Source organism: Citrobacter sp. Cb023 (genome assembly GCF_030336805.1).
GTDB classification, from domain to species: Bacteria; Pseudomonadota; Gammaproteobacteria; order Enterobacterales; family Enterobacteriaceae; genus Citrobacter; species Citrobacter braakii.
On sequence record NZ_JAOWCV010000020.1, the window covers coordinates 1 to 57,671 of the forward strand.

51 protein-coding genes (1 of these 51 running past the window's edge) are annotated in these 57,671 nt (G+C 53.4%); 34 read left to right on the forward strand and 17 right to left on the reverse strand.

What is annotated here, in order from left to right:
• On the reverse strand, positions 1–262 hold a 262-nt coding region (locus OGW44_RS00725; protein WP_286454009.1), incomplete at its 3' end, for a hypothetical protein.
• Positions 263–414: 152 nt separating this feature from the next.
• Here OGW44_RS00725 and metA point away from each other — a divergent pair.
• From metA to aceK, 4 genes are all read left to right on the forward strand, one after another.
• Positions 415–1,344 (forward strand): homoserine O-acetyltransferase MetA, encoded by a 930-nt coding sequence (metA, locus tag OGW44_RS00730; protein ID WP_016155321.1) that lies wholly within the window; start codon positions 415–417, stop codon positions 1,342–1,344.
• Positions 1,345–1,612: 268 nt separating this feature from the next.
• On the forward strand, positions 1,613–3,214 hold the full coding sequence (gene aceB / locus OGW44_RS00735; protein WP_103284363.1) for a malate synthase A: 1,602 nt from the start codon (positions 1,613–1,615) through the stop codon (positions 3,212–3,214).
• A 35-nt stretch (positions 3,215–3,249) separates the two neighbouring features.
• Positions 3,250–4,554 (forward strand): isocitrate lyase, encoded by a 1,305-nt coding sequence (aceA, locus tag OGW44_RS00740; RefSeq protein WP_049268477.1) that lies wholly within the window; start codon positions 3,250–3,252, stop codon positions 4,552–4,554.
• Positions 4,555–4,656: 102 nt separating this feature from the next.
• Positions 4,657–6,384 (forward strand): bifunctional isocitrate dehydrogenase kinase/phosphatase, encoded by a 1,728-nt coding sequence (gene aceK / locus OGW44_RS00745; RefSeq protein ID WP_047357749.1) that lies wholly within the window; start codon positions 4,657–4,659, stop codon positions 6,382–6,384.
• Positions 6,385–6,401: 17 nt separating this feature from the next.
• Here aceK and iclR read toward each other — a convergent pair whose 3' ends face one another.
• The gene (gene iclR, locus OGW44_RS00750; RefSeq protein WP_047357748.1) at positions 6,402–7,226 is read right to left on the reverse strand and encodes a glyoxylate bypass operon transcriptional repressor IclR; all 825 of its coding nucleotides are present in this window, start codon (positions 7,224–7,226) and stop codon (positions 6,402–6,404) included.
• Between the two features lie 195 nt (positions 7,227–7,421).
• On the opposite strand from iclR, the gene metH reads away from it, so the two are divergent.
• Both metH and OGW44_RS00760 read left to right on the forward strand, forming a co-directional pair.
• Positions 7,422–11,105: a methionine synthase gene (metH, locus tag OGW44_RS00755; protein ID WP_185655023.1), complete on the forward strand. Its 3,684-nt coding sequence runs from the start codon at positions 7,422–7,424 to the stop codon at positions 11,103–11,105.
• Between the two features lie 136 nt (positions 11,106–11,241).
• Complete coding sequence (locus tag OGW44_RS00760) at positions 11,242–12,873, forward strand: Na/Pi cotransporter family protein (RefSeq protein WP_185655024.1); 1,632 nt, start codon at positions 11,242–11,244, stop codon at positions 12,871–12,873.
• A 56-nt stretch (positions 12,874–12,929) separates the two neighbouring features.
• Here the strand turns inward: OGW44_RS00760 and pepE are convergent, their stop codons facing one another.
• Positions 12,930–13,619, reverse strand: coding sequence for a dipeptidase PepE (gene pepE / locus OGW44_RS00765; protein ID WP_016155430.1), 690 nt, complete (start codon positions 13,617–13,619; stop codon positions 12,930–12,932).
• Between the two features lie 156 nt (positions 13,620–13,775).
• Positions 13,776–14,195, reverse strand: coding sequence for a rhodanese-like domain-containing protein (locus tag OGW44_RS00770; protein WP_019077882.1), 420 nt, complete (start codon positions 14,193–14,195; stop codon positions 13,776–13,778).
• An 84-nt stretch (positions 14,196–14,279) separates the two neighbouring features.
• On the opposite strand from OGW44_RS00770, the gene ftrA reads away from it, so the two are divergent.
• On the forward strand, positions 14,280–15,260 hold the full coding sequence (ftrA, locus tag OGW44_RS00775; RefSeq protein ID WP_149382633.1) for a transcriptional regulator FtrA: 981 nt from the start codon (positions 14,280–14,282) through the stop codon (positions 15,258–15,260).
• Between the two features lie 68 nt (positions 15,261–15,328).
• The gene (gene rluF / locus OGW44_RS00780) at positions 15,329–16,204 is read left to right on the forward strand and encodes a 23S rRNA pseudouridine(2604) synthase RluF (RefSeq protein ID WP_016155331.1); all 876 of its coding nucleotides are present in this window, start codon (positions 15,329–15,331) and stop codon (positions 16,202–16,204) included.
• Here rluF and OGW44_RS00785 read toward each other — a convergent pair.
• The 3 genes from OGW44_RS00785 to lysC form a co-directional block, all read right to left on the reverse strand.
• Positions 16,201–16,473 (reverse strand): YjbD family protein, encoded by a 273-nt coding sequence (locus OGW44_RS00785; protein ID WP_003826541.1) that lies wholly within the window; start codon positions 16,471–16,473, stop codon positions 16,201–16,203. The genes rluF and OGW44_RS00785 overlap by 4 nt on opposite strands.
• Positions 16,474–16,574: 101 nt before the next feature.
• Positions 16,575–17,501 (reverse strand): ketopantoate/pantoate/pantothenate transporter PanS, encoded by a 927-nt coding sequence (gene panS / locus OGW44_RS00790; RefSeq protein WP_019077880.1) that lies wholly within the window; start codon positions 17,499–17,501, stop codon positions 16,575–16,577.
• A 92-nt stretch (positions 17,502–17,593) separates the two neighbouring features.
• Entirely contained in the window at positions 17,594–18,943 is a 1,350-nt protein-coding gene (gene lysC / locus OGW44_RS00795; protein ID WP_080860367.1) for a lysine-sensitive aspartokinase 3, read from the reverse strand.
• Positions 18,944–19,245: 302 nt separating this feature from the next.
• Between lysC and pgi the strand changes: the two genes are divergently transcribed.
• The 5 genes from pgi (at position 19,246) to OGW44_RS00820 (ending at position 25,135) form a co-directional block, all read left to right on the forward strand.
• Positions 19,246–20,892 carry a glucose-6-phosphate isomerase gene (gene pgi / locus OGW44_RS00800; RefSeq protein WP_016155434.1) on the forward strand — a complete coding sequence of 549 codons (1,647 nt, stop codon included), beginning with the start codon at positions 19,246–19,248 and terminating at the stop codon, positions 20,890–20,892.
• Between the two features lie 468 nt (positions 20,893–21,360).
• The gene (gene yjbE / locus OGW44_RS00805; protein WP_003826562.1) at positions 21,361–21,603 is read left to right on the forward strand and encodes an exopolysaccharide production protein YjbE; all 243 of its coding nucleotides are present in this window, start codon (positions 21,361–21,363) and stop codon (positions 21,601–21,603) included.
• Between the two features lie 63 nt (positions 21,604–21,666).
• Positions 21,667–22,305 (forward strand): YjbF family lipoprotein, encoded by a 639-nt coding sequence (locus tag OGW44_RS00810; protein WP_046275310.1) that lies wholly within the window; start codon positions 21,667–21,669, stop codon positions 22,303–22,305.
• Positions 22,302–23,039 carry a capsule biosynthesis GfcC family protein gene (locus OGW44_RS00815; protein ID WP_137379685.1) on the forward strand — a complete coding sequence of 246 codons (738 nt, stop codon included), beginning with the start codon at positions 22,302–22,304 and terminating at the stop codon, positions 23,037–23,039. The genes OGW44_RS00810 and OGW44_RS00815 overlap by 4 nt, the downstream gene beginning before the upstream one ends.
• Positions 23,039–25,135 (forward strand): YjbH domain-containing protein, encoded by a 2,097-nt coding sequence (locus OGW44_RS00820; protein WP_103284356.1) that lies wholly within the window; start codon positions 23,039–23,041, stop codon positions 25,133–25,135. The genes OGW44_RS00815 and OGW44_RS00820 overlap by 1 nt, the downstream gene beginning before the upstream one ends.
• Positions 25,136–25,169: 34 nt before the next feature.
• Here the strand turns inward: OGW44_RS00820 and OGW44_RS00825 are convergent, their stop codons facing one another.
• Entirely contained in the window at positions 25,170–25,622 is a 453-nt protein-coding gene (locus OGW44_RS00825; protein ID WP_016155439.1) for an acyltransferase, read from the reverse strand.
• A 138-nt stretch (positions 25,623–25,760) separates the two neighbouring features.
• Between OGW44_RS00825 and psiE the strand changes: the two genes are divergently transcribed.
• Positions 25,761–26,171, forward strand: a complete 411-nt coding sequence (gene psiE / locus OGW44_RS00830) for a phosphate-starvation-inducible protein PsiE (RefSeq protein WP_003031674.1) — start codon at positions 25,761–25,763, stop codon at positions 26,169–26,171.
• 383 nt (positions 26,172–26,554) lie between these two features.
• Here the strand turns inward: psiE and malG are convergent, their stop codons facing one another.
• The 3 genes from malG to malE form a co-directional block, all read right to left on the reverse strand.
• A complete protein-coding gene (malG, locus tag OGW44_RS00835; protein WP_003031677.1) occupies positions 26,555–27,445 on the reverse strand; it encodes a maltose ABC transporter permease MalG in 891 nt (296 codons plus the stop codon).
• 14 nt (positions 27,446–27,459) lie between these two features.
• Positions 27,460–29,004, reverse strand: coding sequence for a maltose ABC transporter permease MalF (malF, locus tag OGW44_RS00840; protein ID WP_080860358.1), 1,545 nt, complete (start codon positions 29,002–29,004; stop codon positions 27,460–27,462).
• A 187-nt stretch (positions 29,005–29,191) separates the two neighbouring features.
• Positions 29,192–30,382, reverse strand: coding sequence for a maltose/maltodextrin ABC transporter substrate-binding protein MalE (malE, locus tag OGW44_RS00845; protein WP_016155342.1), 1,191 nt, complete (start codon positions 30,380–30,382; stop codon positions 29,192–29,194).
• Between the two features lie 359 nt (positions 30,383–30,741).
• On the opposite strand from malE, the gene malK reads away from it, so the two are divergent.
• From malK to ubiA, 5 genes are all read left to right on the forward strand, one after another.
• Positions 30,742–31,851: a maltose/maltodextrin ABC transporter ATP-binding protein MalK gene (gene malK / locus OGW44_RS00850; RefSeq protein ID WP_016155343.1), complete on the forward strand. Its 1,110-nt coding sequence runs from the start codon at positions 30,742–30,744 to the stop codon at positions 31,849–31,851.
• A gap of 176 nt (positions 31,852–32,027) precedes the next feature.
• Positions 32,028–33,386: a maltoporin gene (locus OGW44_RS00855; RefSeq protein WP_016155344.1), complete on the forward strand. Its 1,359-nt coding sequence runs from the start codon at positions 32,028–32,030 to the stop codon at positions 33,384–33,386.
• A gap of 113 nt (positions 33,387–33,499) precedes the next feature.
• On the forward strand, positions 33,500–34,447 hold the full coding sequence (gene malM, locus OGW44_RS00860) for a maltose operon protein MalM (RefSeq protein WP_016155345.1): 948 nt from the start codon (positions 33,500–33,502) through the stop codon (positions 34,445–34,447).
• Between the two features lie 180 nt (positions 34,448–34,627).
• On the forward strand, positions 34,628–35,125 hold the full coding sequence (ubiC, locus tag OGW44_RS00865; RefSeq protein ID WP_016155346.1) for a chorismate lyase: 498 nt from the start codon (positions 34,628–34,630) through the stop codon (positions 35,123–35,125).
• A 13-nt stretch (positions 35,126–35,138) separates the two neighbouring features.
• A complete protein-coding gene (gene ubiA / locus OGW44_RS00870) occupies positions 35,139–36,011 on the forward strand; it encodes a 4-hydroxybenzoate octaprenyltransferase (protein WP_016155441.1) in 873 nt (290 codons plus the stop codon).
• A 60-nt stretch (positions 36,012–36,071) separates the two neighbouring features.
• On the opposite strand, the gene plsB is transcribed toward ubiA, so the two are convergent.
• On the reverse strand, positions 36,072–38,492 hold the full coding sequence (plsB, locus tag OGW44_RS00875) for a glycerol-3-phosphate 1-O-acyltransferase PlsB (RefSeq protein ID WP_047415519.1): 2,421 nt from the start codon (positions 38,490–38,492) through the stop codon (positions 36,072–36,074).
• A 171-nt stretch (positions 38,493–38,663) separates the two neighbouring features.
• Between plsB and OGW44_RS00880 the strand changes: the two genes are divergently transcribed.
• The 4 genes from OGW44_RS00880 (at position 38,664) to OGW44_RS00895 (ending at position 41,549) form a co-directional block, all read left to right on the forward strand.
• On the forward strand, positions 38,664–39,032 hold the full coding sequence (locus OGW44_RS00880; protein ID WP_003826594.1) for a diacylglycerol kinase: 369 nt from the start codon (positions 38,664–38,666) through the stop codon (positions 39,030–39,032).
• Between the two features lie 109 nt (positions 39,033–39,141).
• Positions 39,142–39,750: a transcriptional repressor LexA gene (gene lexA, locus OGW44_RS00885; protein WP_003826596.1), complete on the forward strand. Its 609-nt coding sequence runs from the start codon at positions 39,142–39,144 to the stop codon at positions 39,748–39,750.
• A 134-nt stretch (positions 39,751–39,884) separates the two neighbouring features.
• Entirely contained in the window at positions 39,885–41,204 is a 1,320-nt protein-coding gene (gene dinF, locus OGW44_RS00890) for an MATE family efflux transporter DinF (protein ID WP_185655025.1), read from the forward strand.
• A 135-nt stretch (positions 41,205–41,339) separates the two neighbouring features.
• A complete protein-coding gene (locus OGW44_RS00895) occupies positions 41,340–41,549 on the forward strand; it encodes a CsbD family protein (RefSeq protein WP_019077869.1) in 210 nt (69 codons plus the stop codon).
• A gap of 48 nt (positions 41,550–41,597) precedes the next feature.
• Here the strand turns inward: OGW44_RS00895 and zur are convergent, their stop codons facing one another.
• Positions 41,598–42,116 (reverse strand): zinc uptake transcriptional repressor Zur, encoded by a 519-nt coding sequence (gene zur / locus OGW44_RS00900; RefSeq protein ID WP_003031709.1) that lies wholly within the window; start codon positions 42,114–42,116, stop codon positions 41,598–41,600.
• 115 nt (positions 42,117–42,231) lie between these two features.
• Between zur and OGW44_RS00905 the strand changes: the two genes are divergently transcribed.
• From OGW44_RS00905 to pspG, 3 genes are all read left to right on the forward strand, one after another.
• Complete coding sequence (locus OGW44_RS00905; protein ID WP_016155350.1) at positions 42,232–42,720, forward strand: cupin domain-containing protein; 489 nt, start codon at positions 42,232–42,234, stop codon at positions 42,718–42,720.
• A 107-nt stretch (positions 42,721–42,827) separates the two neighbouring features.
• Positions 42,828–43,826: a tRNA dihydrouridine(20/20a) synthase DusA gene (dusA, locus tag OGW44_RS00910; protein WP_016155444.1), complete on the forward strand. Its 999-nt coding sequence runs from the start codon at positions 42,828–42,830 to the stop codon at positions 43,824–43,826.
• 133 nt (positions 43,827–43,959) lie between these two features.
• The gene (gene pspG, locus OGW44_RS00915) at positions 43,960–44,202 is read left to right on the forward strand and encodes an envelope stress response protein PspG (protein ID WP_016155352.1); all 243 of its coding nucleotides are present in this window, start codon (positions 43,960–43,962) and stop codon (positions 44,200–44,202) included.
• Positions 44,203–44,434: 232 nt separating this feature from the next.
• Here the strand turns inward: pspG and OGW44_RS00920 are convergent, their stop codons facing one another.
• Positions 44,435–45,418, reverse strand: a complete 984-nt coding sequence (locus OGW44_RS00920; RefSeq protein ID WP_016155445.1) for a quinone oxidoreductase — start codon at positions 45,416–45,418, stop codon at positions 44,435–44,437.
• A 64-nt stretch (positions 45,419–45,482) separates the two neighbouring features.
• Between OGW44_RS00920 and dnaB the strand changes: the two genes are divergently transcribed.
• From dnaB to OGW44_RS00945, 5 genes are all read left to right on the forward strand, one after another.
• Positions 45,483–46,898: a replicative DNA helicase gene (gene dnaB / locus OGW44_RS00925; RefSeq protein WP_003826610.1), complete on the forward strand. Its 1,416-nt coding sequence runs from the start codon at positions 45,483–45,485 to the stop codon at positions 46,896–46,898.
• Positions 46,899–46,945: 47 nt separating this feature from the next.
• Entirely contained in the window at positions 46,946–48,025 is a 1,080-nt protein-coding gene (alr, locus tag OGW44_RS00930; protein ID WP_016155354.1) for an alanine racemase, read from the forward strand.
• Between the two features lie 129 nt (positions 48,026–48,154).
• The gene (tyrB, locus tag OGW44_RS00935) at positions 48,155–49,348 is read left to right on the forward strand and encodes an aromatic amino acid transaminase (protein WP_185655055.1); all 1,194 of its coding nucleotides are present in this window, start codon (positions 48,155–48,157) and stop codon (positions 49,346–49,348) included.
• A 249-nt stretch (positions 49,349–49,597) separates the two neighbouring features.
• The gene (gene aphA / locus OGW44_RS00940; protein ID WP_003826615.1) at positions 49,598–50,311 is read left to right on the forward strand and encodes an acid phosphatase AphA; all 714 of its coding nucleotides are present in this window, start codon (positions 49,598–49,600) and stop codon (positions 50,309–50,311) included.
• A 126-nt stretch (positions 50,312–50,437) separates the two neighbouring features.
• Positions 50,438–50,794, forward strand: coding sequence for an MmcQ/YjbR family DNA-binding protein (locus OGW44_RS00945; RefSeq protein ID WP_016155357.1), 357 nt, complete (start codon positions 50,438–50,440; stop codon positions 50,792–50,794).
• Between the two features lie 94 nt (positions 50,795–50,888).
• Here the strand turns inward: OGW44_RS00945 and uvrA are convergent, their stop codons facing one another.
• Positions 50,889–53,711, reverse strand: a complete 2,823-nt coding sequence (uvrA, locus tag OGW44_RS00950) for an excinuclease ABC subunit UvrA (protein ID WP_016155358.1) — start codon at positions 53,709–53,711, stop codon at positions 50,889–50,891.
• A 251-nt stretch (positions 53,712–53,962) separates the two neighbouring features.
• Between uvrA and ssb1 the strand changes: the two genes are divergently transcribed.
• Complete coding sequence (ssb1, locus tag OGW44_RS00955) at positions 53,963–54,490, forward strand: single-stranded DNA-binding protein SSB1 (RefSeq protein WP_016155359.1); 528 nt, start codon at positions 53,963–53,965, stop codon at positions 54,488–54,490.
• A gap of 66 nt (positions 54,491–54,556) precedes the next feature.
• Here ssb1 and OGW44_RS00960 read toward each other — a convergent pair whose 3' ends face one another.
• On the reverse strand, positions 54,557–54,838 hold the full coding sequence (locus tag OGW44_RS00960) for a YjcB family protein (RefSeq protein ID WP_016155360.1): 282 nt from the start codon (positions 54,836–54,838) through the stop codon (positions 54,557–54,559).
• A 551-nt stretch (positions 54,839–55,389) separates the two neighbouring features.
• Here OGW44_RS00960 and pdeC point away from each other — a divergent pair.
• Positions 55,390–56,976, forward strand: coding sequence for a cyclic di-3',5'-guanosine monophosphate phosphodiesterase PdeC (gene pdeC, locus OGW44_RS00965; protein WP_016155448.1), 1,587 nt, complete (start codon positions 55,390–55,392; stop codon positions 56,974–56,976).
• Between the two features lie 2 nt (positions 56,977–56,978).
• Here pdeC and soxS read toward each other — a convergent pair whose 3' ends face one another.
• Positions 56,979–57,302, reverse strand: coding sequence for a superoxide response transcriptional regulator SoxS (soxS, locus tag OGW44_RS00970; RefSeq protein ID WP_016155362.1), 324 nt, complete (start codon positions 57,300–57,302; stop codon positions 56,979–56,981).
• An 86-nt stretch (positions 57,303–57,388) separates the two neighbouring features.
• On the opposite strand from soxS, the gene soxR reads away from it, so the two are divergent.
• Positions 57,389–57,671: the 5' portion of a redox-sensitive transcriptional activator SoxR gene (gene soxR / locus OGW44_RS00975; protein WP_016155363.1), read on the forward strand. The gene runs 176 nt beyond the window's last position; 283 of the gene's 459 nt are visible here — the first part of the coding sequence; the start codon lies at positions 57,389–57,391; its stop codon lies off the right edge, out of view.

A 57,671-nucleotide genomic window follows, 5' to 3' on the forward strand; every position in this document is an offset into this window, starting at 1 on the left:
GGGAGCGGATTTGAACGTTGCGCAGCAACGGCCCGGAGGGTGGCGGGCAGGACGCCCGCCATAAACTGCCAGGCATCAAATAAGTGAAGAAGCCCATCCTGCCGGATGGGCTTTTTTGCGTCTGCAGGGAGTGAAAACTGCCGGATGCAGCGTACCATTTTATCCAGCCCATCATGTTGTAACCGGTGTTCAGGCCTGAGAAGCGCAGCACACCAGGCTCTCCCGGCAGCACATTGCCTGTTGCGCGAACGACGAATAGCATTCTCCTTTTTTCTTTACTGCACTAATCTACAGCAAGGAGCCGTGAAACTTTCTCAACTTGAGGATGCAGGCTCGACATTCGCATGATTCCTGGGTATCTTCAGCTATCTGGATGTCTAAACGTTTAAACGTATGTAGTGAGGTTATCAGGTTATGCCAATTCGCGTGCAGGACGAGCTACCCGCCGTCAATTTCTTGCGTGAGGAAAACGTCTTTGTGATGACGTCATCTCGCGCTTCTGGTCAGGAAATTCGTCCACTGAAGGTGCTCATCCTCAACCTGATGCCCAAGAAGATTGAAACGGAAAACCAGTTCCTGCGTTTACTCTCTAACTCACCGCTGCAGGTAGATGTTCAGCTATTGCGCATTGATGCCCGCGAGTCACGCAACACCCCTACGGAGCATCTGAATAACTTTTACTGTAATTTCGAGGATATCTGCGATCAGAACTTTGATGGGCTAATCGTGACCGGCGCGCCGTTGGGTCTGGTTGAATTTAATGACGTGGCTTACTGGCCGCAGATTAAACAAGTGCTTGAATGGGCGAAAGATCATGTTACATCGACGCTCTTTGTCTGTTGGGCGGTGCAAGCTGCATTAAATATCTTGTACGGAATTCCCAAGCAAACCCGTACGGATAAACTCTCAGGCGTCTATGAGCACCATATTCTTCATCCTCATGCGCTGCTGACGCGTGGATTTGATGATGCGTTCCTGGCCCCGCATTCGCGCTATGCCGATTTTCCTGCTGCCCTTATCAGGGACTACACCGATCTCGAGATTTTTGCCGAAACAGAAGAGGGAGATGCCTACCTGTTTGCCAGCAAAGATAAACGTATCGCCTTCGTAACGGGCCATCCTGAATATGACGCCCATACACTCGGCAGTGAATATTTTCGTGACGTCGAAGCGGGCTTAACGCCGGAAGTGCCCTATAACTACTTCCCAAAAGATGACCCGCAAAATAAACCGCGGGCAACCTGGCGTAGCCACGGCAATCTGTTGTTTACCAACTGGCTCAACTATTACGTTTACCAGATCACGCCATATGATCTACGTCACATGAATCCAACGCTGGATTAATCTTCTGTAACAGACGATCCTTAAGCGTTTCAGCATGTTGAATCAGGCACCTTCGGGTGCCTTTTTTATTTCCGAAACGCACCTCACTGTGTAATTAAATTTTATTTATATTGTTATCAATAGGTTAATTGATAATTAAATTAAAAATGGAAATTGTTTTTGATTTTGAAATTTAAATGAGTAGTCTTAGTTGTGCTGAACGAAAACCGCACAACGATCCTTCGTTCGCATTGGGGATGTGTTTGGATCAATGACGAGGAACTACGCAATGAATCAACAGGCAACGACAACCGATGAACTGATCTTCACCAGGCCGCGTGGCGAACAGGAACAGCAGATTCTGACCGCTGAAGCGGTGGAGTTTCTGACCGAGCTGGTGACAAGATTTACGCCAAAGCGGAATAAACTTCTGGCTGCACGTATCCAGCAGCAGCAGGATATTGATGACGGTAAGTTGCCTGACTTTATTTCGGAAACAGCTTCCATTCGTGAAGGTAACTGGAAAGTTCGCGGTATTCCTGATGATTTACTGGATCGCCGTGTAGAGATTACCGGACCGGTTGAGCGCAAGATGGTTATCAACGCGCTGAACGCGAACGTCAAAGTCTTTATGGCTGATTTTGAAGATTCGCTGGCTCCTGAGTGGAGCAAAGTTATCGACGGGCAGATCAACTTGCGCGATGCAGTCAATGGCACCATTAGCTACACCAACGAAGCCGGTAAAATTTATCAACTCAAACCCAATCCGGCCCTGTTAGTGTGCCGCGTTCGCGGTCTGCATCTGCCGGAAAAACACGTCACCTGGCGTGGCGAATCGATCCCGGGCAGCCTGTTCGACTTCGCCCTCTATTTCTTCCACAACCACAAAACGTTGCTAGCAAAAGGCAGTGGCCCTTATTTCTATCTACCCAAAACGCAGGCCTGGCAAGAAGCGGCATGGTGGAGCGAAGTGTTCAGCTATGCAGAGGATCGCTTTAATCTGTCGCGCGGCACAATTAAAGCGACCCTGCTGATTGAAACGCTGCCAGCCGTTTTCCAGATGGACGAAATTCTGCACGCGCTGCGTGACCACATTGTGGGCCTGAACTGCGGTCGCTGGGACTACATTTTCAGCTATATCAAAACCCTAAAGAACCACCCGGATCGCGTGTTGCCGGATCGTCAGGTGGTGACGATGGATAAGCCATTCCTCAGTGCGTATTCGCGTCTGCTGATTAAAACCTGTCATAAACGCGGCGCGTTCGCGATGGGCGGCATGGCCGCGTTCATTCCCAGCAAAGATGCGGAACGTAACAACCAGGTTCTGACCAAGGTAAAAGCGGACAAAGCGCTGGAAGCCAATAACGGTCATGACGGCACATGGATTGCCCATCCAGGACTGGCAGATACCGCAATGGCGGTGTTCAACGACGTACTCGGTGAAAATAAAAATCAGCTGTTCGTGACCCGTGAAGAAGATGCGCCGATTACCGCAGAACAATTGCTGGCACCCTGTGAAGGTGAGCGTACTGAAGAAGGCATGCGTGCCAACATTCGTGTCGCGGTGCAGTACATCGAAGCGTGGATCTCCGGTAACGGCTGCGTACCGATTTACGGTCTGATGGAAGATGCGGCCACCGCCGAAATCTCTCGTACTTCCATCTGGCAGTGGATCCACCACCAGAAAACGCTCAGCAACGGCAAACCGGTTACCAAACCGTTGTTCCGCCAGATGCTGGCCGAAGAGATGTTGGTGATTCAGGACGAACTGGGGGAACACCGCTACAGCAGCGGGCGTTTTGACGATGCCGCGCGCCTGATGGAGCAAATCACCACTTCCGACGAGTTAATTGACTTCCTGACGTTACCGGGCTACCGCCTGTTGGCCTAATTTACCCACAATTTATCCTAATGGAGCATCTGCACATGAAAACCCGTACTCAACAAATCGAAGAATTACAGCAAGAATGGACTCAACCGCGTTGGGAAGGCATCACCCGCCCCTATAGCGCGGAGGAAGTGGTGAAATTACGTGGCTCGGTCAACCCGGAATGCACGCTGGCGCAGCTTGGCGCGGCGAAAATGTGGCGTCTGCTACACGGCGAATCGAAGAAAGGTTATATCAACAGCCTCGGTGCGCTGACTGGTGGTCAGGCGCTGCAGCAAGCGAAAGCTGGTATTGAAGCGGTCTACCTTTCAGGCTGGCAGGTGGCGGCAGATGCCAACCTGGCTTCCAGCATGTATCCGGATCAATCGTTGTATCCAGCGAACTCCGTTCCGGCGGTGGTGGACAGGATCAACAACACATTCCGTCGTGCCGATCAGATCCAATGGTCAACCGGTATTGAGCCGAACGATCCGCGCTATGTGGATTACTTCCTGCCGATCGTTGCCGATGCGGAAGCGGGTTTTGGCGGGGTACTGAACGCGTTTGAACTGATGAAATCGATGATTGAGGCTGGTGCAGCGGCCGTTCACTTCGAAGATCAGCTCGCATCGGTGAAAAAATGTGGTCACATGGGCGGCAAAGTCCTGGTGCCGACTCAGGAAGCTATCCAAAAACTGGTGGCAGCCCGTCTGGCTGCAGACGTTATGGGCGTTCCGACGCTGGTGATTGCGCGTACCGATGCTGACGCAGCCGATCTGATTACGTCTGATTGCGACCCATACGATAGCGAGTTCATCACTGGCGAACGTACCAGCGAAGGGTTCTACCGTACGCATGCGGGCATTGAGCAGGCGATCAGCCGTGGCCTGGCCTACGCACCGTATGCGGATCTGGTGTGGTGTGAAACCTCCACACCGGACCTCGAACTGGCGAAGCGCTTTGCCGATGCTATTCATGCGAAATTCCCAGGCAAACTGCTGGCCTACAACTGTTCGCCATCGTTTAACTGGCAGAAAAACCTGGATGACAAAACCATTGCCAGCTTCCAGCAACAGCTGTCCGATATGGGTTACAAATACCAGTTCATTACGCTGGCGGGTATTCACAGCATGTGGTTCAACATGTTCGACCTCGCGCATTCCTATGCGCAGGGTGAAGGCATGCGCCACTACGTTGAGAAGGTTCAGCAGCCGGAATTTGCGGCGGCTAAAGATGGCTACACCTTCGTGTCCCATCAGCAGGAAGTAGGGACAGGCTATTTCGACAAAGTAACCACCATCATTCAGGGCGGCACTTCTTCAGTGACCGCGCTGACCGGCTCGACTGAAGAATCGCAGTTTTGATCAATGCCCGGTGGCGCTGCGCTTACCGGGCCTACGAAGGGATGTAGGCCGGATAAGCGAACGCGCCATCCGGCATGACATTGTGCCGGATGGGAGAAATTGATGACGCGTGGCCTGGAATTACTGATTGCTCAGACGATTTTGCAAGGTTTCGACGCCCAGTACGGGCGTTTTCTGGAAGTGACCTCCGGCGCGCAGCAGCGTTTTGAACATGCCGACTGGCACGCGGTTCAGCAGGCGATGAAAAGCCGTATCCACCTTTACGATCATCATGTGGGTCTGGTGGTGGAGCAACTGCGCTGCATTACTGATGGCAAAAGTACCGACGCGGATTTTTTACTTCGCGTGAAAGAGCATTACACCCGGCTATTGCCAGATTATCCACGCTTCGAGATTGCGGAGAGTTTCTTTAACTCCGTCTATTGCCGGTTATTTGACCACCGCTCGCTGACTCCCGAGCGACTGTTTATTTTCAGCTCTCAGCCAGAGCGCCGTTTTCGCACGATCCCACGCCCGTTGGCGAAAGACTTTTTTCCTGATACCGGCTGGGAGTGGCTGCTTACGCGCGTCCTCAGCGATCTGCCCTTGCGTCTGCCGTGGCAGAACAGACATCGGGATATCCACTACATCATCGAACACCTGACCGAAACGCTGGGGGCGGATGTGTTGCAGCGCAGTCATTTGCAGGTGGCGAACGAACTGTTTTATCGCAACAAGGCCGCCTGGCTGGTCGGTAAGTTGATTACCCCTTCCGGGACGCTGCCGTTTTTACTGCCAATTCACCGTACTGACGAGGGCGAACTGTTTGTCGATACCTGCCTGACCACGACGGCGGAAGCCAGTATCGTGTTTGGCTTCGCCCGCTCGTATTTTATGGTTTACGCCCCGCTGCCCGCCGCGTTAGTGGAGTGGCTGCGCGAGATCCTGCCCGGTAAAACCACCGCTGAATTGTATATGGCGATCGGCTGTCAGAAACACGCGAAGACCGAAAGTTACCGCGAATATCTGCTCTATCTTGCCCATTGCGATGAGCAATTTATCGAAGCGCCGGGGATCCGCGGCATGGTGATGCTGGTATTTACCCTGCCAGGCTTCGACCGCGTCTTTAAAGTCATCAAAGACAAATTTGCGCCGCAAAAAGAGATGTCGGCTGCCCACGTCCGCGCCTGTTATCAACTGGTCAAGGAGCACGATCGTGTCGGACGGATGGCTGACACTCAGGAGTTCGAGAATTTTGTGCTGGATAAACGGCAAATCGATCCGTCGCTGATGGCGCTGTTGCTACAGGAAGCCCCGGAAAAAATTACCGATCTCGGCGAGCAGATTGTCATTCGCCATTTGTATATCGAACGACGGATGGTGCCGCTGAATATCTGGCTGGAGCAGGTCGAAGGCCAGCAACTGCGCGATGCAATTGAAGAGTACGGCAATGCCATTCGTCAGCTGGCCGCCGCCAATATTTTCCCCGGCGATATGCTGTTTAAGAACTTCGGCGTGACTCGCCACGGGCGCGTGGTGTTCTACGACTACGATGAAATTTGCTACATGACTGAGGTGAATTTCCGCCATATCCCGCCGCCGCGCTACCCGGAAGATGAGATGAGCGCTGAACCGTGGTATAGCGTATCCCCGGGGGATGTCTTCCCGGAAGAGTTTCGTCACTGGCTATGCGCTGACCCGCGTATCGGGCCGCTATTTGAAGAGATGCATGCTGACCTGTTCAGTGCCGACTACTGGCGAGGTCTGCAAACGCGGATCCGTGAAGGACACGTGGAAGATGTTTACGCCTACCGGCGCAAACAGCGGTTTTGCATCAGATTTTCGGCTTGACGCCCGGCAACCCTTTCTTAACGAAATCCGCCGTATGCCAGCGTGACTTCTTTCGCCGCTTTGATCGCCATGGCGCCAAACTCGGTCACTCGATCGTCGGTAATGCGCGAAATGGGTCCGGAGATGGAAATAGCGGCAAACGGCTCGCGGTGTTCATCATAAATGCACGACGCCACGCAGCGCAGACCCAGCGCATGCTCCTCATCATCAAAGGAGTAGCCGCGCTTGCGCGTCTGGGCTAAATCCTCTTTCAGATGCACCGGCGACACCAGCGTGGCGTGGGTGTAAGCGTGCAGCCCTTTACGGTGCAGCAGGCCAGTCACCTGTTCTTCACTCAGTTGGGATAAAAACGCCTTACCCGCACCGGAGGCGTGCATCGGCAGTTTGCCGCCGATAGGCGCGGACATGCGCATCAGCTGGGTACACTGCACCTGGTCGATAATAATGGCCTGATGGTCGCTTTGATCTAATACGGCCAGGTTTACCGTCTCGCCGGAGTCTTCCATCAGCTTGCGCAGGATCGGGTGGACAATCGCCAGCAAATTACGGCTTTGCAAAAAGCTGCTGCCGACGATAAACGCATGCGCACCCACGGCCCAGTGGCCTAATTCACCCACCTGACGGACAAATCCTTGCTGCTGCATGGTGGTCAACAAACGGTGAGTCGTGGAGTTTGGCAAGCCGGCCTGCTGTGCCAGCTCGGTTAGCGCCACGCTGCCGTTGGATTCTGCAATCCACTCCAGTAGCTTCAGGCCGCGGGTCAGAGACTGAACCTGCCCGGTTGCAGGCGTAGTAGCAGCGGCGGGTTTTCTACCGCGTTTCGCGGGGATTGTGGCAACCATGGCGGACTCCTTTTCTGTATCGTGGAAATCATTTTCGTTTTATTCAATTATAATGCAAGAATTCCTGTACTGATCGGATGAGTGAAGCTGAACATGTCTCATGTTGGCCGTTGTTCTCTTTTCCACCTCTCAGGTTTGTGCCAGTATGGTCTGTTGAGTTTTTTTCTGTCTGGTTGAGCGTTGTCGGGAGCGAGTGTGAGCAGCAAAGTTGAACAATTACGTCAGCAGTTAAATGAACGTATTCTGGTGCTGGACGGCGGTATGGGCACCATGATCCAGGGATATCGTCTGAGCGAAGAGGATTTCCGCGGCGAACGTTTTGCCGACTGGCCGTGCGATCTGAAAGGCAACAACGACCTGTTGGTGCTCAGCAAACCTGAGGTGATCGCCGCCATCCATAACGCCTATTTTGAGGCGGGCGCGGATATCATCGAAACCAACACCTTTAACTCCACGACTATCGCCATGGCGGATTACCAGATGGAATCCCTGTCGGCGGAAATCAACTTTGCAGCAGCCAAACTGGCGCGCGCGGCGGCAGACGAATGGACGGCACGCACACCGGAAAAACCGCGTTATGTCGCGGGCGTGCTCGGCCCAACCAACCGTACGGCGTCTATCTCGCCTGACGTCAACGACCCGGCTTACCGCAATATTACCTTTGATCAGCTGGTGGCCGCCTACCGTGAATCCACCAAAGCGCTGGTGGAAGGTGGCAGCGACCTGATCCTGATTGAAACCGTCTTCGATACCCTGAACGCCAAAGCCGCTATTTTCGCGGTTAAAACCGAGTTCGAAGCGCTGGGCGTTGAGTTGCCGATTATGCTCTCCGGCACCATCACCGATGCTTCCGGGCGTACGCTTTCCGGTCAGACAACCGAAGCGTTCTATAACTCACTGCGCCACGCCGATGCGCTGACCTTCGGTCTGAACTGCGCCTTAGGCCCGGACGAGTTGCGCCAGTACGTGCAGGAACTGTCGCGCATTGCCGAATGCTACGTTACCGCGCACCCGAACGCCGGGTTGCCGAACGCTTTTGGCGAATACGATCTCGATGCCGACACCATGGCGGCGCAAATACGCGAGTGGGCGCAAGCGGGCTTCCTCAACGTGGTCGGCGGCTGCTGCGGCACCACGCCGGAACACATCGCCGCGATGAGCCGCGCAGTGGAAGGCTTGCCGCCGCGCCGCTTGCCGGAAATCCCGGTAGCCTGCCGTCTGTCTGGCCTTGAACCGTTGAATATTGGCGACGATAGCCTGTTTGTGAACGTCGGCGAGCGTACCAACGTCACCGGTTCGGCGAAATTTAAGCGACTGATCAAAGAAGAGAAATACAACGAAGCGCTGGATGTCGCCCGTCAGCAGGTGGAAAGCGGCGCACAGATTATCGATATCAACATGGATGAAGGGATGCTCGACGCCGAAGCGGCGATGGTGCGTTTTCTCAACCTTATCGCCGGTGAGCCGGATATCGCCCGCGTGCCGATTATGATCGACTCCTCGAAATGGGACGTCATCGAAAAAGGGCTGAAGTGCATTCAGGGTAAAGGCATCGTTAACTCCATCTCGATGAAAGAGGGAGTTGAGACCTTTATCCACCACGCGAAGTTGCTGCGACGCTATGGTGCCGCAGTGGTGGTGATGGCCTTTGACGAGCAGGGACAGGCCGACACCCGCGCGCGTAAAATTGAGATTTGCCGTCGGGCGTACAACATTCTTACCGAAGAGGTAGGCTTCCCGCCGGAAGACATTATCTTCGACCCGAACATCTTTGCGGTCGCGACCGGAATTGATGAGCACAATAACTACGCCCAGGACTTTATCGGTGCCTGTGAGGACATCAAACGTGAACTACCGCACGCGCTGATCTCCGGCGGCGTCTCCAACGTGTCGTTCTCCTTCCGTGGTAACGACCCGGTTCGTGAAGCTATTCACGCGGTATTCCTTTACTACGCCATTCGCAACGGCATGGACATGGGGATCGTCAACGCCGGACAACTGGCGATCTACGACGACCTGCCCGCCGAGCTGCGCGATGCGGTTGAAGATGTGATCCTCAACCGTCGTGACGATGGCACCGAGCGTCTGCTGGAGCTGGCTGAGAAATATCGCGGTAGCAAAACTGATGACACTGCCAATGCCCAGATGGCGGAATGGCGCAGTTGGGACGTGAAAAAGCGCCTCGAATATTCGCTGGTGAAAGGCATTACCGAATTTATTGAGCAGGATACTGAAGAAGCTCGCCAGCAGGCCGCGCGTCCGATCGAGGTGATTGAAGGGCCGCTGATGGACGGGATGAACGTGGTTGGCGATCTGTTTGGCGAGGGCAAAATGTTCCTGCCGCAGGTGGTGAAATCCGCCCGCGTGATGAAGCAGGCGGTGGCCTACCTCGAACCGTACATTGAGGCCAGCAAAGAGAAAGGCTCCAGCAACGGCAAGATGGTCATTGCTACCGTGAAAGGCGATGTGCACGATATCGGCAAAAATATCGTTGGTGTGGTGCTGCAATGTAACAACTACGAAATCGTCGATCTTGGCGTGATGGTGCCAGCGGAGAAAATCCTCAGAACGGCACGTGAAGTGAATGCCGATCTGATTGGTCTTTCCGGGCTGATTACCCCGTCGCTGGACGAAATGGTCAACGTGGCGAAAGAGATGGAGCGTCAGGGGTTCACTATTCCGTTGCTGATTGGCGGCGCGACCACCTCAAAAGCGCACACGGCGGTGAAAATCGAGCAGAACTACAGTGGTCCAACGGTTTATGTGCAGAACGCCTCGCGTACCGTTGGCGTAGTCGCCGCACTCCTCTCTGACACTCAGCGCGATGACTTTGTCGCCCGTACGCGTAAAGAGTACGAAACCGTGCGTATCCAGCATGCGCGTAAGAAACCGCGTACTCCACCAGTAACGTTACAGGCTGCCCGCGACAACGATCTGGCCTTCGACTGGGAAAACTACACGCCGCCGGTGGCGCACCGCCTCGGCGTACAGAGCGTTGAAGCCAGCATCGAAACGCTGCGCAACTACATCGACTGGACGCCGTTCTTTATGACCTGGTCGCTGGCCGGGAAATACCCGCGCATCCTCGAAGATGAGGTGGTGGGAGAAGAGGCGAAACGTCTGTTCAAAGACGCCAATGATATGCTGGATAAACTCAGCGCTGAGAAGACTCTGAATCCGCGCGGCGTGGTGGGCTTGTTCCCGGCTAACCGCGTGGGGGACGATATCGAGATTTACCGTGACGAGACGCGTACGCACGTCATCAACGTGAGTCATCACCTGCGCCAGCAGACGGAAAAAGTCGGTTTCGCCAACTACTGCCTGTCTGACTTTGTTGCGCCGAAACTGAGCGGCAAAGCGGATTACATCGGTGCTTTCGCCGTTACCGGCGGTCTGGAGGAAGATGCGCTGGCGGAGGCCTTCGAAGCCCAGCATGACGACTACAACAAGATCATGGTGAAAGCGATCGCCGACCGCCTGGCGGAAGCGTTCGCGGAATATCTGCACGAGCGCGTGCGTAAAGTCTACTGGGGCTATGCGGCGAATGAGAACCTCAGCAACGAGGAGCTGATCCGCGAAAACTATCAGGGAATTCGCCCGGCACCGGGCTATCCGGCGTGCCCGGAACACACCGAAAAGGCCACCATCTGGGAACTACTGGATGTGGAGGCGCACACCGGGATGAAGCTCACCGAATCCTTCGCGATGTGGCCAGGTGCGTCGGTTTCCGGCTGGTATTTCAGTCATCCAGACAGCAAGTACTACGCCGTGGCGCAAATCCAGCGCGATCAGGTTGAAGATTACGCCTTCCGTAAAGGCATGAGCGTGGCGGAAGTCGAACGTTGGTTAGCGCCTAATCTGGGCTATGACGCTGACTGATTCACAAAACTGTCATCTTTATTTACAACAAACAAGGCACTCAATGAGTGCCTTGTCTCTTTATTACGTTTAAACCCTTATACTGAATGAAGGCTTCGGCCTCAGGAACATATAACGATAAGGAGAACCTGATTCCGTGTTAACTCTGCTACATCTGCTTTCTGCCGTCGCGCTGCTGGTGTGGGGCACCCACATCGTGCGTACCGGCGTGATGCGCGTCTTTGGCGCCCGCTTGCGCACCGTGCTCAGCCGTAGCGTTGAAAAGAAGCCGCTCGCCTTTTGTGCGGGTATCGGCGTGACGGCGCTGGTGCAAAGCAGCAACGCCACCACCATGCTGGTGACCTCGTTTGTCGCGCAGGACCTCGTGGCGCTCACCCCTGCGCTGGTGATTGTACTTGGCGCCGACGTCGGGACCGCGCTGATGGCGCGTATCCTGACCTTCGATCTCTCCTGGCTGTCGCCACTGCTGATTTTTGTCGGCGTGATCTTCTTTCTCGGACGTAAGCAGTCCCGTGTGGGGCAACTGGGGCGGGTTGGTATTGGACTGGGGTTGATTTTACTGGCGCTGGAACTGATTGTGCAGGCGGTAACACCGATCACCCAGGCTAACGGCGTACAGGTTATTTTCGCCTCGCTCACCGGCGATATCATGCTGGATGCGCTGATTGGCGCTATGTTCGCGATTATCAGTTACTCCAGCCTTGCGGCGGTGCTGCTGACGGCAACGCTGACCGCGGCAGGCATTATCTCGTTCCCGGTGGCGTTGTGTCTGGTGATTGGCGCCAACCTCGGCTCTGGCCTGCTGGCGATGCTTAATAACAGCGCCGCTAACGCCGCCGCCCGCCGTGTGGCGCTCGGTAGCCTGCTGTTTAAGCTGGTGGGAAGCCTGATTATCCTGCCGTTTGTTCATCCGTTGGCAAATCTGATGGATGAACTGCCGCTGCCGAAATCTGAACTGGTTATTTACTTCCATGTCTTCTACAACCTGGTGCGCTGCGTGGCGATGGTGCCGTTTGCAGAACCGATGGCGCGTTTTTGTAAGCGCATCATCCGCGATGAGCCGGAGCTGGATGCGCATCTGAAGCCCAAGCATCTGGACGTCAGTGCGCTGGATACGCCGACGCTGGCCCTGGCCAATGCCGCTCGTGAAGCTCTGCGCATCGGCGACGCGATGGAGCAGATGATGGACGGGCTGAAGAAGGTGATGCACGGTGAGCCGCGTGAAGAGAAAGAGCTGCGCAGGATGGCGGACGACATTAACGTGCTATACACGGCAATCAAGCTTTATCTGGCGCGGATGCCAAAGGATGAACTGGCGGAAGAGGAATCACGCCGTTGGGCGGAGATTATCGAAATGTCGCTTAACCTCGAGCAGGCTTCCGATATTGTCGAACGTATGGGCAGTGAGATAGCGGATAAGTCGCTGGCTGCCCGTCGCGCATTCTCCGTGGAAGGATTGAAAGAGCTGGATGCGCTCTTCGATCAGCTGCTCAGCAATCTGCAGCTGGCGATGTCGGTGTTCTTCTCTGGTGACGTGACCAGCGCCCGACGTCTGCGCCGTAGCAAGCACCGTTTCCGTATTCTCAACCGTCGGTATTCGCATGCGCACGTTGACCGTCTGCATCAGCAGAACGTGCAGAGCATCGAGACCAGCTCCTTGCACCTGGCGCTGCTGGGCGATATGCAGCGTCTGAACTCGCTGTTTTGTTCCGTGGCCTATAGCGTGCTGGAACAGCCGGATGAGGACGATGAGCGCGACGATTATTGAGTGAGGTGGACCGGTTGGCCGGATAAGGCATTTATGCCGTTATCCGGCAACGTCGGTTAGAAGCAGTGACCTGCTTCGAGGGCAACCGCGTCTTCACCCGCTTTAAAGACGTAAGTGGTGTTCGGACCGCCAAGAACCGCCTGGCCGTTACTCACCTTAATCCAGTTTCCTTCCGGCAAACCAATCACCGTCAGCTCTGGTGCCACAACCAGAAGCTCGCGAATACGCTGTTCACGCGTTTCGCCTTTGTGGCCTTCCGGAAGCGCATTGGTGAAATGTGGGTTAATCTGCAGCGGGAACAGACCCAGGGCATCAAAACCTTTTGGATCGACAATCGGCATGTCGTTGGTGGTGCGGATGGTCTGGCAGGCGAGGTTAGAACCTGCGCTCCAGCCGATGTACAGCGCACCGCGTTTGACGACATCCACAATCGGCGCCAGCAGTCCGCGTTCGCGGCTCTCTTTCAGTAACTGGAAGGTGTTACCCCCGCCGACAATCACCAGTTCTGCGTTTTCAATGGCAGCGATCGGATCGGCAACGGTATGAATGCCAGTAACGTTGACGCCCATTGGCGCAAAGATGGCTGCCGTTTTCGCCGTGTATTCATCCCAGGTTTGCGTCACGCCAGCGAACGGAATAAACACCGCCGTACGGCGACCATTCAACTGCTCAGCAATCAGCGGTAGCGCATGTTCCATCCAGCCTTTGCCCGGCAGCGTCGAGTTACTCAATAAAAGCAGTTCCATCATTTCTCCATGTAATCAGAAAATTACAAACCGCGCTAATGCTACCACTATCAGCGTAACGCCTTACTGATATGGCTCACGATGTTGGAAGGGGGGAAAGCCGAACGGGTTAACCACAACCTCCTGTTGGAAAAATCCGTTCGGACTTAACAACGATCAATCTATTGAAACAGCGTCCTTTTGCGTAGTGGCAAACGCCAGGCCTTCGTCCTCCCAGCCCTTAATACCACCAATCATTATTTTCACCGGTCGACCTAGCTGCGCCAACTTCAGCGCCGCGCGATCGGCCCCGTTACAGTGTGGGCCAGCGCAATAGACGACAAACAGTGTGTCCTGTGGCCATTTTTTCAAGGATTCCGTATTTATCAGTCGATGGGGAAGATGAATCGCGCCAGGGATATGACAACGGGAAAAACTCTCTGCACTCCCCACCACATGTAAAAGCACAAAATCTTTGTCGTCAGCAGCCATCGCGGAATGAACGTCAGAACAATCCGTCTCCATATTCAGACGTTGCTGGAAATGGGCGATAGCTTGTGCAGATGAAGCGGCTGGAATATCAGTTACGGTACTCATAGTGTTGTTTTCTCTTGTGGTGAAATCAGCTGTTGTGTTACCTCTTATCTCATCAAAAAATTAACCTTGAAACACCCTCTGACCATGACAGATTCCGCCAGGATCATGACAACATCTTCTCGCCCGTTGGTCGTTGCACTCGCTTATGACGGGCTATGTACTTTCGAGTTTGGCGTCGCAGTGGAAGTTTTTGGGCTTCCGCGACCTGAACTGGGAGAGAGCTGGTATCGTTTTGCCGTGGCTTCGGTTGATCAAGGTGAATTAAGGGCAACTGGCGGGGTTCGTATCGTGGTGGACGGTGGATATGAATTGCTGCAGGAAGCAGACACTATTGTCATTCCTGGCTGGCGTGAAGTGAACTCACCGGTCCCGGAAACATTATGCGATGCGCTTCGTGAAGCACATCAACGCGGTTGTCGAGTCATCTCTATCTGTTCTGGTGTATTTGTTCTGGCTGCGGCAGGTTTGCTGGATGACCGTAAGGCGACGACGCACTGGCGTTACGTCAGTGAACTCCAGCGACGCTTTCCCGCCATCAACGTCGTGGAAGATGTCCTGTATGTCGGTCACCACGACGTGCTCACTTCGGCAGGTAGTGCGGCAGGGATTGATTTATGTTTGCATGTGGTGCGCACTGATTTTGGACTTGAGGTTGCCAATAACGTGGCCCGTCGCCTGGTGCTGCAGCCCCACAGGGATGGCAGCCAGACTCAGCAGCAACTGCGTCCTGTTGCCCGCAGTCGGGAAAGCCAGCGTTTTGGTCTTTTGCTTGACTGGTTACATAACAATATCGCGCAGAAGCATACCCTTGACGCTCTGGCCAGCCAGGTCGGTATGAGTCCCCGAACGTTGATGCGGCGATTCCAGGAGTCAACGGGGCTTACTCCCGCACGTTGGCTGATGAATGAACGGCTAAACCGTGCGCAGCAGGCGCTCAATACATCCCATATCAGTATTGAGCAGATCGCGCAGCAAACCGGGTTCGGCAGCGCAAACTCTTTGCGTTACCACTTTCAAAAACGATTTGGTATCAGCCCGCAAGCATTACGTAATCAGATGCGATAGCACATTTTCACACTCTGCTTTTTTATCCCCCGCAAGGTAGGGTATATTTCGCTGTCAAAGGAGAAATTATGCTGCCCGACTCATCCATCCGATTAAATAAATACATCAGTGAAAGCGGAATCTGCTCGCGCCGCGAGGCGGATCGCTTTATCGAACAAGGGAATGTCTTCCTGAATGGTAAACGCGCCACCATTGGCGATCAGGTGATGCCTGGCGACGTCGTAAAAGTGAATGGTCGGTTGATTGAGCCGCGTGAAGCGGAAGATCTGGTTTTTATCGCGCTGAACAAGCCGGTAGGGATTGTCAGCACCACTGAAGACAGCGAACGCGACAACATTGTTGATTTCGTTAACCACAGCAAGCGCGTGTTCCCAATCGGTCGTCTGGACAAAGATTCCCAGGGGCTTATCTTTCTGACCAACCACGGCGACCTGGTGAATAAAATCCTGCGTGCCGGTAACGATCACGAAAAAGAGTATCTGGTGACGGTAGATAAGCCGGTCACTGATGACTTTATCCGTGGGATGAGTGCCGGTGTGCCAATCCTTGGCACCGTTACCAAGAAATGTAAGGTCAAGAAAGAAGCGCCGTTTGTGTTTCGCATCACGCTGATTCAGGGGCTGAACCGCCAGATCCGTCGTATGTGCGAGCACTTTGGCTATGAAGTTACTAAGCTTGAGCGTACACGTATCATGAACGTTGGTCTGTCCGGCCTGCCGCTGGGTGAATGGCGCGACCTGACGGATGACGAACTGATCGACCTGTTCAAGCTGATTGAGAACTCGTCCTCAGAAGCCAAACCGAAGGCAAAAGCGAAGCCAAAAACCGCAGGCATTAAGCGCCCGGTGGTGAAAATCGAAAAATCGGCTGAGAAAGAGAAATCGCGCCCGGCGGCAAACGGGAAGCGTTTTACCTCGCCGGGGCGTAAGAAGAAAGGGCGTTAACGTCTGCCGCGCGTTGGCGTATTCGCTGACCAGGAAAATGATGCTTCCGCATCCGGTTTGTAAGCCTGCTTTTTCTTCAACTGGCGGGCTTTTTTAGCTTCTGCTTCGCGCAAGGCCATCAGTTTATCGATGTACTCTTTCTTGATGCTGTTGGTCTCAGCGTTGGTCAGCAGTCGACCATGCGCAATGCGCGCGCGGTCGAGCAGCGTTTTCAGTTCACGCTGTTCGCGCTCGGTCATCTCTTTTTGGGTAATGCGGGGGAGTGCCATAAGGGTGCCCTCTGTTAGCCGATATCCGCAGTGTACGGCAAAGTGCAGAGGCTGGGTAGGCCGGATAAGGTGTTAGCCGCTATCCGGCCTGCCGCCGCCAATTAGCGGCGTTCTTTTTCTTCAATCGGTTTACCGGACCAGTAACCTGCCAGCAGCGAACCGGAAAGGTTATGCCAGACCGAGAACAACGCGCCGGGCAGCGCCGCAAGCGGGCCAAAGTAGATTTTGCCCAGCGCAGCGGCAAGCCCTGAATTCTGCATGCCCACTTCAATAGCCAACGTACGACAGGTTGACTCGTCGAAACCAAACAGTTTTCCGCCCCAGTAGCCGCCGAGCAAGCCAATGGTGTTATGCAGGATCACGGCGATAATCACCACAAAGCCGACAGACGCAATGTGCGAGGCGGACCCCGCCACGACGGCGCTGATGATCGCCAGGATACACACCATAGAAAACGCCGGTAGATACGGTTCCACGGCTTTTACGACGCGTGGGAACAGATGGTGAATGACCAGTCCCAAAGCAATCGGAATGACCACGATCTGCAGAATACTCAGCAGCATACCCATCACATCCACCTGGATATGCGCGTCGACATACAGCCGTGTCAGCAGCGGCGTGGCGACAACGCCGACCAGCGTTGAAACCGATGAAATAGTCACGGAGAGCGCCACATCACCTTTTGCCAGATAGATCATGACGTTCGATGCGGTTCCGCTGGCGACGCTACCGACCAGCACCATCCCTGCCGACAGTTCCGGCGGCATATTAAATGCCAGTGCCAAAATCCATGCGGCGAGCGGCATCACCAGATAGTGCAGGAAAATACCCGCCGCGACCGGTGCGGGGCGTGAAAGTACGCGTTTAAAGTCGTCCACCTTCAGGTGAACGCCCATGCCGAACATGATCAGCATCAGCAACGACGGTACGAATGGCCCGACAGGCGTAAAGGTGGAGGGCGTGTAATACGCAATAACAGAGAGCAGCAGCGCCCATAACGGGAACAGCCGCGTGAGAGTAGCGAGCATGTTATCTTCCTTGCGATTGAAATGTGTTGTGTTGTTATAAAAAAGCCGGGTTCGAGCCCGGCTATAGTTATTGTTTATCGCGTGATGAAATATTATTCAAACAAATTATGATGCAGCTTCTGTACCACCTGTTCGGCTTCGCTACCGGGCACCAGGAAGCACAGGTTATGGCTGGACGCGCCGTAGCAAATCATGCGGATGTTGAACGGCTCCAGTACACCAAACACCTCTTTACCCACGCCGCAGGCTTTGGACAGGTCGTTGCCAATCAACGCCACCAGCGCCAGGCCTTCTTCGACTTCAACCCGGCACAGGGCAGACAGTTCCATCAGCAGAGATTGCGTTAACAGCGTATCGCCGGTGGAGGTTGAACCGGTGGTATCCAGCGTCAGCGCCACGCTGACTTCTGATGTGGTAATTAAATCTACCGAGATATTGTGGCGTGCAAGGATGCCGAACACTTCTGCTAAAAAGCCGCGAGAGTGCAGCATATTCAGGCTATGCAGCGTCAGCAGCGTCTGCTTACGGCGTAGCGCCAGCGCACGGAACAGCGGTGGATTCGCGGTTTTATTGCAGACCAGCGTACCGCCTGCTTTTGGATCCTTGCTGGAGCCAACAAATACCGGGATATCGCTACGTACGGCCGGCAACAGGGTTGCCGGGTGCAGCACTTTCGCGCCAAAGGTCGCCATTTCTGCGGCCTCTTCAAAGGCGATTTCATCAATACGCTGCGCTGCAGGAACAACGCGCGGATCGGTAGTGTAAATGCCTGGAACATCGGTCCAGATATCGACGCGCGTTGCGTGCAGCGCTTCGGCCAGCAGGGCGGCTGTATAATCGCTACCGCCGCGCCCCAACGTGGTGGTGCGGCCTTTGCCTTCGCTGCCGATAAAACCCTGAGTGATTACCAGACCTTCGCTCAGACGCGGGGCCAACTGAAGCGTTGCCAGTTCAGCCAGCGCCGCGACGTCGGGTTCTGCGCGACCAAAACGATCGTTGGTGCGCATCACTTTACGCACGTCAAACCACTGCGCTTGCACGCTGCGTTCACGCAGGATTTCGACGAACAACAGGGTAGACATCAGTTCACCGTGGCTGACCAGTTCGTCGGTCAGGGCGGTTGAGGTCGCCAGTGACGCCGCTTCTGCCAGCGTGGTGATGTTTTCCAGCAGACGTTCAATCTCTTCACGAATTACGTTCGGATAACGCAGGCGTTCCAGAATATTGAACTGAATTTGACGAATGGCGTCGAGTTTTTCGAAGCGCTCGGTTGGCTCCAGCCCTTCAGCCAGTGCGACCAGCAGGTTGGTAATTCCAGCGGAAGCGGAAAGTACCACTACACGGACGTTAGCATCAGAAAGTACCACATCAGCGCTGCGATTCATGGCATCAAAATCCGCCACGCTGGTACCGCCAAACTTGGAGACAACTACATCAGTCATAACTACCTCGTGTCAGGGAATGAATAGAGCGACCATGGCACATAAGGCAGAACGAAAACCGGTGCAGGCGCAAATGCAAATACCGTATTTATAAATAAAATGTGTAGCTTGCACTGTCAACGCTGGGATTATGCGGATTTTTCATGCTGCGTTTCCGTTCAGTAACAGCGCTTATAACATCTATACTTTTTACCCTGGTTCGATGGATACAAGGGCGATGGCATTAAAACAATCACACTTTTCTGTGACTGGCGTTACAATCGATCTCAGTCACAATTCTCAAAATCAGAAGAGTATTGCTAATGAAAAACATCAATCCAACGCAGACCTCAGCCTGGCAGGCACTACAAAAACACTTTGAAGAGATGAAAGACGTTACTATCGCGGATCTGTTCGCGAAAGATAGTGATCGTTTCGCTAAATTTTCCGCTACGTTTGACGATCTGATGCTGGTGGATTTCTCCAAAAACCGCATCACTGAAGAGACGCTGGCTAAACTGCAGGATCTGGCGAAAGAGACCGATTTGGCAGGCGCCATCAAGTCCATGTTCTCCGGTGAGAAAATTAACCGCACTGAAGATCGTGCCGTGCTGCACGTGGCGCTGCGCAACCGTAGCAACACTCCAATCATCGTTGACGGCAAAGATGTGATGCCGGAAGTGAACGCGGTGCTTGAGAAGATGAAATCCTTCTCTGAAGCGATTATCTCCGGAAGCTGGAAAGGCTATACCGGTAAAGCCATTACTGATGTCGTGAACATCGGTATCGGCGGTTCAGACCTCGGCCCGTTCATGGTGACCGAAGCGCTGCGCCCGTACAAAAATCACCTGAACATGCATTTTGTGTCTAACGTCGATGGTACGCACATTGCCGAAGTGCTGAAGAAAGTGAATCCGGAGACTACGCTTTTCCTGGTCGCTTCCAAAACCTTCACCACTCAGGAAACCATGACTAACGCCCACAGCGCGCGCGACTGGTTCCTGGCGACCGCTGGCGACAACAAGCACGTTGCTAAACACTTCGCAGCGCTCTCCACTAACGGTAAAGCGGTTGGCGAGTTCGGTATTGATACCGCCAATATGTTCGAGTTCTGGGACTGGGTTGGCGGTCGTTACTCCCTGTGGTCTGCAATCGGTCTGTCCATCATCCTTTCTGTGGGCTTCGACAACTTTGTTGAGCTGCTCTCTGGCGCGCACGCCATGGACAAACACTTCTCCACCACTCCGGCGGAGAAAAACTTGCCGGTGCTGCTGGCGCTGATCGGTATCTGGTACAACAATTTCTTCGGTGCTGAAACCGAAGCGATTCTGCCGTACGACCAGTATATGCACCGTTTCGCGGCCTACTTCCAGCAGGGCAATATGGAATCCAACGGTAAATACGTTGACCGTAACGGCAATGCGGTGGATTACCAGACAGGCCCAATCATCTGGGGTGAGCCGGGTACTAACGGTCAGCATGCGTTCTACCAACTGATTCATCAGGGTACCAAAATGGTTCCGTGCGATTTCATCGCTCCGGCAATCACCCACAACCCGCTGTCGGATCACCATCCGAAACTGCTGTCTAACTTCTTCGCTCAGACCGAAGCGCTGGCTTTTGGTAAATCTCGTGAAGTGGTTGAGCAGGAATACCGCGACCAGGGTAAAGATCCGGCAACGCTTGACCACGTTGTGCCGTTCAAAGTGTTCGAAGGTAACCGTCCAACTAACTCCATCCTGCTGCGCGAAATCACACCGTTCAGCCTGGGTGCGCTGATTGCGCTGTACGAGCACAAAATCTTCACTCAGGGCGCGATCCTGAATATCTTCACCTTTGACCAGTGGGGCGTTGAGCTGGGCAAACAGCTGGCGAATCGCATTCTGCCAGAGCTGAATGATGATAAAGAAATCACCAGCCATGATTGCTCAACTAACGGTTTGATTAACCGTTATAAGTCCTGGCGTTAATCTGCTTCTTCCTTCGAGCCGCAGCGCTGTTGGCTGCGTTCGTTAACCCCGGTCGCATAGCTATCTATGCTCCCGGGGATTAACGATCTTGCCGCCTTGCTGCAATTCGAATGAATTTGCAGATTACTTATAAAAAAGCCGATATTAATATCGGCTTTTTTATAATCTGGCGCCAGAATATCTACGTTTTTGCTTTACACCTTTATTGAGCTTAATCCTAAAATAATTCATTCAACGTTATCGTGTTTCTGGTTTTTTCAGAATTACCGGATGTTGTGTTTTTGTTTTTATATTTTAACTTTATGATTGTATTGATTTAATTATCTGCCTTTAATCATTTTATTTCTTGCTATCTAATTATCCTAAATTCCCGCCTGGCGTAATTTGCACACTTTGGCTTGTGTATACTCGATCTCGCCCGAAATTCTTTTGGGTAAATCTCCATTCATACAATGAAGGGAATTTGTGATGAAAAAAGTTCTGTATGGCCTTTGGGCTATATCTGCGCTTGCGGCGACTTCTGTCTATGCTGCCCCCGTTCAGGTGGGTGAAGCTGCAGGGTCGGCTGCCGCGTCGGTTTCGGCAGGAAGTTCCTCCGCAACCAGCGTGAGCACCGTAAGTTCTGCGGTGGGGGTTGCCCTTGCGGCAACCGGTGGCGGCGATGGTTCTAACACCGGAACCACAACCACCACAACTACCAGTACCCAGTAATACCGGTACGTTTAATTCTAACCACACTTCGGTGTGGTTATTTTGCCGCTGCGGAGAAATGTCGTGAAGCGACCAGCGCTGATAATGGTTTGCCTGTTATTGCAGGCGTGCTCAGCCACCACCGAAGGGCTGGGTCATTCGCTATGGGATAGCGTGTTTGGTACTCCCGGCGTACAGATGACGGACGATGAAATCAAAAATATGCCCTACGCCAGCCAGTACATGCAGCTCAACGGCGGCCCTCAGCTGTTTGTGGTACTCGCGTTCGCGGAAAACGGACAGCAGAAATGGGTGACTCAGGATCGGGCCATTCTCGTCACGCAGTCTGGGCGCATGGTGAAAACGCATCTCGGCGGGGATAACCTGATCGAGGTGAATAATCTCGCGGCAGATCCGCTCATCAAACCAAACCAGATAGTCGATGGGGCAACGTGGACCCGCACGATGGGCTGGACCGAACATCAGCAGGTGCGCTATGCCACCGCCCGCTCGGTTTTCGAATGGGATGGCACTGACACCATTAAGGTTGGTAGCGAAGATACGCCAGTACGAATCCTTGACGAAGAAGTCACCACCGATCAAACGCGCTGGCATAACCGCTACTGGATCGACAGCGAAGGGCAGATTCGCCAATCGGAACAGTATCTTGGCGCACGTTACTTCCCGGTGAAAACCACGCTGATTAAGGCGGCAAAATCATGATGAAACGAGCCGTTGTGGCGCTGCTATTGAGCCTGAGCACTGCGTCAGTTTTTGCTGCGGGTAGCGTTAAGGTCTTTACCTCCGCCAGCGAAGAGCCAAAAACGTTGACCGGGGCCGAACATCTGCTCGACCTGGTTGGGCAGCCGCGGTTGAGTAATAGCTGGTGGCCAGGAGCGGTTATCAGCGAAGAGCGGGCAACGACGGAAGCAGAGCGTCAGCAGCAGGCATTACTGGCTCGTCTGGCGATGCTCAGCGCTGAAGAAAGGGGTGACGATGCCGCGGCTATCAACGCATTACGCCGACAAATTCAGGCGCTGAAGGTGACCGGCAGACAGAAGATTAATCTCGACCCGGATGTTGTGCGCGTCAGTGAGCGAGGCAACCCGCCGTTGCAGGGCAATTACACGCTGTGGGTCGGACCGCAGCCAACGGATATAACGCTGTTTGGCCTGCTAAGTCATCCGGGTAAACAACCGTTTATGCCCGGGCGCGATATCGCCAGCTATCTCGATGGGCAACGTCGGCTCAGCGGCGCAGATCGTAGCTACGCCTGGGTCATCTATCCCGACGGACGCACGCAAAAAGTCCCGGTCGCCTACTGGAACAAACGTCACGTTGAGCCGATGCCCGGCAGCATCATTTTTGTCGGGCTCTCTGATGCTGTCTGGCGCAGCACCCCGGATGAAATCAATGCCGACATTCTTCGCACCCTGACCCAGCGGATACCCGAATAATGAGAAAAACTTATCTGCTCAGCTTACTGGCGCTGGGCGTAAGCGTTGCCTGCCATGGTGAAACCTGGCCCGCGCCCATTGGACCTTCCCAGTCCGATTTTGGCGGCGTGGGACTGCTGCAAACCCCAACCGCACGCATGGCGCGTGAAGGCGAAATGAGCCTTAACTACCGCGATAACGATCAATATCGTTACTACTCTGCGTCGGTACAACTCTTCCCCTGGCTGGAAACTACCCTGCGCTATACCGATGTGCGTACCAAAAAATACAGCGGCGTGGAGTCGTTTTCTGGCGATCAGACTTATAAAGATAAGGCTTTTGATCTCAAACTTCGCCTGTGGGAAGAGAGCTACTGGATGCCGCAGGTGGCGGTTGGCGCGCGGGATATCGGTGGTACCGGCCTGTTTGATGCGGAGTATGTGGTGGCGAACAAAGCCTGGGGCCCGTTTGATTTCTCTCTCGGCCTTGGCTGGGGATATCTCGGGACCAGCGGCAACGTTAGCAATCCGTTTTGCTCATACAGTGATAAATTCTGCCATCGCGATAACAGCTACAAGCAGGCCGGTTCTGTTGACGGTAGCCAGATGTTCCACGGCCCGGCGTCGCTGTTTGGCGGCGTAGAGTATCAGACTCCCTGGCAGCCGCTGCGCCTGAAACTGGAGTATGAAGGTAATAATTACCAGCAGGATTTTGCCGGCAAGTTGGATCAGAAGAGCAAGTTTAACGTCGGCGCTATTTATCGCGTCACCGATTGGGCCGACGTTAACCTCAGCTATGAGCGCGGGAACACCTTGATGTTTGGGGTCACGCTGCGGACTAACTTTAACGATCTGCGACCAAACTATAACGACAATACCCGCCCGAAATATCAACCACAGCCGCAGGATGCCATCCTGCAACATTCGGTGGTGGCGAATCAGTTAACGCTGCTGAAATATAATGCCGGGCTGGCGGATCCTAAAATTCAGGTGCAGGGCGATACGCTGTATGTAACGGGTGAACAGGTGAAATACCGTGATTCGCGCGAAGGGATCGAGCGTGCTAACCGGATCGTGATGAACGATCTTCCCGATGGGATCCGCACGATCCGCATTACGGAAAACCGCCTTAACTTGCCGCAGGTGACGACCGAAACGGAGGTTTCCAGCCTCAAGCGCCATCTGGAAGGCGAGCCGTTGGGCCATGAAACTCAACTGGCACAAAAACGCGTCGAGCCCGTGGTACCGAAAACGACCGAGCAGGGCTGGTATATTGATAAGTCACGCTTCAATTTCCATATCGATCCGGTGCTAAATCAGTCGGTGGGCGGCCCGGAAAACTTCTATATGTATCAGTTGGGCGTGATGGGAACGGCGGATTTGTGGGTTACCGATCATCTGCTGACCACCGGGAGTTTGTTCGCCAACCTCGCCAATAACTATGACAAGTTTAACTACACCAACCCGCCGCAGGATTCGCATTTACCACGCGTGCGTACCCATGTGCGTGAGTATGTGCAAAACGATGTCTACGTGAATAACCTGCAGGCCAACTACTTCCAGTCACTCGGAAACGGGTTCTACGGACAGGTTTACGGTGGCTACCTGGAAACTATGTACGGCGGAGCGGGAGCAGAAGTGCTGTATCGCCCGCTGGACAGCAACTGGGCGTTTGGTGTTGATGCCAACTACGTGAAACAGCGTGACTGGCGTAGCGCGCAGGACATGATGAAGTTTACCGACTACAGCGTGAAGACCGGGCATTTGACGGCTTACTGGAATCCTTCGTTCGCCCAGGATGTACTGGTGAAAGCCAGCGTGGGGCAGTATCTGGCGGGGGATAAGGGCGGAACGCTGGAAGTGGCGAAACGCTTTGACAGCGGCGTAGTGGTGGGGGGCTATGCGACCATCACCGACGCCTCGCCGGATGAGTACGGAGAGGGTGATTTTACCAAAGGGGTGTACGTTTCTGTGCCGCTGGATCTGTTCTCGTCAGGCCCAACCCGCAGTCGTGCGGCGATTGGCTGGACGCCGTTAACACGCGATGGCGGTCAGCAGCTTGGACGTAAGTTTGGTCTGTACGACATGACCAGCGACAGGAGTGAAAACTTCCGCTGATAGATGGCCGGATGAGACCTGCGCTTATCCGGCTCTATAAACGACGTAATAATTTTGCCGGATTTCCCGCATACACGCCTTTCTCGGTGATCGATTTGGTCACCACGCTCCCCGCGCCGACGACCACGCCATCACAGATAGTGACCGCCAGAATGGTCGCTCCGCTGCCGATCGAGACATCGTCGCCAATCGTAATACGTCCCCAACTGTTGCGGTCGGCATTGGGTTTTCCTTCGCGAAACATATCGTTGGCGAACATCACGCCGTGACCGATAAAACAGCGAGCGCCGAGGGTGACATATTCGCAGATGAAGGTGTGCGACTGAATTTTGCTGTCTGCGCCAATCTGCGTATTACCCTGGATTTCAACAAATGGTCCGACAAAAACGTTGTCCCCTAATGTGCAGTCGTAGAGATTTGCGGGTTCATAGATCACCACGTTCTCACCGCAGGTAACGTTGCGAACAGCGGATTGTCTGAGCTGCATAATTCATCCTGTGAAATGTGTCGTGACATACATCATTCCCTGCTGACCTTTCTTGCACAAAATATAAACAAAAAATGTAGATCTCTGTCACATTTTTGCGTTATACAGGAACCTTGCCACTGAGTAAGAGGTGCTGTTATGACATCGCTATCTCGTCCGCGCGTGGAGTTTATCTCCACTATTTTACAGACCGTGTTGAATCTGGGGTTGCTGAGTCTGGGCCTGATCCTGGTCGTATTCCTCGGGAAAGAAACGCTGCATCTGGCGGATGTGCTGTTCGCGCCGGAACAAACCAGCAAGTATGAACTGGTGGAAGGGCTGGTGGTTTACTTTCTCTACTTTGAATTTATCGCGCTGATTGTGAAGTACTTTCAGTCAGGTTTTCACTTTCCGCTGCGCTACTTTGTCTATATCGGGATCACTGCGATTGTGCGGCTGATCATTGTCGATCATAAAGCGCCGATGGATGTGCTGATCTATTCTGCGGCGATCCTGCTGCTGGTGATCACCCTGTGGCTGTGTAATTCCAAACGGCTGAAGCGAGAGTAAAAGACAACACGCCGCAATTGGGCTGCGGCGTGTTTTGGGTAAAAATTACTGCGCAGAGGCCGGCTGGGTTTTCTCCGCCGCGGGTTCCCACAGTTCTTCAAATTTATCCACCGTCATGATCGCCAATACGGTAAAGCTTAGGTTGATCACGCCGATGGCGATAACGCCTGCGCCAAACTAATTCTGTTTAATTTGTCGAGTTTCAGGCGAAAAATTGATTTGCAGTGATGGGGGGCACGAAAGGAAATAATCGTAAGCGTAATGCAAAATAACATAAAAAAAGGGCGCTCCGTAGAGCGCCGAATAACAGTCACAGGTTGGGATAACATAAGTTGAGGGTTGCAGTGGCATTGCCCGTTGCCGGGCAGTTACTTCGGTAAAACTTAACCTTTCACACCACCCGCCGTCAGTCCGTTGACCAACCAGCGCTGTGCCAGCAGGAACACCAGAGTGATAGGAATGGCTGAAAGTACAGCTGCGGCGGCAAAGTCGCCCCACAAATAGTTCTGTGGATTGAGGTACTGCTGCATACCTACCGCAAGGGTATAGCTGTTCACATCACGCAGCAGCAGTGATGCGACCGGTACTTCGGTAATCGCGGCAATGAAAGACAGAATAAACACGACCGCCAGAATCGGAACGGAAAGCGGCAGCAACACCAGGCGGAATGCCTGCCATGGCGTTGCGCCATCCAGCGCGGCCGCTTCTTCCAGCGAACCGTCGATGGTTTCGAAATAGCCCTTAATCGTCCACACATGCAGCGCAATACCGCCGAGATAGGCGAAGATCACGCCACCGTGAGTGTTCAGACCAATAAACGGAATGTACTGGCCCAGGCGGTCAAACAAAGCATACAACGCGACCAGAGACAGCACCGCCGGGAACATCTGGAATATCAGCATCCCTTTCAGCAGGGTTGCTTTGCCCGGGAAGCGCATACGGGCAAAGGCGTAAGCGCAGGTGGTGGAAAGCGTCACGATACCGATCGCGGTAATGGAGGCTACTTTTACCGAGTTCCACAGCCATAACAGCACCGGGAACGGCGGCGGCGTCACGCGGCCATCCGCGTGTTCAACGCTAAAGCCCAGCGCCAGTTTCCAGTGTTCCCAGGAGATATTTTCCGGGATCAGGCTGCCGGTGGCAAAGTTACCTTCACGCAACGAGATAGCGATAACCATCAGCAGCGGGAACATGATCGCTGCAATGAAAATCAGCAGCAGCAAGTGCGTTGTTAAGAGACGCAGTTTCTGAGATTTGGGTTGTACCATAGCCATGTTCGTTATCTCCCTTAATCAAACTTCATACGCGTGGCTTTCAGGTTCACGATGGCCAGCGCACCGACCAGCAGGAAGATCAGCGTGGCAATCGCCGCCGCCAGACCGAAGTCCTGACCACCGCCGCCTTCGAAGGCGATACGGTAGGTGTAGCTCACGAGCAGGTCGGTATAGCCTGCTGGCGTGGTGGTACCAAGACGGTCTGGACCACCGTTGGTCAACAGTTGAATCAGCACGAAGTTGTTAAAGTTAAAGGCGAAGCTGGCGATCATCAGCGGCGTCAGCGGCTTAATCAGCAGTGGCAACGTAATCTTAAAGAAGTTCTGGAACGGACCTGCACCATCCATCGCCGACGCTTCATACAGGTCGTCAGGGATCGCTTTAAGCAGACCCATGCACAGGATCATCATGTACGGGTAACCAAGCCAGGTGTTGACGATAATAATCATCGAACGCGCGGTGGTTGGGTCGCTGAACCAGGCCGGTTTGATGCCAAACAGTGCGCTCAGCATCATGTTGATTTCACCGAAGCTCTGGTTGAACAGTCCTTTGAAAATCAGAATCGAAATAAACGACGGTACGGCATACGGCAGAATCAGCAGGACACGGTAAATCGCTTTGCCTTTGAGAGACTCCCACTGTACGAGACAGGCTAGTACCATCCCCACGGCCACGGTGAGGATCACGGTCAGAACGGAGAAGACCACCGTCCAGACAAAGATGGCGAAGAACGGTTTCTGAATGCCTTCGTCGGTAAATACGCGGGTGAAGTTGTCCCAACCGATGGCAACGGTATAGCCTGGGCTGAGTTTTTCGTTACCCCAGCTACCGTCAGCGTTAATTGCCTGATAATAACCAATATCGTTGTTGGCGCGGTATTTTACGCCGCTTTGGCTGTTGGTGAGCGTGCCGTCATCAGCGAGCGTATAGAGTGGCTGCGTGCCGGAAAACTGGCGCAGTGAACTCATAATCACTTTGCTTTCATCTGGCAGGATGGCGGTGAGTTGGGTTAACGCCTGGCGATTTTGCGTGATGATACGCAGCGTCGCACGTTCGCCCTCTGGCAGCGCCTCGGCTTCTTTCAACTGCAGTTTCTGTTCGCCGCCAAATTTAAAGGCGTCGGAGAGATAATTCTTGCCAGTTTCACCGTCGGTGAGGGCCAGTTGCCACTCCGTACCCGCCGGATACAGGCCGAAGTTGTAGGTTTTCCCCGCCTGATAAGAACGGTCCATCAGGACTTCCTGAGCACGTTCAAAGGTCAGTTGGTTGGTGCTGCTGTAGTTGGTAAAGGCAATTGCGATAGTACAAATTAGCGGAAACAGGACAAACAGCCCCATCCCTGCAACGCCTGGGTAAACATAGCGCCAGGCGTAGGCTTTACGGTTAGCAAAAATATACAGGCCAGCAGAGCTTAAAATCAGCGTCATGATGGCAAACAGGTACTCCCCCTGAGCATACATCAAAACAACAAGGTAACCGACCAGCAGCCCAAGCAGACCCATCACTGACCATTTCAGTCGGTCGCTTTGCCACCAGTGTTTCTTTTTAATGACATCCATGGGGATCAATCCTCTTTACGCTTTATCCTTCGCACTACTTCTTTGTTGGCTGCGGAAGCTCCCCCCAGTCACTTACTTATGTAAGCTCCTGGGGATTTGCCTCCTTGCCGCCTCGATGTAGCGCGAATGATTTCGCGTAACAACGTATTCAATAAACCTGATTCCCTAAGAAATAAGGGAAACCGTATTACTTGGTGATACGACCTTGTGCATCTTTCAGCGCGGCATCGACGGTCTGACGGCCGCTGGCAGCGTTGATCACTGCGGTACGAACGGCATACCAGAATGCGGACATCTGCGGGATGTTCGGCATGATCTCGCCTTTCTGGGCGTTATCCATGGTGGCCGCGATACGCGGGTCTTTCGCTAACTGATCCTGGAAGGATTTCAGCGCAACCGCGCCCAGCGGTTTGTCCTTATTCACTTCATCCAGACCCTGATCGGTCAGCAGGTAGTTTTCGAGGAACTCTTTTGCCAGTTCTTTGTTCGGGCTGGCAGCGTTGATACCTGCGCTCAGAACGCCCACGAACGGTTTGGACGGTTTACCCTTGAAGGTTGGCAGCAGGGCAACGCCGTAATTCACCTTGCTCTTATCGATGTTGGACCACGCCCACGGACCGTTGATGGTCATCGCGGTGTCACCTTTGTTAAAGGCCGCTTCGGCGATGGAGTAATCGGTATCCGCGTTCATGTGTTTGTTCTTGATCAGATCAACCAGGAAGGTCAGACCTGCTTTTGCGCCCGCGTTGTCCACGCCCACGTCTTTCACGTCGTACTTGCCATTTTCAAACTTGAACGCGTAACCGCCGTCGGCGGCAATCAACGGCCAGGTGAAGTACGGTTCTTGCAGGTTGAACATCAGCGCGGATTTCCCTTTCGCCTTCAGCTCTTTATCCAGCGCAGGAATTTCTTCCCAGGTTTTTGGCGGGTTCGGAACGAGGTCTTTGTTGTAAATCAACGACAGCGCTTCAACCGCGATCGGGTAGGCAATCAGTTTGCCGTTATAGCGTACGGCATCCCAGGTGAACGGATAGAGTTTGTCCTGGAACGCTTTATCTGGGGTGATTTCAGCCAGCAGGCCAGACTGAGCATAGCCGCCAAAACGGTCATGTGCCCAGAAGATGATGTCAGGGCCATCGCCAGTCGCGGCAACCTGTGGGAACTTCTCTTCCAGTTTGTCCGGGTGCTCAATGGTGACTTTGATACCGGTGTCTTTCTCGAATTTTTTGCCCACTTCAGCGAGGCCGTTATAGCCTTTGTCGCCGTTAATCCAGATAACCAGCTTACCTTCTTCAATCTTGGCGAGAGCCGAGGCGGAAAACATCATCGTCGTTAATGCAGACAATGCGAGGATGCGTGCGCCAGTTTTGATTTTCATAGTTCCCATCCTGTTTGGTGATTTTGCAGAGGTGGCTTAACGGTTACTAGTTTCTTTATACGACAACCTCTTTCCATCCTCCTTACCCCTACGCCCCACCCGCTCTTTATGTGATCTGTGTTACATAAATGTGAGTATTGCGTACTGGCGCACATAAAAACCCACTGATTTTTGCAGGCTGCATCACGAAATTCCTCCGCGGCGTACGGCCCGGGTCTCAGACGCTGTTCTCTCATCCTCCCGCCTCCTCCCCCATAAAAAAGCCGGGGGTGGAGGATTCACGCAGTCAAGGGATCACGCATAGTCAGCCCATCATGAATGTTGCTGTCGATGACAGGTTGTAACGAAGGGAGAAGGGCATGGCGAGCGTACAGCTGCGAAATGTAACGAAAGCCTGGGGTGACGTGGTGGTATCGAAAGATATCAATCTCGACATTCACGAAGGGGAATTCGTGGTGTTTGTCGGACCGTCAGGCTGCGGTAAGTCGACCTTGCTGCGTATGATCGCCGGACTTGAAACCATCACCAGTGGCGACCTGTTTATCGGGGAGACCCGGATGAACGACATTCCCCCCGCCGAACGCGGCGTGGGCATGGTCTTTCAGTCCTACGCGTTGTATCCCCATTTATCCGTCGCAGAAAACATGTCGTTTGGTCTCAAACTGGCTGGCGCAAAAAAAGAGGTGATGAATCAGCGCGTGAATCAGGTCGCGGAAGTTCTGCAACTGGCGCACCTGCTGGAGCGTAAACCGAAAGCGCTTTCCGGCGGACAACGTCAGCGTGTGGCGATTGGCCGAACGCTGGTTGCCGAGCCGCGCGTATTCCTGCTGGATGAACCGTTGTCGAACCTCGACGCCGCTCTGCGTGTGCAAATGCGTATTGAAATCTCCCGCCTGCATAAACGTCTGGGCCGCACGATGATTTACGTCACCCACGATCAGGTCGAAGCGATGACGCTGGCCGACAAAATTGTGGTGCTGGATGCCGGTCGCGTGGCGCAGGTCGGCAAACCGCTGGAGCTATACCACTATCCGGCTGACCGCTTTGTGGCGGGCTTTATTGGCTCGCCGAAGATGAACTTCCTGCCGGTGAAAGTCACCGGGACGGCCATCGATCAGGTGCAGGTTGAACTGCCCAACCGCCAGCAAATATGGCTACCAGTGGACAGCCATGCGGTACAGGTTGGTGCCAACATGTCTTTAGGTATCCGCCCGGAACATCTGCTGCCCAGCGATATCGCCGATGTCACCCTCGAAGGTGAAGTGCAGGTGGTCGAGCAGCTTGGTCACGAAACTCAAATTCATATCCAGATCCCCGCCATCCGTCAAAACCTGGTTTACCGCCAGAACGACGTGGTGTTGGTAGAAGAGGGTGCCACATTCGCTATCGGCCTGCCGCCAGAGCGTTGCCATCTGTTCCGTGAGGATGGCACTGCATGTCGTCGGTTGCATCAAGAGCCGGGCGTTTAAGGTCCCCATAAAAAACGAAACGCAAAGCCATTCGAAGCTACATCGAGGCGGCAAGTAAATGAATCCCCGGGAGTGTACAAAGAGTACGCGACTGGGGTGAAAGAACGCAGCCAACAAAGAGGCAGCCCGAAGGGGGACGCGTTTAAAGAAAAGCAATGATCTCAGGAGATAGAACGATGATTACTCTGCGCAAACTCCCTCTGGCGGTTGCTGTAGCAGCAGGCATTATGTCTGTTCAGGCAATGGCTGTAGATTTCCACGGTTACGCTCGTTCCGGTATTGGCTGGACAGGGAGTGGCGGTGAACAACAGTGTTTCCAGGCAACCGGTGCACAAAGTAAATACCGTCTCGGTAACGAATGTGAAACCTATGCGGAAATCAAATTAGGTCAGGAAGTGTGGAAAGAAGGCGATAAGAGCTTCTACTTCGACACCAACGTTGCTTACTCCGTCGCACAGCAGAATGACTGGGAAGGCACAGACCCGGCATTCCGTGAAGCAAACGTGCAGGGTAAAAACCTGATCGAATGGCTGCCAGGCTCCACTATCTGGGCCGGTAAGCGCTTCTACCAGCGTCATGACGTACACATGATCGACTTCTACTACTGGGATATTTCAGGTCCTGGCGCCGGTATTGAAAACATCGATCTGGGCTTCGGTAAACTGTCTTTGGCAGCGAGCCGTTCACAGGAAGCGGGTGGTTCATACGCTTTCAGCAGCCAGAATATCTATGATCGTACCAAAGACACCGCGAACGATGTATTTGACGTTCGTTTAGCGCAGTTGGCAACTAACCCGGATGGGATGTTGGAACTGGGCGTTGACTATGGTCGCGCGAATACCACCGACGATTACAGGCTGGCGGACGGCGCATCTAAAGATGGTTGGATGTTCACCGCTGAACATACCCAGAGCATGCTGAAGGGCTACAACAAGTTTGTCGTTCAGTACGCCACAGATTCCATGACCACCCAGGGCAAAGGCCTGAACCAGGGTTCTTATGGTTCTTCCACTACGACCATTGAAGATCCCGTTACTGGCGTTAAAACCAACTATGCCAACAATGTTGTGAATAACAACGGTAGCCTGTTCCGCGTGCTGGACCACGGTGCAATCTCCCTGGGCGACAAGTGGGACCTGATGTACGTCGGTATGTACCAGAACCTCGACATGGATAACGACCTGGGAACCGAATGGTACACCGTCGGTATTCGCCCGATGTATAAATGGACGCCAATCATGAGCACCCTGCTGGAAGTCGGTTACGACAACGTCAAATCTCAGCAGACCAGCGATCGCAACAGCCAGTACAAAATCACCCTGGCCCAACAATGGCAGGCGGGTGACAGCATCTGGTCTCGTCCGGCAATCCGCGTCTTCGCAACCTATGCAAAATGGGATGAAGAGTGGGGTTACATCAAAAATGGTAACGACGTAACCAAATTCGCAGCTGCAACGAACTCTGGTCTCAGCACAACCAGCCGTGGCGACAACGATGAGTGGTCCTTCGGTGCCCAGATGGAAATCTGGTGGTAATTCAGCACTAACCTGACGTAAAGACCGAAAGAGGGGCGCAAGCCCCTCTTGATTACGGTTTAGCGCGCTATTGCCTGGCCACCGCTGAACCCATGCTATCTGAGGTGATAACAATGAAAATGAAGAAAAGTCTCGTTGCCCTTTGTTTATCTGCAGGGTTATTTGCCAGCGCACCTGGCATCAGCCTGGCCGATGTGAATATTGTTCCGCAGAACACCACCGCGGCCCCATCTATTCCCACTGCGGCGCTGCAGCAGTTAACCTGGACGCCTGTTGATCAATCCAAAACCCAGTCTTCGCCGCTTGCGACAGCGGGTCAGCGTCTGGATGTCGCCGGTATTACTGGCCCGGTCGCTGCGTATAGCGTCCCGGCGAATATTGGCGAGCTCACCCTGACGCTGTCCAGTGAAGTGAATAAACAAACCAGCGTATTTGCGCCAAACGTATTAATTCTTGACCAAAACATGACGCCATCTGCGTTCTTCCCCAGCAGCTATTTTACCTACCAGGAGCCCGGTGTGATGAGTGCCGATCGTCTGGAAGGGGTAATGCGTCTGACGCCAGCGCTGGGTCAGCAAAAACTCTATGTTTTGGTCTTTACCACTGATAAAGATCTCCAGCAGACCACAACCCTGCTTGACCCGGCAAAAGCCTATGCCAAGGGCGTAGGTAACGCTATTCCGGATATTCCAGACCCGATCGCCCGTCATACCACCGACGGTTTACTGAAACTGAAAGTCAAAACCAGCTCCTCCTCCAGTGTTCTGGTCGGGCCGCTGTTTGGTTCATCCGGCCCTGGTCCTGTCACGGTGGGCAATACCGCCGCGCCTGCGGTGACCTATGCGGCTCCGGCAGCAGCCGTTGCTGCTCCAGCGCCACAACCGGTGAAGAAAAGTGAGCCGATGCTGAACGACACGGAAAGTTATTTTAACCAGGGCATTAAGGATGCTGTTGCGAAAGGCGATGTCGATAAAGCGCTGAAGCTGCTTGATGAAGCTGAGCGTCTGGGATCCAAATCTGCCCGATCCACCTTTATCAGCAGTGTAAAAGGCAAGGGGTAAACATCGCCCCGCATTGTTGATTTTGCAACAACTGGTGCGTCTCCTGGCGCACCTTTTTTTATCCTTCGGTGCTAATTGTTACACTTATGTTGCTCTGGCGATCACTTAATTGTGTTTGCTCACCCCGTAATGCATTTTCTGCGATACAATGCCTTCAAGTTATAAATCGGAGAGTAAGGCATGCCACACCCTGCGTTAACGCAACTGCGTGCGCTGCGTTATTTTGATGCGATCCCGGCGCTGGACGCCCAACTGCTCGACTGGTTGTTACTGGAAGATTCCATGACTAAACGTTTTGAGCAGCAGGGAAAACAGGTCACCGTAACGTTGATTCGCGAAGCATTCGTTGGGCAAAATGAGGTGCCTGAAGAGCTGCCGCTGCTGCCTAAAGAGTCCCGTTATTGGTTACGTGAGATCCTGTTATGCGCGGATGGTGAACCCTGGCTTGCCGGGCGGACCGTGGTGCCTGAATCAACCTTGTGCGGCCCTGAGCTGGCCTTACAAAATCTGGGGAAAACCCCGCTCGGACGTTACCTGTTTACATCATCGACATTGACCCGAGATTTTATTGAGATTGGCCGCGATGCAGCGCTGTGGGGGCGCCGTTCCCGCCTGCGGCTGAGCGGTAAGCCGCTGATGCTTACCGAGCTTTTTCTACCTGCATCGCCGTTGTACTGAGAGGAAGATAAAGATGGAGTGGAGTCTGACGCAGAATAAGCTGCTGGCATTTCACCGCTTGATGCGTACGGATAAGCCAATCGGTGCCTTACTGCTGCTCTGGCCTACGCTGTGGGCATTGTGGGTGGCAACCCCAGGCATGCCGCAAATGTGGATCCTGGCGGTTTTTGTCGCTGGCGTTTGGTTAATGCGCGCCGCCGGCTGCGTGGTGAATGATTATGCCGACAGGAAATTTGACGGACACGTTAAACGCACCGCAAATCGACCGCTGCCAAGCGGGGCCGTCACTGAAAAAGAGGCCCGAACGCTGTTCGTCGTATTGGTACTGCTGGCCTTCCTGCTGGTTTTGACGCTCAACACGATGACCATTTTGTTGTCCGTTGCGGCGTTAGCGCTGGCGTGGGTTTACCCGTTCATGAAGCGCTATACGCACCTGCCGCAGGTGGTGCTGGGGGCGGCGTTTGGCTGGTCGATCCCGATGGCGTTCGCCGCCGTGAGCGAGTCCGTACCGCTGAGCTGCTGGCTGATGTTCCTCGCCAATATTCTCTGGGCGGTGGCCTACGACACGCAGTATGCGATGGTTGACCGCGATGATGACCTGAAGATCGGCATTAAATCGACCGCGATTCTGTTCGGTCAAAACGACAAGCTGATTATTGGTATCCTGCAGGTGGGCGTACTGGTGCTGATGGCGCTGGTGGGTTGGCTAAACGGGCTGGGACTGGGTTATTACTGGTCTCTGCTGGTGGCTGGCGCGCTGTTTGTATATCAGCAGAAACTGATCGTCAATCGCGAGCGTGATGCCTGTTTTAAAGCGTTTATGAACAATAACTACGTCGGTCTGGTGCTGTTCTTAGGGCTGGCGATGAGCTACTGGCATTTTTGAGTTTGGCTTAGCCTGCAAAATAAAAAACCGGTCATTTCATTTCGACCGGTTTTTTTATGCTTACTCGCCCTGTGTGGCGCTCTCGATGGTCAGACGTACATCTGACGTGACCAGTTCGGCCAACATCTGATAGATCTTCATCGTCTCTTCCGGTTCGGCATCTCCGGTATCGCTGATGAATCCCTCGTCACGCAGCGTCAGCACCAGAGAGCTGAACACGGCTTTATCGAAGAATTCCGGCGCGTTAATGCCGTGCAGTACGGAGAGGCGTTGCGCTACGGTGCGGCTCTCTTTCTCCAGCGTGCCACGGTTGATAGACGGGTTCGCGCTCAGCAGCCAGAAGGTAATGGCGTAGCGTTGCAACGTCTCGCGAGCACCCGCCGCCAACAGCTGTAGCGTACGGGAGCGGGCCGGATTGATATGCAGTTCGTCATCGTTCAGGGTGATCAGTCCCTGGCGCTGCATTTCGCTGGCCAGTTCGTCAATCACTCCGGTGAGTTCATCACGCTCCCAACGTAAGAACAGCTCTGCTTTCAGCATCGGATACAGCGCATCAATATGCTGCTGTAGCGCGGCGCGTGAAATACGACGATGCTGAGTCACAATGGCTGCCATTAACGAAGGCAGAACCAGCATATGCGCAATGTTGTTGCGGTAATACGTCATCAATACCGCCTGCTCGCGCGGCAGAATGATGATGTCACCGATGGTGTCTTTCTCGACCTCAAACTTATTCATCTGTAAGGCGTGGTCGATCAATTCACTGGCGCTCTGCGCAGGAACCGTACAATCCGCCGCGTACGGCACGTTGCGCAGCAGACTCAGATAGCAGTCGAGCTGTTCAGTCAGTTGCTCACGGGTCAGAGAGCGCTGGCGGGAGGCCAACAGCGCGGTACAGCACAGGTTCATGGCATTGGCCGCGCCTGCATTGTTAATGCGTACCATCAGATCGGCGGCAATGTTATTCACCGTCGGCGTCAGCCAGGCTGGGCGGATGGACTCGATAGGATCGATCGATTCACGCCACTCCGGTACATGCTGGTTGAGGTAAGTCATCAATGGCATCGGTTCGCCAAAGTTGACATACCCCTGACCCAGATTACGCAGCTTGCTCAAGCCACGCAGCATTTGCGGCAGACTCTCTTTCTCTTTCGTCGCGCCACGCAGCTCTTTCGCGTACGTGCCCACTTCCATTACGTGCTCGTAGCCGATGTAGATGGGGACGAGGGTAATCGGACGCGTACCGCCGCGCAGCATCGCCTGAATGGTCATCGACAGCGTGCCGGTTTTCGGGTCGAGCAGACGCCCGGTACGTGAACGGCCTCCTTCGACAAAGTATTCAACCGAGTAGCCGCGGCTGAACAACTCGCCCAGGTATTCGCGGAAAACGGTGGAATAGAGCTTGTTGCCCTTGAAGGTACGACGAATAAAGAACGCGCCCAGACGGCGGAAAATCGGACCTGCTGGCCAGAAGTTCAGGTTGATACCGGCAGCGATGTGCGGCGGAACCAGCCCCTGGTGGTACAGAACGTACGACAGCAGCATATAGTCCATATGGCTGCGGTGGCACGGAACATAGACGATTTCGTGCCCATCGTGCGCCAACTGACGTACACGCTCCGCATTGTGAACGTTAATCCCCTGATACAGACGGTTCCAGGTAAAGCCCAGAATACGGTCTGTCAGACGAATCATCTCGTAGGAGAAGTTGGCGGCAATTTCTTCCATCAGCGCAATGGCATTTTGCTGCGCTTTTTCGTGGGAGATTTTTTTACTGCGCGCTTCATCTTCTACCGCGCGAGCGATAGCTTTTGAGGCCAGCAGCTTATTGAACAGGTCCTGGCGGGCAGGGAGGCGCGGGCCGACTGCGGCCAGACGCTGACGAGCAAAGTGCATGCGCGCCACGCGAGCCAGCTTCTGAGCGATGATTTTATCCGTACCGTGTTCGTCCGCCATGCGACGCAGGGAGACCGACGGGGAGAAGCGGACAAAACTGTCGCGACCCAGCCAGGACACAGCAAAGAATTTCTGTACGCCGTTCAGCATGCGCAGCGGCGGATTGACCTCGCCTTTTTCACGCCCAGGCGCACGGCCAAACATCACCGAAACCGGCACCATTTGCACATCCAGGTCTGGATTGCTGCGATGCAAGTCGAGATAGTTATGGAACAGCTTAATGGACTCTTCTTTCGGCGTGTAATAGGTGAACACGCGCGGGCCGCCGTGAATAAACACGTAGCGCGGCAGCAGAGTTCCGTCTATCTCCAGCGGTTCCAGGGGATCCGGGAGATCGTGCACCAGACATTGGGCACGCAGCGTCAGCAAGTCTGCTTTTGAATTGTACGGTAGGACGTACATAATGGGACGCGAAGTATCGAGCCCCAATTCCGGGGCAGGTTCTGCCGGAATAGACTTGCTTTTTACCAGGACGCTTAATGGTAAATTCAGTAATTTGTAGTAAATTCGTGGCCAGCCGGACATAAACGATGTAAAGCCTCTGGTTAATAATGCAAATGCGCTGCAAGGATATCAGAAAGTTTAGTGAATTTCTGGTGTATCCGGTCATACTTCGCGCTGCTTTGCCACACCCTGAAACAAACGGGGTAACGTTACAATGACATTGACGCTAATAATGTAAAAAGGTTCTTTTTGATGGCCAATAATACCACTGGATTCACCCGAATTATCAAAGCTGCAGGCTATTCCTGGAAAGGTTTTCGCGCCGCATGGATCAATGAGGCGGCATTCCGCCAGGAAAGCGTTGCCGTACTGTTGGGCGTAGCCATCGCCTGCTGGCTGGACGTCGACGCCATTACCCGCGTGCTGTTGATTGGTTCCGTGATGCTGGTGATGATCGTTGAAATCCTCAACAGTGCGATTGAGGCGGTGGTTGACCGTATTGGCTCTGAGTATCACGAACTTTCCGGTCGGGCGAAAGATATGGGCTCGGCAGCGGTATTGCTGTCTATTTTTGTCGCTCTGATCACCTGGGGCATCCTGTTGTGGTCGCATTTGCGATAAAGATTCCACAACTGCATAAATCTCCTGTTTTTTGTGCAGTTTGCGGTTCCAAAATCACCTTTAGCTGTATATACTCACAGCATAACTGTATATACACCCAGGGGGCGGAATGAAAGCGTTAACGGCCAGGCAGCAAGAGGTGTTTGATCTCATTAGGGATCACATCAGCCAGACAGGTATGCCACCGACGCGTGCGGAGATCGCGCAGCGTTTGGGGTTCCGTTCCCCAAACGCCGCTGAAGAACACCTGAAAGCGCTTGCGCGTAAAGGCGTCCTTGAAATTGTATCCGGCGCATCGCGCGGTATTCGACTGCTGCAGGAAGAAGAAGAAGGGTTACCGCTTGTCGGACGTGTGGCTGCAGGCGAGCCACTGCTGGCGCAGCAGCACATCGAAGGCCACTATCAGGTCGATCCTTCACTGTTCAAACCGAACGCCGATTTTCTGCTGCGCGTCAGCGGTATGTCGATGAAAGACATCGGTATTATGGACGGTGATTTACTGGCTGTGCATAAAACTCAGGATGTGCGTAACGGTCAGGTTGTTGTTGCCCGTATCGACGACGAAGTCACCGTTAAGCGCCTGAAAAAGCAGGGCAACAAAGTTGAACTCCTGCCAGAAAACAGCGAATTTAAACCTATTGTTGTCGACCTGCGCGAGCAAAACTTCACTATTGAAGGGTTGGCGGTAGGCGTCATTCGTAACGGTGAATGGCTGTAATTTTCTGTTGATTCCCTGTAGCCCGGATAAGACGTTTATGTCGCTATCCGGCAACTTGCCCGGTGGCGCTACGCTTACCGGGCCTACACAGCATCTTTTTTCAGTACATCTAACTTCTTCTCAGGCTCTCCTGTATGCCTTTCTTTACCTCTTCTGATAAAGCACTCTGGCACCTCGCCTTACCGATGATCTTCTCCAATATCACCGTTCCCCTGTTGGGACTGGTGGATACCGCGGTGATTGGTCATCTGGATAGTCCGGTCTATCTTGGCGGCGTTGCTGTTGGCGCCACGGCGACCAGCTTTCTCTTTATGCTGCTGCTTTTTTTGCGCATGAGTACCACCGGCCTTACCGCACAGGCATTTGGCGCGAAAAATCCGCAGGCGCTGGCGCGCGCGTTGGTGCAGCCGCTATTGCTGGCGCTGGGCACGGGGGTGCTTATCGCACTGTTTCGGACGCCGATTATCGAGCTGGCTCTGCATATTGTCGGCGGAAGTGAGGCGGTACTGGAGCAGGCCCGACGTTTCCTGGAAATCCGCTGGTTAAGCGCACCCGCATCGCTGGCGAATCTGGTGCTGCTCGGCTGGTTACTTGGCGTTCAGTATGCGCGCGCGCCAGTTATCCTGTTGATTGTCGGCAATATTCTCAACATTGTGCTCGATTTATGGCTGGTAATGGGCCTGCATATGAACGTGCAGGGGGCGGCGTTGGCGACGGTGATTGCCGAATATGCCACGCTGCTGATTGGCCTGATGATGGTACGCAAAGTCCTGCATATGCGTGGAATTTCGCTGGCAATGTTGAAGCTGGCGTGGCGTGGCAACTTCCGTCGTTTGCTGGCGCTCAACCGCGACATCATGCTGCGTTCTCTGCTGCTACAGCTCTGCTTTGGGGCCATTACGGTTCTTGGCGCGCGTTTGGGAGGCGATATCATCGCGGTTAACGCCGTTCTGATGACTCTGCTGACGTTTACCGCCTACGCGCTGGATGGATTTGCCTATGCCGTGGAAGCGCATTCGGGTCAGGCCTATGGGGCGAGGGATGGCAGCCAGTTGCTTGATGTCTGGCGGGCGGCCTGTCGACAGTCCGGTATTGTGGCTATTCTGTTTTCGCTGGTTTATGCCCTGTTTGGCGAGCAGATTGTTGCGCTGCTGACCTCGCTGCCGCAAATCCAACTTTTGGCCGATCGCTATCTTTTCTGGCAGGTGGTTTTGCCGCTGGTGGGGGTGTGGTGTTATCTGCTCGACGGTATGTTTATTGGCGCGACACGGGCTGCAGAAATGCGCAACAGTATGGCCGTTGCCGCAGCAGGGTTCGCATTAACGCTACTGGCTTTACCGTTGCTGGGAAATCATGGTTTGTGGCTGGCGTTAACCGTTTTTCTCGCGCTGCGTGGGCTGTCCCTGGCCTTTATCTGGCGGCGTCACTGGCGTAATGGAACCTGGTTTGCCTGAGCGGATGGTTAAAAATTCCGAATAGTAAATAAAACCCAGAATCCCTGACTACACTTATTCTCACGTCCAGCAAAAACAGCATGTGTCTGGACATGGCACTCTCGCTATTCACAACCTAACGATGAGGACTTGATGATGAATAAAGACGAAGTCGGCGGTAACTGGAAGCAGTTTAAAGGTAAAGTGAAAGAGCAATGGGGCAAACTGACCGATGATGATATGACGGTCATTGAAGGTAAACGTGACCAACTGGTCGGTAAAGTCCAGGAGCGTTACGGTTACGCGAAAGATCAGGCGGAGAAAGAAGTGACCGATTGGGAAAAACGTAATGATTACCGCTGGTAATTAACCCTTCCCTCCTGAGAGTACAAGGATGTACGCTCTCCCACCCGCTTAACGCCCAACTTTCTTCTTCACCTGAATCGTATGGTCATGCTGGCATTCGCCAGGGTGACGACATGACTCAACCTCCACACAGGCCGGGCACAGTCCGTGGGCTTCAATAACGTTATGTCGCAGGGCAAAACCCATTTTTGCTGCCAGCGTATGCATGATGTCTTCCACGCCTTCCGCGCACTCTTCTTTTACCACACCACAGCGGTCGCAAATGAACATTGCGGAACTGTGGGTTGGCTGATCGAACAGATGGCAAAGCACATAGCTGTTGGTGGATTCCACCTTGTGCACAAACCCTTGTTCCAGCAGAAAATCAAGCGCACGATACACGGTCGGCGGCTTGGCCTGCGGCTCGGTTTCCCGCAACAGGTCAAGTAGGTCGTAAGCGCTGATTGCGCCTTCCTGCAGGCTCATCAGGCGCAGCACTTCGAGGCGTTGTGGCGTAAGCCGTACGTTGCGTTGCGCACAGAGTTTTTCAGCTTGAGCCAATAACTCCTGCGTGGTGGTTTTGTCCATTTGGCGCCTCGATTTGCGTGCAAGGTTAATCCCTTACTTTAACATGTTCTGTTTAAAACACCGAGATCCACCGCGGTGTGCTATACCTGACCCATCGCAATACTGGAAAATAATCATGAAAAGACCCGATTGTATTCGTCACTGGCGTGAAGTTGAGGGGGCTGATGACTCCACCTATCCCGACAGCGATGAGCTGTTTTCCATAGGTGCGCCGCTTGCCCGCAAGCTGGGGTTAGGGCGACTCGGCATTCATCATGAGCGCCTGCCGCCGGGCCGACGCACCTCGTATCCGCACGCTGAAAGCGATGAGGAAGAGTTTATCTATGTGCTGGAAGGATATCCTGAAGCCTGGATTAACGGTTATTTATGGAAGCTGGAACCGGGCGACAGCGTCGGTTTCCCGGCGGGCACCGGCGTGTGTCACACCTTTATCAATAACACCAGTGAAGAGGTACGTCTGCTGGTCGTGGGTGAGGCGAACAAAAAATACAATCGTATTTATTATCCGCTTAATCCGGTTTATGCCGCCACGCGTGAGGATCGTTGGGTCGACCATCCGCCGCAGTTTTTTGGATCTCACGACGGAAAACCGGGGCGTAAATAGTGCTTGTCGGGGAGCAGGGAGGGGGAACTGCGAGGATGTGGCTCACTATCGTAACGGTCTATGCTATAGTAGCGCCCCTTTTTTAACCGGATGCTTGAATATTCGCCATGCTGCCTGAATCTCAGTCTACCGCTTTTCCCGCTCATCGTTTTTCTATCGCGCCGATGCTCGACTGGACGGACAGACATTGCCGCTACTTTTTGCGCTTACTGTCCAGCCAGACGCTGCTCTACACGGAGATGGTAACCACCGGCGCGATCATTCATGGTAAAGGCGATTATCTGGCGTATAGCGAAGAAGAACATCCGGTCGCTTTGCAACTGGGCGGGAGCGATCCGGCTGCGCTGGCGCAGTGCGCAAAGCTTGCTGAACAACGGGGCTATGACGAAATTAACCTCAACGTGGGTTGCCCTTCCGATCGTGTACAGAATGGAATGTTTGGTGCCTGTCTGATGGGGAATGCGCAACTGGTCGCTGATTGCGTCAAAGCGATGCGCGATGTGGTATCGATTCCGGTAACGGTGAAAACCCGTATCGGTATTGATGACCAGGACAGCTACGAATTCCTGTGCGATTTCATCAACACGGTCTCCGGTAACGGTGAATGTGAGATGTTTATCATCCACGCCCGCAAGGCCTGGCTGTCCGGGCTAAGCCCGAAAGAAAACCGCGAAATCCCACCGCTGGATTATGACCGTGTTTATCAGCTAAAGCGCGATTTTCCGCATCTGACGATGTCGATCAACGGTGGCATAAAATCGCTGGAAGAAGCGAAAATCCATCTGCAACATATGGATGGCGTGATGGTGGGGCGCGAAGCTTATCAAAACCCAGGCATTCTGGCGTCCGTTGACCGCGAGATTTTTGCTGTCACTAGCGAAGATGCCGATCCGGTCGCCGTAGTGCGTGCGATGTATCCGTATATTGAGCGTGAACTGAGTAAAGGAACCTATTTGGGGCATGTCACGCGCCATATGTTGGGACTGTTTCAGGGGATTCCAGGGGCACGGCAGTGGCGTCGCTATCTGAGCGAAAATGCGCATAAAGCCGGGGCAGATATTGAGGTTCTGGAACATGCGCTGAAGCTGGTGGCAGACAAACGTTAAGTTTTCGCCAAAAGTTAGTGAATTTCACCACGCCCTGCGCTTCGTCGCGGGGCGTTTGCTTTATAAATCAATATATTAATTTTGGCATGTTTCTTGTAAAGCTGTGGAGAGTATTTCATTTCGGGAGAGAGCCATGCTGGAACTACTTTTTGTGATTGGATTTTTTATCATGCTGATGGTCACCGGCGTATCTTTGCTGGGAGTGCTGGCCGCATTGGTGGTAGCCACTGTGGTGATGTTTTTGGGCGGGCTATTTGCGTTGATGATTAAACTGTTGCCCTGGCTGTTATTGGCCGTTGCCGTGGTGTGGGTTATCAAGGCGATAAAAGCGCCAAAAGTCCCACAGTATCAGCGCAATAACCGCCGATTTTACTAAGGTATTGAGCGGTGTGTCACAACCTGCAACATTGCCTTTAGAAGCAAATAGGAATTGATTATCAAATCTGTCACTATTGCCAGGTTAACGAATTCATCGAGCTGTACCCTACATACAGCCGAACTAAAAAAAGAAAGGGCTTCCTACGGGAAGCCCTAATTCTTTCTTCCCCCTTCATAATTCAAACCGCAGGTTTGTTGGCGGCTTGAATTATTTAACGGAAATGAGGGCGTTACGGGATCAACAAACTCGACCCCTGTGTGGCCCGGCTTTCCAGCACTTCATGAGCACGCTGCGCGTCGTGCAGTGCGAACGTCTGGCCCGGTGCGACATCCACTTTGATCACTCCGCTGGCAATCAGCGAGAAAAGCTCATTGCTGGCTTCGGTTAATTCATGGTGGTTGGTGATGTAACCCTGGAGTGAAGGGCGAGTCACGTACAGCGAACCTTTCTGATTCAGAATGCCTAAGTTAACGCCAGTCACCGGTCCGGAAGCATTACCAAAGCTGACCATGAGCCCCCGGCGCTGCAGGCAATCCAGTGAGGCTTCCCAGGTATCTTTCCCCACCGAGTCATACACCACCCGCACTTTTTTACCGCCAGTGATCTCTTTTACACGTTCTACAATGCTCTCTTCACGATAGTTAATGACCTGCCATGCGCCGGCCTGCAGCGCAATTTGCGCTTTTTGCGCATTACCGACGGTGCCAATCAGCTTCGCACCCAATGCTTTTGCCCACTGGCAGGCAATCATACCGACGCCGCCTGCTGCCGCATGGAACAAAAATGGTTCATCGGGCTGAATTTCATAGGTCTTACGCAACAGATAAAAAACGGTGAGCCCTTTAAGAAATGAGGCTGCAGCTTGTTCAAACGAGATAGCGTTGGGCAAAATAGCGGTTTTATCAGCCGGGACGTTATGCACTGAGCTGTAGGCGCCCAGGGGAGACTGCGCGTAAACCACGCGATCGCCGGCTTTAATGTGCGTCACTTTGCTACCGACTTTACTGACCACGCCTGCGGCTTCGGTACCCAGACCGCTGGGCAGAGAAGGCGGCGGATAAAGACCACTGCGGATATAGGTGTCGATATAGTTGATCCCAATCGCTTTGTTCTCGACCTGGATTTCATTTTCCGCCGGGTCTACGGGCGTAAACTCCACAGCCTTGAGTACATCAGGGCCACCATGCTTGTGAAATTCAATACGTGTTGCCATGCTTCCTCCAAAAGAAATGTGGTAATCTTTCGACCCAATCATTATCTCGGTAACTCCATTCACTATGGCAGGAAATAAACCCTTCAACAAACAACAGACTGATGCTCGTGAGCGCGATCCCCAGGTCGCCGGGCTGAAAGTACCGCCGCACTCGATTGAAGCGGAACAGTCGGTGTTGGGCGGTTTAATGCTGGATAACGAGCGCTGGGACGATGTGGCTGAGCGTGTGGTGGCGGAAGATTTTTATACCCGACCGCACCGGCACATCTTCACCGAAATGCATCGCCTGCAGGAGATGGGAAAACCCATCGATCTGATCACGCTTGCAGAATCGCTGGAAGTTCAGGGGCAACTGGACAGCGTCGGCGGTTTTGCTTACCTGGCTGAGTTATCTAAAAATACGCCAAGTGCAGCGAACATTAGTGCCTATGCGGATATTGTCCGCGAACGTGCCGTTGTTCGTGACATGATTTCGGTGGCGAACGAGATCGCGGAAGCCGGGTTTGATCCGCAAGGCCGTTCCAGTGAAGATCTGCTGGACCTCGCGGAATCCCGCGTCTTTAAAATTGCTGAAAGTCGCGCCAATAAAGACGAAGGTCCGAAAAATATTACCGATGTGCTCGACGCTACCGTCGCGCGTATCGAACAGCTGTTCCAGCAGCCACACGATGGTGTCACCGGGGTCAACACCGGTTATGACGACCTCAATAAAAAGACTGCTGGTTTGCAGCCGTCAGACTTAATTATCGTCGCCGCGCGTCCGTCGATGGGTAAAACGACATTTGCAATGAACCTCGTCGAAAATGCGGCGATGTTGCAAGATAAGCCGGTTCTTATCTTTAGTCTTGAAATGCCCTCAGAACAGATCATGATGCGTTCCCTGGCCTCACTCTCACGTGTAGACCAAACCAAAATCCGTACCGGTCAACTGGATGATGAAGACTGGGCGCGAATTTCCGGAACAATGGGTATTTTGCTGGAGAAACGAAACATCTATATTGATGACTCCTCCGGCCTGACGCCAACGGAAGTGCGCTCACGTGCCCGTCGTATCGCCCGCGAACACGGTGGTATCGGACTTATCATGATCGACTACCTGCAGCTGATGCGCGTGCCGTCGCTCTCCGACAATCGTACGCTGGAAATTGCTGAAATTTCCCGCTCGCTGAAAGCGTTAGCGAAAGAACTGCATGTGCCGGTGGTGGCGCTGTCGCAGCTTAACCGCTCTCTGGAACAACGCGCCGATAAGCGTCCGGTCAACTCGGATCTGCGTGAGTCCGGCTCCATCGAGCAGGATGCCGACTTAATCATGTTTATCTATCGTGATGAGGTTTATCACGAAAACAGCGACTTGAAAGGCATCGCCGAGATCATTATCGGTAAACAGCGTAATGGTCCGATCGGTACGGTGCGCCTGACGTTTAACGGTCAGTGGTCGCGCTTCGATAACTATGCTGGCCCGCAGTACGACGACGAATAACAACACTGAATCAGGTTACTCAAGCAAATACTTATCAAGGAATACAAATGCAAGCGGCAACTGTAGTCATTAACCGCCGCGCTCTGCGACACAACCTGCAACGTCTGCGTGAACTGGCTCCAGCCAGTAAACTGGTTGCGGTCGTGAAAGCGAACGCTTACGGCCATGGTCTGTTAGAGACCGCGCGAACGCTCCCCGATGCGGACGCTTTTGGTGTCGCTCGTCTTGAAGAAGCCCTGCGGTTGCGAGCGGGAGGGATCACGCAGCCCATCCTGCTGCTGGAAGGATTTTTTGATGCTTCCGATCTGCCGACTATCTCCGCGCAGCGTCTGCATACTGCCGTCCACAACCAGGAGCAGCTTGAAGCTCTGGAAGCCGCGGTACTGGCTGAACCGGTCACCGTCTGGATGAAGCTCGACACGGGAATGCACCGCCTGGGCGTGCGTCCGGAGCAGGCCGAGGCGTTTTATCAGCGCTTGACGCAATGCGAAAACGTGCGCCAGCCGGTCAATATCGTCAGCCACTTTGCGCGCGCGGACGAGCCTGAGTGCGGCGCGACCGAAAAGCAGCTCGATATCTTCAATAGCTTTTGCGCAGGCAAACCGGGTCAACGTTCGATCGCCGCGTCGGGTGGTATTCTGCTGTGGCCGCAGTCTCACTTCGACTGGGCGCGTCCGGGGCTGATTCTGTATGGCGTATCGCCGTTGGAAAACCACTCTATCGGTGCCGATTTTGGCTGCCAGCCGGTGATGTCGCTCACTTCCAGCCTGATTGCGGTGCGTGAACACAAAGCGGGCGAGCCGGTTGGCTATGGTGGAACCTGGCTGAGCGAGCGCGACACGCGTCTGGGCGTGGTGGCGATGGGCTATGGCGATGGTTATCCGCGCGCTGCGCCGTCTGGGACACCGGTACTGGTCAATGGCCGTGAAGTGCCGATCGTCGGTCGCGTCGCGATGGATATGATTTGCGTCGATTTAGGTCCCGAGGCGCAGGACAAAGCCGGCGATTCGGTTATCCTGTGGGGTGAAGGCCTGCCCGTTGAACGCATTGCTGAAATGACGAAAGTAAGTGCTTACGAACTTATCACGCGCCTGACCTCAAGGGTGGCAATGAAGTACATCGATTAAGTTCATGATGTGCCGGATAAGGCGGTTACGCCGCCATCCGGCAATATTCCTCTCAACATCCTCTCGATCTTCTCCCGCTTCCGGTTTATTGTGTTCTTAACCCCTGCCTGTAAACCTGGAGAACCACACGTGTTTCAAAAAGTTGACGCCTACGCTGGCGACCCGATTTTATCGCTCATGGAGCGTTTCAAAGACGATGCACGTAGCGACAAAGTGAACCTCAGCATCGGTCTGTACTACAACGAAGACGGCATTATTCCTCAGCTTAAAGCGGTGGCAGAAGCGGAAGCCCGACTGAATGCCAAACCGCATGGCGCTTCGCTGTATCTGCCGATGGAAGGCCTGAACACTTATCGCCATACTATTGCGCCGCTGCTGTTTGGCGCAGAGCATCCGGTTCTCCAGCAGCAGCGCGTCGCAACGATTCAGACGCTGGGCGGCTCCGGTGCGCTAAAGGTTGGCGCAGACTTCCTGAAACGCTATTTCCCTGATTCTGGCGTGTGGGTCAGCGATCCGACCTGGGAAAACCACATCGCGATTTTTGAAGGTGCTGGATTCGAAGTAAGTACTTACCCCTGGTATGACGACACCACCAATGGCGTGCGTGTCAACGACCTGCTGGCCACGCTGAACACCTTACCGGCGCGCAGCATCGTACTGCTGCATCCATGCTGCCATAACCCGACGGGTGCGGATTTAACCCCCGCGCAGTGGGATGGTGTCATTGAGATCCTGAAAGCTCGCGATCTGATCCCGTTCCTGGATATTGCTTACCAGGGTTTCGGCGGCGGAATGGAAGACGATGCCTACGCGATCCGCGCCATTGCCAGCGCCGGATTACCTGCACTGGTCAGCAACTCATTCTCGAAGATTTTCTCTTTGTACGGCGAACGTGTTGGCGGACTTTCAGTGGTCTGTGAAGACGCTGATGCCGCCAGCCGCGTTCTGGGGCAGCTAAAAGCGACGGTGCGTCGTAACTATTCCAGCCCGCCAAACTTTGGTGCGCAGGTTGTGGCCGCAGTGTTGGGTGATGACGCGCTGAAAGCCAGCTGGCTGGCGGAAGTCGAAGAGATGCGTACCCGTATTCTGGCGATGCGCCAGGCGCTGGTTAACGTATTGAATGCGGAGATCCCTGGTCGTAACTTTGATTACCTGCTGCAACAGCGCGGGATGTTCAGCTATACCGGGCTCAGCGCTGCTCAGGTCGATCGCCTGCGCGATGAGTTCGGTGTGTACCTGATAGCCAGCGGTCGTATGTGCGTGGCCGGGTTAAATCACAGTAACGTGCAACGCGTGGCGAAGGCATTTGCCGCCGTCATGTAACCGGGTTTTTAGGCCTGATAAGCGTCGCGCCATCAGGCATTGTATTGCCGGATAGAGGTGTAATCACCTTATCCGGCCTACTTTCTTTCACCGTGCTATTGGTCTGTTTTCCAATGTGATCATGCTCTTTTTCCAGGACAAAACCAGAGAAAATCCTTCCTTTCCCTCCCCCTAAGGGGTAAGGTCAGATAGTTTTTTGACCAGTTGTTAATAAAAAAATGATAACTAACTGACTACTTAGGGAAAAATATGCGCAAGTTTACGTTGGCACTGAGTGCCGTGTGTTTATTGTTCACGCTAAATCAGCCGGCCCAGGCGTTAGTTTCCTCTCCCTCTCAGCTTAATCCAGGCACCAACGTTGCAAAACTCGCTGAGCAGGCACCCATTCACTGGGTCTCCGTGGCACAAATTGAAAACAGCCTGACCGGACGCCCGCCGATGGCCGTCGGGTTTGATATCGATGACACCGTCCTCTTTTCCAGCCCAGGCTTCTGGCGCGGAAAAAAAACGTATTCTCCGGACAGTGAGGATTACCTGAAAAATCCGGCCTTCTGGGAAAAAATGAACAATGGCTGGGACGAATTCAGCATTCCGAAAGAAGTGGCGCGTCAGTTGATTGATATGCACGTGCGTCGCGGCGACAGCATCTTTTTCGTAACCGGGCGTAGCCAGACGAAGACCGAAACGGTGTCGAAAACGCTGTCCGATAACTTTCACATCCCGGCCGGCAATATGAACCCGGTAATTTTTGCCGGTGATAAGCCGGGTCAGAATACGAAAACGCAGTGGCTGCAGGATAAAAATATCCGCATGTTCTACGGCGACTCTGATAATGACATTACCGCCGCCCGAGATGTGGGTATTCGCGGTATTCGTATTTTACGCGCTTCTAACTCCACTTATAAACCGTTACCACAGGCCGGCGCGTTTGGTGAAGAGGTGATCGTCAACTCGGAGTATTGAGGACGTTGCTTGCGGTTGTTGTTTTTTTAAACAAATTTGCGTTACCTGCTTTTACCTTTTGCGGACTTGCTGCACACTGAATAAAAGATGTTCTCATTAGGCAATATGCTGGTAAGGGGAATTAAGATGACAAATTCGGAGTTGCTGCAATACTGCATGGCAAAAATGGGCGCCGAGCAGAGCGTACACAGTGACTGGAAGGCCACACAAATCAAAGTCGAAGATGTGCTTTTTGCCATGGTAAAAGAGGTGGAAGAACGCCCGGCGGTGTCACTGAAAACCAGCCCGGAACTGGCAGAGTTGTTACGTCAGCAGCATAGCGATGTACGGCCAAGCCGGCATCTCAATAAGGCGCACTGGAGTACGGTGTATCTGGACGGCTCGCTGCCGGATTCACAAATCTACTACCTGGTAGACGCCTCTTATCAGCAGGCCGTAAACACGCTGCCGGAAGATAAACGCCGGATACTGGCGCAGTCCTGATCTGTTTTCCGCAATGAGGCGCCAGCGCCTTATCCGGCCTACAAGCAATTATGCATATTTTGTAGGCCTGATAAGCGTAGCGCCATCGGCATGATTACAACAGTGGTTTGAGGAAACGGGCCGTGTGTGAGGCTTCACACTCAGCGACCGTTTCTGGTGTGCCTGAAACCAGAATTTCCCCGCCGCCGCTGCCGCCTTCCGGACCGAGATCGACAATCCAGTCAGCGGTTTTTATCACGTCCAGATTGTGCTCAATCACTACGATGGTGTTGCCCTGATCCCGGAGTTGATGCAGCACGTCCAGCAGTTGCTGAATATCCGCAAAATGCAGACCGGTGGTCGGTTCGTCGAGAATATACAGCGTTTGACCGGTACCGCGTTTGGACAGTTCACGCGCCAGCTTCACGCGCTGCGCTTCACCGCCCGAGAGCGTGGTGGCGGACTGACCCAGTCGAATGTACGTCAGACCCACGTCCATCAGCGTTTGCAGCTTACGCGCCAGCGCCGGAACGGCATCGAAGAACTCACGCGCTTCTTCAATCGTCATATCCAGCACTTCGTGGATAGTCTTGCCCTTGTACTTAATCTCCAGTGTTTCGCGGTTATAGCGCTTGCCTTTACACTGATCGCACGGCACGTAGATATCCGGCAGGAAGTGCATTTCGACTTTGATCACGCCGTCGCCCTGACAAGCTTCACAGCGTCCGCCGCGGACGTTAAAGCTGAAACGACCCGGAGTATAACCGCGCGCACGCGACTCCGGCACGCCGGCAAACAGTTCGCGCACTGGCGTAAACACGCCGGTGTAGGTTGCCGGGTTAGAGCGCGGCGTACGGCCAATCGGGCTTTGGTCAATGTCGATCACTTTGTCGAAATGTTCCAGGCCCTGAACATCACGATATGGCGCGGGTTCAGCCAGCGTGGCGCCGTTCAGCGCCGTCTGTGCAATCGGGAACAGCGTGTCGTTAATCAGCGTCGATTTACCCGAACCGGAAACACCGGTAATGCAGGTAAATAAACCAACCGGCAGCGTCAGGGTGACATCTTTCAGGTTGTTACCGCGCGCGCCGGTCAGCTTCAACACTTTTTCCGGGTCTGCCGCCACGCGCTGTTTCGGCACTTCAATCTTGCGCTTACCGCTCATGTACTGGCCGGTCAGCGACTCAGGCACGGCCATGATATCTTTTAGCGTACCTTCGGCAACCACCTGGCCGCCGTGAACGCCCGCGCCAGGGCCAATGTCGATAACGTGGTCAGCGGCGCGAATCGCGTCTTCATCGTGCTCAACCACAATGACGGTATTGCCCAGATTACGCAGGTGGATAAGCGTACCCAACAGACGCTCGTTATCGCGCTGATGCAGACCGATAGACGGTTCATCCAGCACGTACATTACGCCGACCAGACCTGCGCCGATCTGGCTTGCCAGACGAATACGCTGGGCTTCGCCGCCGGAGAGCGTTTCTGCTGAACGCGACAGCGTCAGATAGTTGAGGCCGACGTTGACCAGGAACTTCAGACGATCGCCAATCTCTTTGAGAATTTTCTCTGCAATCTTCGCTCGCTGACCCGCAAGCTTCAGGTTGTTGAAGAAATCCATGGCGTGACCGATGCTCATGTCGGAAATCGCGGGCAGCGGCGTATTTTCGACAAATACGTGGCGGGCTTCCCGGCGTAAACGCGTCCCCTCACAGCTGGCGCACGGTCGGTTGCTAATGAACTTGGCTAATTCTTCACGTACCGCGCTGGATTCCGTCTCTTTATAACGGCGCTCCATATTGTGCAATACGCCTTCGAACGGATGGCGGCGTACGGACGTATCGCCGCGATCGTTCATGTATTTAAATTCGATATTCTCTTTACCGGAACCGTACAGCACCACTTTATGCACGGCAGGGTTCAGGCTGGCCCATGGGGCTTCGACGTCGAATTTATAGTGTTCCGCCAGTGACTTAAGCATCTGGAAGTAATAGAAGTTACGGCGATCCCAGCCGCGGATAGCACCACCGGCCAGCGACAGTTCCGGATTTTGGATCACCCGGTCAGGATCGAAATACTGCTGCACGCCGAGACCGTCACAGGTCGGGCATGCACCCGCTGGGTTATTGAACGAGAACAGACGTGGTTCCAGCTCGCGCATGCTGTAGCCGCAGATCGGACAGGCGAAGTTGGCGGAGAACAGCAACTCTTCCGCTTTCGGATCGTCCATATCGGCGACCACCGCCGTACCACCGGACAGTTCCAGCGCGGTTTCAAAGGATTCAGCCAGTCGCTGGGTGAGATCGTCGCGTACTTTAAAGCGGTCAATCACCACTTCAATAGTGTGTTTCTTTTGCAGTTCAAGCTTGGGCGGATCGGAAAGGTCGCACACTTCACCGTCGATACGGGCGCGGATATAACCCTGGCCTGCCAGGTTTTCCAGCGTTTTAGTATGCTCGCCTTTACGCTCTTTAATCACCGGCGCCAGCAGCATCAGACGTTTGCCTTCCGGCTGCGACAGAACGTTGTCCACCATCTGGCTAACGGTCTGGGCCGCCAGGGGAACATCGTGATCCGGGCAGCGCGGTTCGCCAACGCGGGCAAACAGCAGACGCAGATAGTCGTGAATTTCGGTAATCGTACCTACCGTGGATCGCGGGTTGTGGGATGTCGATTTTTGTTCAATTGAGATGGCGGGAGACAGCCCCTCAATGTGGTCGACATCCGGCTTTTCCATCAGCGACAGAAACTGACGCGCGTACGCGGAAAGGGATTCAACGTAACGACGCTGCCCTTCGGCATACAAGGTGTCGAAAGCGAGCGAAGATTTGCCTGAGCCCGAAAGCCCGGTGACGACAATCAGCTTGTCGCGCGGGATGACGAGGTTGATGTTTTTGAGATTATGGGTGCGGGCGCCCCGAACTTCGATCTTATCCATTCATCTTTCCCGGATTAAACGCTTTTTTGCCTGGCTGCATGGTGCTACCGGCGATCACAAACGGTTAATTATGACACAACCTGACCTGAATGGATATACAGTATTGGAATGCAAAACGCAGATGCCTGTGCAACAATGTCTGTCTGGGGTTGTTTACTGGAATCGATCTCGCAACGTAGTAAAAGCGCTATTGGAAATGCTACAATCCCGCGCTTACACTTATTCAGTAACGTTTTTCAGGAGACACGATCATGGCCAGCAGAGGCGTAAACAAGGTGATTCTCGTCGGTAATCTGGGCCAGGACCCGGAAGTACGCTATATGCCGAATGGTGGCGCAGTTGCCAACATTACGCTGGCTACTTCCGAATCCTGGCGTGATAAAGCGACCGGCGAAATGAAAGAGCAGACTGAATGGCACCGTGTGGTGCTGTTCGGCAAACTGGCGGAAGTTGCCAGCGAATATCTGCGTAAAGGTTCCCAGGTCTATATCGAAGGTCAGCTGCGTACCCGCAAATGGACCGATCAATCCGGCGTAGAAAAGTACACCACCGAAGTTGTGGTTAACGTTGGCGGCACCATGCAAATGCTGGGCGGTCGTCAGGGTGGTGGGGCTCCGGCAGGTGGCGGCCAGCAGCAGGGTGGTTGGGGTCAGCCTCAGCAGCCGCAAGGTGGCAATCAGTTCAGCGGCGGCGCGCAGTCTCGCCCGCAGCAGCAGTCGGCTCCGGCAGCGCCGTCTAATGAGCCGCCGATGGATTTCGACGACGATATTCCGTTCTAATCCTTCTGCTTTTCGCTGAAAATTATGGCTACCTCAGAACTGGGGTAGCCATATGCAATTCTGTTATCAGTTCAACACCATCGGCCAGTCTGGCGGTGTATGACTCATCACTTCAACCATTACGGTTTCAATGTTCTTCCAGATTGCGGACATATCCACCAGGGTTATGCCGAGTAATCCGGTCGCAAACCAGCAGGCAAAAACCAGCCCTAAACCGCTGCTAATGACGGCCAGGCCAATATAATCTGATTTACGAAAACGGATATTAAGCGTACTGGCTAAAAACATCAGCACTGCACTGAGTAATTGCCACCGCAGAAGAACCACGCCAGTTGTTATCGTTGCCATGAAAAACGTCCTCAGAAAGTCTGGATGCCCAGGACAGCGCGGGGGTGTTCACCGAGGGTGTAGTACTCTGGCTATCGACGGGCAATAACATGAATGAAACATCGTTTCTGTTACATGATTTTTGTGAACTATATCACATATGCTCGTTTGTTCACCAGTGTTGGGCGTATTTTTTGCAGGACGATAACCATGTTAAATATGTGGGTATATTCAAGCAAGCAACGATACTAAATAATCAATCTTAAAGATGCATTTTTGTTGCCTGTTTTATTTATCCTAAATTCATCGTTAAAAAAATCTAATGAATTTCTTAAATAAAGCCAGGATAGTGCTTATAAAAAATTACTCCTTGAGGATAATAACGTTATGAAATAAGCATAACTTTAAGTTTGCCTTACGGAAAAATAATATCATCATCAACTATTATCAGACTTTTACATAGAGAAGTCTGTTGCTAATACTGATAGATTCATGCAACTTAATCAGTCGGTGTTTATAGCATCTTGCCTTAATGGGTTCTGGCATATACGAAACAGGGAAACAGGGCTGACATGAATCACAGTGCGCGACGCAAGATACTGAAGTTCCTCGGAACATTCATGGTGGTATTGCTCCCCGTGGTGCTGGCGTTATGGTTTGCTCAAATCCGGGCAATGTCCGAAACCCGTAATCAACTTCGCTCTTTTGCGCAACTGGTGTTAAATAAAACTGAATTGGTGATCCAACAAGCCGATTTAGCGCGAGATATGGCTCTGTTGTATCAAGGTAAGATGTGTACCCCGGCACATCAGAAAAATATGCTAGATATTATTCGTGGTCGTTTATATATCAGCGAGCTAATTTATGCGCAGGGCGATCATTTTTTGTGCTCTACGTCGATGGCGCCGCCAGTCGCCTATATTATGCCGACCGCCGACTATAAACGTACGCCGGACATCTCCATCTATTACTATCGCGATACCCCCTTTTTCGCTGGCTACAGAATGACGTATATGCAACGTGGAAACTACGTTGTCGTCATCAACCCATTATCTTACAGCGAAGTTATGTCAGATGACCCGGACCTGTCCTGGGGCGTGTATGACACGGTAACGGGTACTTTTTTCTCTGCCAGCGAAGGGGCGCCTATTGCGCAGTTATTGCCGTTGGTGCACGGTGAAGCCTCAACCTTCCAGTTGGACGATCGCTTTTACACCAAAGTGCATTCAGAAAAACGCCCGATTGCGATTATTGTGTCGACCTCGGATAAACGCATACATTCGATTTTCTATCATGAGGCTGCGTTAACGATTCCTTTCGGGATTATCTGCAGCATCCTGATGCTGTTAATGTGGTGGCGCACGCGTCAGGAATACTTATCTCCCCGCCGCTTGTTAAAACGGGCAATCAAAAAACGTCAACTGTGTCTGCACTACCAGCCGATCATTGATATCGAAAACGGTCAGTGCGTAGGGGCTGAGGCTCTGTTGCGCTGGCCGGGCTGTGATGGTGAAGTAATGAGCCCAACCGAGTTTATTCCGCTGGCTGAAAAAGAGGGAATGATTGAGCGGATCACGGATTACGTGATTGAAGAGGTATTCAACGATTTAGGATATTTTCTTTCGGCGCATCCTCAGCTTTATATCTCGATAAACCTCTCTGCTTCTGACTTTCATTCATCCCGACTTATTGCCCTGATTACCGACAAAAACCGTGAGTACTCTGTGGCGGCGCAGCAAATTAAAGTCGAGGTGACGGAACGCGGGTTTATTGATGTAGATAAAATGACCGCGGTAATCCAGGCGTTTCGTCAGGCGGGTTATGAAGTGGCGTTTGATGATTTTGGGACGGGATATTCCAATCTACACAATTTATCCGCGTTGAATATCGATATCCTGAAGATCGACAAATCATTTATTAGTACGTTGTCCACCAACAGCACCAGTCACCTGATTGCCGAACATATCATCGAAATGGCGCAAAGCTTACACCTGAAGATGATTGCGGAAGGAGTAGAGACGGTTGAGCAAATCGAGTGGCTGCGCGAACGTGGCGTACAGTATTGTCAGGGCTGGTATTTTGCGAAGGCGCTGCCGCCACAGGAGTTCATGCACTGGATACAACGGTCGCCCGCCATACTGACGCAGAGCGGGCAATAATCTTACAGGCGGTGGCGGTAATCGCTGGGGGTACGATCAAACTCGCGGCGAAACACGCGTGAGAAGGTTTGTTGTGATACGTAACCAAGATCCATCGCGATATCGAAAATAGGTCGCTCGGTCGTCCGCAGTTCAACAGCAGCCAGCAGGAGTCGACGCTGGCGGATATAGTCACCCAACGTCTGGCGCATCACCGTGCGGAACATTCTCTGTAAATACCACTTCGAGTAACCTGATTTTTTCGCCACCGCCTCAATGTTCAGCGGCTGATCGATATGGTCGTCAATCCATTCAATAAGGGTCTGAATAATCTGCTGATGGGACATAGGGCTGCCTCTTTTTCAGTATTCGATTCGTCGTTTTGTCTGTGGGCGAGTATAATTCCTCAAGTTAACTTGAGGTAAAGCGATTTATGGAAAAGAAATTACCCCGAATAAAAGCGCTGCTCACGCCTGGTGAAGTCGCAAAGCGTAGCGGCGTGGCGGTATCAACCCTGCATTTCTATGAAAGCAAAGGGTTAATCAGCAGTATGCGCAACAGCGGCAATCAGCGCCGATACAGACGTGATGTGTTGCGTTATGTGGCGATTATCAAGATTGCTCAACGCATCGGGATCCCGTTGGCAACGATCGGTGACGCGCTCGGCGTATTACCTGAAGGACATTCGCTCAGTGCTAAAGAGTGGAAGCAGCTCT

Coding starts and splice junctions, on each gene's coding strand:
- dusA (WP_016155444.1), top strand. CDS start 42,828: ATGCTGCCTGAATCTCAGTCTACCGCTTTTCCCGCTCATCGTTTTTCT.
- malM (WP_016155345.1), top strand. CDS start 33,500: ATGAAAATGAAGAAAAGTCTCGTTGCCCTTTGTTTATCTGCAGGGTTA.
- OGW44_RS00905 (WP_016155350.1), top strand. CDS start 42,232: ATGAAAAGACCCGATTGTATTCGTCACTGGCGTGAAGTTGAGGGGGCT.
- aceB (WP_103284363.1), top strand. CDS start 1,613: ATGAATCAACAGGCAACGACAACCGATGAACTGATCTTCACCAGGCCG.
- pgi (WP_016155434.1), top strand. CDS start 19,246: ATGAAAAACATCAATCCAACGCAGACCTCAGCCTGGCAGGCACTACAA.
- rluF (WP_016155331.1), top strand. CDS start 15,329: ATGCTGCCCGACTCATCCATCCGATTAAATAAATACATCAGTGAAAGC.
- OGW44_RS00895 (WP_019077869.1), top strand. CDS start 41,340: ATGAATAAAGACGAAGTCGGCGGTAACTGGAAGCAGTTTAAAGGTAAA.
- soxS (WP_016155362.1), bottom strand. CDS start 57,302: ATGTCCCATCAGCAGATTATTCAGACCCTTATTGAATGGATTGACGAC.
- ubiC (WP_016155346.1), top strand. CDS start 34,628: ATGCCACACCCTGCGTTAACGCAACTGCGTGCGCTGCGTTATTTTGAT.
- OGW44_RS00880 (WP_003826594.1), top strand. CDS start 38,664: ATGGCCAATAATACCACTGGATTCACCCGAATTATCAAAGCTGCAGGC.
- malE (WP_016155342.1), bottom strand. CDS start 30,382: ATGAAAATCAAAACTGGCGCACGCATCCTCGCATTGTCTGCATTAACG.
- alr (WP_016155354.1), top strand. CDS start 46,946: ATGCAAGCGGCAACTGTAGTCATTAACCGCCGCGCTCTGCGACACAAC.
- OGW44_RS00820 (WP_103284356.1), top strand. CDS start 23,039: ATGAGAAAAACTTATCTGCTCAGCTTACTGGCGCTGGGCGTAAGCGTT.
- ssb1 (WP_016155359.1), top strand. CDS start 53,963: ATGGCCAGCAGAGGCGTAAACAAGGTGATTCTCGTCGGTAATCTGGGC.
- OGW44_RS00945 (WP_016155357.1), top strand. CDS start 50,438: ATGACAAATTCGGAGTTGCTGCAATACTGCATGGCAAAAATGGGCGCC.
- iclR (WP_047357748.1), bottom strand. CDS start 7,226: ATGGTTGCCACAATCCCCGCGAAACGCGGTAGAAAACCCGCCGCTGCT.
- lysC (WP_080860367.1), bottom strand. CDS start 18,943: ATGACTGATGTAGTTGTCTCCAAGTTTGGCGGTACCAGCGTGGCGGAT.
- OGW44_RS00920 (WP_016155445.1), bottom strand. CDS start 45,418: ATGGCAACACGTATTGAATTTCACAAGCATGGTGGCCCTGATGTACTC.
- OGW44_RS00785 (WP_003826541.1), bottom strand. CDS start 16,473: ATGGCACTCCCCCGCATTACCCAAAAAGAGATGACCGAGCGCGAACAG.
- ftrA (WP_149382633.1), top strand. CDS start 14,280: ATGACAGATTCCGCCAGGATCATGACAACATCTTCTCGCCCGTTGGTC.
- plsB (WP_047415519.1), bottom strand. CDS start 38,492: ATGTCCGGCTGGCCACGAATTTACTACAAATTACTGAATTTACCATTA.
- metA (WP_016155321.1), top strand. CDS start 415: ATGCCAATTCGCGTGCAGGACGAGCTACCCGCCGTCAATTTCTTGCGT.
- dinF (WP_185655025.1), top strand. CDS start 39,885: ATGCCTTTCTTTACCTCTTCTGATAAAGCACTCTGGCACCTCGCCTTA.
- ubiA (WP_016155441.1), top strand. CDS start 35,139: ATGGAGTGGAGTCTGACGCAGAATAAGCTGCTGGCATTTCACCGCTTG.
- pspG (WP_016155352.1), top strand. CDS start 43,960: ATGCTGGAACTACTTTTTGTGATTGGATTTTTTATCATGCTGATGGTC.
- malG (WP_003031677.1), bottom strand. CDS start 27,445: ATGGCTATGGTACAACCCAAATCTCAGAAACTGCGTCTCTTAACAACG.
- panS (WP_019077880.1), bottom strand. CDS start 17,501: ATGCTCGCTACTCTCACGCGGCTGTTCCCGTTATGGGCGCTGCTGCTC.
- pdeC (WP_016155448.1), top strand. CDS start 55,390: ATGAATCACAGTGCGCGACGCAAGATACTGAAGTTCCTCGGAACATTC.
- lexA (WP_003826596.1), top strand. CDS start 39,142: ATGAAAGCGTTAACGGCCAGGCAGCAAGAGGTGTTTGATCTCATTAGG.
- OGW44_RS00770 (WP_019077882.1), bottom strand. CDS start 14,195: ATGAGTACCGTAACTGATATTCCAGCCGCTTCATCTGCACAAGCTATC.
- pepE (WP_016155430.1), bottom strand. CDS start 13,619: ATGGAACTGCTTTTATTGAGTAACTCGACGCTGCCGGGCAAAGGCTGG.
- psiE (WP_003031674.1), top strand. CDS start 25,761: ATGACATCGCTATCTCGTCCGCGCGTGGAGTTTATCTCCACTATTTTA.
- uvrA (WP_016155358.1), bottom strand. CDS start 53,711: ATGGATAAGATCGAAGTTCGGGGCGCCCGCACCCATAATCTCAAAAAC.
- aceA (WP_049268477.1), top strand. CDS start 3,250: ATGAAAACCCGTACTCAACAAATCGAAGAATTACAGCAAGAATGGACT.
- zur (WP_003031709.1), bottom strand. CDS start 42,116: ATGGACAAAACCACCACGCAGGAGTTATTGGCTCAAGCTGAAAAACTC.
- malK (WP_016155343.1), top strand. CDS start 30,742: ATGGCGAGCGTACAGCTGCGAAATGTAACGAAAGCCTGGGGTGACGTG.
- OGW44_RS00960 (WP_016155360.1), bottom strand. CDS start 54,838: ATGGCAACGATAACAACTGGCGTGGTTCTTCTGCGGTGGCAATTACTC.
- malF (WP_080860358.1), bottom strand. CDS start 29,004: ATGGATGTCATTAAAAAGAAACACTGGTGGCAAAGCGACCGACTGAAA.
- OGW44_RS00825 (WP_016155439.1), bottom strand. CDS start 25,622: ATGCAGCTCAGACAATCCGCTGTTCGCAACGTTACCTGCGGTGAGAAC.
- yjbE (WP_003826562.1), top strand. CDS start 21,361: ATGAAAAAAGTTCTGTATGGCCTTTGGGCTATATCTGCGCTTGCGGCG.
- dnaB (WP_003826610.1), top strand. CDS start 45,483: ATGGCAGGAAATAAACCCTTCAACAAACAACAGACTGATGCTCGTGAG.
- OGW44_RS00855 (WP_016155344.1), top strand. CDS start 32,028: ATGATTACTCTGCGCAAACTCCCTCTGGCGGTTGCTGTAGCAGCAGGC.
- aphA (WP_003826615.1), top strand. CDS start 49,598: ATGCGCAAGTTTACGTTGGCACTGAGTGCCGTGTGTTTATTGTTCACG.
- aceK (WP_047357749.1), top strand. CDS start 4,657: ATGACGCGTGGCCTGGAATTACTGATTGCTCAGACGATTTTGCAAGGT.
- OGW44_RS00815 (WP_137379685.1), top strand. CDS start 22,302: ATGATGAAACGAGCCGTTGTGGCGCTGCTATTGAGCCTGAGCACTGCG.